At 62.8% G+C, this 54066-nt stretch carries 64 protein-coding genes, 1 tRNA gene and 1 pseudogene (1 of these 66 only partly in view); 40 read left to right on the forward strand and 26 right to left on the reverse strand.

From position 1 onward, the window contains the following. The 6 genes from IB259_RS00005 to IB259_RS00030 form a co-directional block, all read right to left on the reverse strand. Positions 1-2779: retention module-containing protein (locus IB259_RS00005; protein WP_192326856.1), on the reverse strand; the 2779-nt coding region annotated here is incomplete at its 3' end. 84 nt (positions 2780-2863) lie between these two features. Next, positions 2864-3520, reverse strand: a complete 657-nt coding sequence (locus IB259_RS00010; protein ID WP_054458286.1) for a response regulator transcription factor — start codon at positions 3518-3520, stop codon at positions 2864-2866. A 19-nt stretch (positions 3521-3539) separates the two neighbouring features. Then, positions 3540-4961 (reverse strand): HlyD family type I secretion periplasmic adaptor subunit, encoded by a 1422-nt coding sequence (locus IB259_RS00015; RefSeq protein WP_054458285.1) that lies wholly within the window; start codon positions 4959-4961, stop codon positions 3540-3542. A gap of 7 nt (positions 4962-4968) precedes the next feature. Beyond that, positions 4969-7134, reverse strand: coding sequence for a type I secretion system permease/ATPase (locus tag IB259_RS00020; RefSeq protein WP_054458284.1), 2166 nt, complete (start codon positions 7132-7134; stop codon positions 4969-4971). Beyond that, complete coding sequence (locus IB259_RS00025; protein ID WP_042792889.1) at positions 7118-7330, reverse strand: hypothetical protein; 213 nt, start codon at positions 7328-7330, stop codon at positions 7118-7120. The genes IB259_RS00020 and IB259_RS00025 overlap by 17 nt, the downstream gene beginning before the upstream one ends. Before the next feature lie 24 nt (positions 7331-7354). Then, a complete protein-coding gene (locus IB259_RS00030) occupies positions 7355-8848 on the reverse strand; it encodes a TolC family outer membrane protein (protein WP_054458283.1) in 1494 nt (497 codons plus the stop codon). A 527-nt stretch (positions 8849-9375) separates the two neighbouring features. Here IB259_RS00030 and leuC point away from each other — a divergent pair. The 9 genes and pseudogenes from leuC (at position 9376) to IB259_RS00075 (ending at position 19161) form a co-directional block, all read left to right on the forward strand. Beyond that, positions 9376-10779, forward strand: coding sequence for a 3-isopropylmalate dehydratase large subunit (leuC, locus tag IB259_RS00035; protein WP_054458282.1), 1404 nt, complete (start codon positions 9376-9378; stop codon positions 10777-10779). Positions 10780-10804: 25 nt separating this feature from the next. Further along, complete coding sequence (leuD, locus tag IB259_RS00040) at positions 10805-11455, forward strand: 3-isopropylmalate dehydratase small subunit (protein ID WP_192326858.1); 651 nt, start codon at positions 10805-10807, stop codon at positions 11453-11455. A gap of 35 nt (positions 11456-11490) precedes the next feature. Further along, on the forward strand, positions 11491-12567 hold the full coding sequence (gene leuB / locus IB259_RS00045) for a 3-isopropylmalate dehydrogenase (protein WP_192326860.1): 1077 nt from the start codon (positions 11491-11493) through the stop codon (positions 12565-12567). A gap of 249 nt (positions 12568-12816) precedes the next feature. Beyond that, a complete protein-coding gene (gene asd, locus IB259_RS00050) occupies positions 12817-13947 on the forward strand; it encodes an aspartate-semialdehyde dehydrogenase (RefSeq protein ID WP_054458280.1) in 1131 nt (376 codons plus the stop codon). A 257-nt stretch (positions 13948-14204) separates the two neighbouring features. Then, positions 14205-16052 carry a FimV family protein gene (locus tag IB259_RS00055; RefSeq protein WP_192326862.1) on the forward strand — a complete coding sequence of 616 codons (1848 nt, stop codon included), beginning with the start codon at positions 14205-14207 and terminating at the stop codon, positions 16050-16052. A gap of 3 nt (positions 16053-16055) precedes the next feature. After that, positions 16056-16865: a tRNA pseudouridine(38-40) synthase TruA gene (gene truA, locus IB259_RS00060; RefSeq protein ID WP_119451610.1), complete on the forward strand. Its 810-nt coding sequence runs from the start codon at positions 16056-16058 to the stop codon at positions 16863-16865. 52 nt (positions 16866-16917) lie between these two features. Beyond that, positions 16918-18129 carry a TRAP transporter substrate-binding protein gene (locus tag IB259_RS00065; protein WP_054458315.1) on the forward strand — a complete coding sequence of 404 codons (1212 nt, stop codon included), beginning with the start codon at positions 16918-16920 and terminating at the stop codon, positions 18127-18129. Between the two features lie 63 nt (positions 18130-18192). Further along, positions 18193-18861 (forward strand): annotated as a pseudogene (locus tag IB259_RS00070) (phosphoribosylanthranilate isomerase); the annotation flags it as partial. Between the two features lie 223 nt (positions 18862-19084). Further along, a tRNA-Val gene (locus tag IB259_RS00075) sits at positions 19085-19161 on the forward strand. 165 nt (positions 19162-19326) lie between these two features. On the opposite strand, the gene IB259_RS00080 is transcribed toward IB259_RS00075, so the two are convergent. From IB259_RS00080 to IB259_RS00110, 7 genes are read right to left on the reverse strand one after another with little or no spacing between them, the layout of a single operon-like run. Then, the gene (locus IB259_RS00080) at positions 19327-20568 is read right to left on the reverse strand and encodes an integrase arm-type DNA-binding domain-containing protein (protein WP_192326866.1); all 1242 of its coding nucleotides are present in this window, start codon (positions 20566-20568) and stop codon (positions 19327-19329) included. Positions 20569-20580: 12 nt separating this feature from the next. Continuing rightward, complete coding sequence (locus IB259_RS00085) at positions 20581-20838, reverse strand: AlpA family transcriptional regulator (protein WP_225596748.1); 258 nt, start codon at positions 20836-20838, stop codon at positions 20581-20583. Beyond that, positions 20838-21161 (reverse strand): hypothetical protein, encoded by a 324-nt coding sequence (locus IB259_RS00090; protein WP_192326868.1) that lies wholly within the window; start codon positions 21159-21161, stop codon positions 20838-20840. Before IB259_RS00090 ends, IB259_RS00085 begins: the two co-directional genes overlap by 1 nt. Further along, positions 21161-21334 (reverse strand): hypothetical protein, encoded by a 174-nt coding sequence (locus tag IB259_RS00095; protein ID WP_192326871.1) that lies wholly within the window; start codon positions 21332-21334, stop codon positions 21161-21163. Before IB259_RS00095 ends, IB259_RS00090 begins: the two co-directional genes overlap by 1 nt. Continuing rightward, entirely contained in the window at positions 21327-22463 is a 1137-nt protein-coding gene (locus IB259_RS00100) for a hypothetical protein (RefSeq protein WP_192328931.1), read from the reverse strand. The genes IB259_RS00095 and IB259_RS00100 overlap by 8 nt, the downstream gene beginning before the upstream one ends. Then, positions 22460-23494 carry a hypothetical protein gene (locus IB259_RS00105; RefSeq protein WP_192326874.1) on the reverse strand — a complete coding sequence of 345 codons (1035 nt, stop codon included), beginning with the start codon at positions 23492-23494 and terminating at the stop codon, positions 22460-22462. The genes IB259_RS00100 and IB259_RS00105 overlap by 4 nt, the downstream gene beginning before the upstream one ends. A 3-nt stretch (positions 23495-23497) precedes the next feature. Next, on the reverse strand, positions 23498-24247 hold the full coding sequence (locus tag IB259_RS00110; RefSeq protein WP_192326877.1) for a hypothetical protein: 750 nt from the start codon (positions 24245-24247) through the stop codon (positions 23498-23500). A 438-nt stretch (positions 24248-24685) separates the two neighbouring features. On the opposite strand from IB259_RS00110, the gene IB259_RS00115 reads away from it, so the two are divergent. Further along, the gene (locus IB259_RS00115; protein ID WP_192326880.1) at positions 24686-25351 is read left to right on the forward strand and encodes a hypothetical protein; all 666 of its coding nucleotides are present in this window, start codon (positions 24686-24688) and stop codon (positions 25349-25351) included. Positions 25352-25354: 3 nt separating this feature from the next. Here IB259_RS00115 and ssb read toward each other — a convergent pair whose 3' ends face one another. From ssb to IB259_RS00155, 8 genes are all read right to left on the reverse strand, one after another. After that, positions 25355-25864, reverse strand: coding sequence for a single-stranded DNA-binding protein (gene ssb, locus IB259_RS00120; protein WP_192326883.1), 510 nt, complete (start codon positions 25862-25864; stop codon positions 25355-25357). After that, complete coding sequence (locus tag IB259_RS00125) at positions 25864-26535, reverse strand: hypothetical protein (RefSeq protein ID WP_192326886.1); 672 nt, start codon at positions 26533-26535, stop codon at positions 25864-25866. Before IB259_RS00125 ends, ssb begins: the two co-directional genes overlap by 1 nt. Further along, positions 26528-27361 (reverse strand): hypothetical protein, encoded by an 834-nt coding sequence (locus IB259_RS00130; protein WP_192326889.1) that lies wholly within the window; start codon positions 27359-27361, stop codon positions 26528-26530. Before IB259_RS00130 ends, IB259_RS00125 begins: the two co-directional genes overlap by 8 nt. A gap of 7 nt (positions 27362-27368) precedes the next feature. Then, positions 27369-28466, reverse strand: coding sequence for a hypothetical protein (locus tag IB259_RS00135; protein WP_192326892.1), 1098 nt, complete (start codon positions 28464-28466; stop codon positions 27369-27371). A gap of 1 nt (position 28467) precedes the next feature. Next, entirely contained in the window at positions 28468-28644 is a 177-nt protein-coding gene (locus IB259_RS00140) for a hypothetical protein (protein ID WP_192326895.1), read from the reverse strand. Positions 28645-28711: 67 nt separating this feature from the next. Continuing rightward, the gene (locus IB259_RS00145) at positions 28712-29071 is read right to left on the reverse strand and encodes a hypothetical protein (protein ID WP_192326898.1); all 360 of its coding nucleotides are present in this window, start codon (positions 29069-29071) and stop codon (positions 28712-28714) included. 3 nt (positions 29072-29074) lie between these two features. Continuing rightward, positions 29075-29308, reverse strand: a complete 234-nt coding sequence (locus IB259_RS00150) for a hypothetical protein (RefSeq protein ID WP_192326901.1) — start codon at positions 29306-29308, stop codon at positions 29075-29077. A gap of 39 nt (positions 29309-29347) precedes the next feature. Then, a complete protein-coding gene (locus tag IB259_RS00155) occupies positions 29348-29491 on the reverse strand; it encodes a hypothetical protein (RefSeq protein ID WP_192326904.1) in 144 nt (47 codons plus the stop codon). A gap of 770 nt (positions 29492-30261) precedes the next feature. On the opposite strand from IB259_RS00155, the gene IB259_RS00160 reads away from it, so the two are divergent. After that, entirely contained in the window at positions 30262-30978 is a 717-nt protein-coding gene (locus tag IB259_RS00160) for a hypothetical protein (RefSeq protein WP_192326907.1), read from the forward strand. A 55-nt stretch (positions 30979-31033) separates the two neighbouring features. On the opposite strand, the gene IB259_RS00165 is transcribed toward IB259_RS00160, so the two are convergent. The 3 genes from IB259_RS00165 to IB259_RS00175 all read right to left on the reverse strand — a co-directional run bounded on the left by IB259_RS00165 (position 31034) and on the right by IB259_RS00175 (position 33101). Continuing rightward, positions 31034-31795 carry a hypothetical protein gene (locus IB259_RS00165; RefSeq protein ID WP_192326911.1) on the reverse strand — a complete coding sequence of 254 codons (762 nt, stop codon included), beginning with the start codon at positions 31793-31795 and terminating at the stop codon, positions 31034-31036. Positions 31796-31881: 86 nt separating this feature from the next. Then, complete coding sequence (locus tag IB259_RS00170; protein WP_192326914.1) at positions 31882-32619, reverse strand: hypothetical protein; 738 nt, start codon at positions 32617-32619, stop codon at positions 31882-31884. Then, positions 32616-33101: a hypothetical protein gene (locus IB259_RS00175; RefSeq protein ID WP_192326918.1), complete on the reverse strand. Its 486-nt coding sequence runs from the start codon at positions 33099-33101 to the stop codon at positions 32616-32618. The genes IB259_RS00170 and IB259_RS00175 overlap by 4 nt, the downstream gene beginning before the upstream one ends. A gap of 71 nt (positions 33102-33172) precedes the next feature. On the opposite strand from IB259_RS00175, the gene IB259_RS00180 reads away from it, so the two are divergent. After that, positions 33173-33412, forward strand: coding sequence for a YdaS family helix-turn-helix protein (locus IB259_RS00180; protein WP_192326921.1), 240 nt, complete (start codon positions 33173-33175; stop codon positions 33410-33412). Between the two features lie 2 nt (positions 33413-33414). Here the strand turns inward: IB259_RS00180 and IB259_RS00185 are convergent, their stop codons facing one another. Beyond that, positions 33415-33579 (reverse strand): hypothetical protein, encoded by a 165-nt coding sequence (locus IB259_RS00185; RefSeq protein ID WP_192326923.1) that lies wholly within the window; start codon positions 33577-33579, stop codon positions 33415-33417. A 38-nt stretch (positions 33580-33617) separates the two neighbouring features. Between IB259_RS00185 and IB259_RS00190 the strand changes: the two genes are divergently transcribed. From IB259_RS00190 to IB259_RS00230, 9 genes are all read left to right on the forward strand, one after another. Beyond that, positions 33618-33932, forward strand: coding sequence for a CII family transcriptional regulator (locus IB259_RS00190; protein ID WP_119450801.1), 315 nt, complete (start codon positions 33618-33620; stop codon positions 33930-33932). Further along, positions 33932-34363, forward strand: a complete 432-nt coding sequence (locus tag IB259_RS00195) for a hypothetical protein (RefSeq protein ID WP_119450802.1) — start codon at positions 33932-33934, stop codon at positions 34361-34363. The genes IB259_RS00190 and IB259_RS00195 overlap by 1 nt, the downstream gene beginning before the upstream one ends. 151 nt (positions 34364-34514) lie before the next feature. Next, positions 34515-34955: a Ref family recombination enhancement nuclease gene (locus tag IB259_RS00200; protein ID WP_225596749.1), complete on the forward strand. Its 441-nt coding sequence runs from the start codon at positions 34515-34517 to the stop codon at positions 34953-34955. Next, positions 34955-35761, forward strand: coding sequence for a hypothetical protein (locus IB259_RS30930; RefSeq protein ID WP_225596750.1), 807 nt, complete (start codon positions 34955-34957; stop codon positions 35759-35761). Before IB259_RS00200 ends, IB259_RS30930 begins: the two co-directional genes overlap by 1 nt. Next, positions 35703-36500: an ATP-binding protein gene (locus tag IB259_RS00210; RefSeq protein WP_225596751.1), complete on the forward strand. Its 798-nt coding sequence runs from the start codon at positions 35703-35705 to the stop codon at positions 36498-36500. Before IB259_RS30930 ends, IB259_RS00210 begins: the two co-directional genes overlap by 59 nt. Further along, the gene (locus IB259_RS00215) at positions 36497-36661 is read left to right on the forward strand and encodes a hypothetical protein (RefSeq protein ID WP_192326925.1); all 165 of its coding nucleotides are present in this window, start codon (positions 36497-36499) and stop codon (positions 36659-36661) included. Before IB259_RS00210 ends, IB259_RS00215 begins: the two co-directional genes overlap by 4 nt. Then, positions 36658-37023 carry an endonuclease gene (locus IB259_RS00220; protein WP_192326927.1) on the forward strand — a complete coding sequence of 122 codons (366 nt, stop codon included), beginning with the start codon at positions 36658-36660 and terminating at the stop codon, positions 37021-37023. Before IB259_RS00215 ends, IB259_RS00220 begins: the two co-directional genes overlap by 4 nt. A gap of 133 nt (positions 37024-37156) precedes the next feature. Further along, entirely contained in the window at positions 37157-37360 is a 204-nt protein-coding gene (locus IB259_RS00225; RefSeq protein WP_192326929.1) for a hypothetical protein, read from the forward strand. After that, a complete protein-coding gene (locus IB259_RS00230) occupies positions 37353-37709 on the forward strand; it encodes a hypothetical protein (RefSeq protein ID WP_192326931.1) in 357 nt (118 codons plus the stop codon). The genes IB259_RS00225 and IB259_RS00230 overlap by 8 nt, the downstream gene beginning before the upstream one ends. Positions 37710-38518: 809 nt before the next feature. On the opposite strand, the gene IB259_RS00235 is transcribed toward IB259_RS00230, so the two are convergent. Further along, a complete protein-coding gene (locus IB259_RS00235) occupies positions 38519-38875 on the reverse strand; it encodes a hypothetical protein (RefSeq protein ID WP_192326933.1) in 357 nt (118 codons plus the stop codon). A 549-nt stretch (positions 38876-39424) separates the two neighbouring features. On the opposite strand from IB259_RS00235, the gene IB259_RS00240 reads away from it, so the two are divergent. The 19 genes from IB259_RS00240 to IB259_RS00330 form a co-directional block, all read left to right on the forward strand. Continuing rightward, positions 39425-40000 carry a terminase small subunit gene (locus IB259_RS00240; RefSeq protein WP_192326936.1) on the forward strand — a complete coding sequence of 192 codons (576 nt, stop codon included), beginning with the start codon at positions 39425-39427 and terminating at the stop codon, positions 39998-40000. Further along, positions 39960-41450 carry a phage terminase large subunit gene (gene terL / locus IB259_RS00245; protein WP_192326940.1) on the forward strand — a complete coding sequence of 497 codons (1491 nt, stop codon included), beginning with the start codon at positions 39960-39962 and terminating at the stop codon, positions 41448-41450. Before IB259_RS00240 ends, terL begins: the two co-directional genes overlap by 41 nt. Then, complete coding sequence (locus IB259_RS00250) at positions 41447-42994, forward strand: DUF1073 domain-containing protein (protein WP_192326943.1); 1548 nt, start codon at positions 41447-41449, stop codon at positions 42992-42994. Before terL ends, IB259_RS00250 begins: the two co-directional genes overlap by 4 nt. Continuing rightward, positions 42987-43790, forward strand: a complete 804-nt coding sequence (locus IB259_RS00255) for a phage minor head protein (RefSeq protein ID WP_225596752.1) — start codon at positions 42987-42989, stop codon at positions 43788-43790. Before IB259_RS00250 ends, IB259_RS00255 begins: the two co-directional genes overlap by 8 nt. After that, the gene (locus tag IB259_RS00260; protein ID WP_192326946.1) at positions 43787-45157 is read left to right on the forward strand and encodes a DUF2213 domain-containing protein; all 1371 of its coding nucleotides are present in this window, start codon (positions 43787-43789) and stop codon (positions 45155-45157) included. Before IB259_RS00255 ends, IB259_RS00260 begins: the two co-directional genes overlap by 4 nt. Then, a complete protein-coding gene (locus IB259_RS00265) occupies positions 45158-45643 on the forward strand; it encodes a hypothetical protein (RefSeq protein ID WP_119450810.1) in 486 nt (161 codons plus the stop codon). 3 nt (positions 45644-45646) lie between these two features. Further along, positions 45647-46681: a DUF2184 domain-containing protein gene (locus IB259_RS00270; RefSeq protein ID WP_192326949.1), complete on the forward strand. Its 1035-nt coding sequence runs from the start codon at positions 45647-45649 to the stop codon at positions 46679-46681. 67 nt (positions 46682-46748) lie between these two features. Continuing rightward, the gene (locus IB259_RS00275; RefSeq protein WP_192326953.1) at positions 46749-47087 is read left to right on the forward strand and encodes a hypothetical protein; all 339 of its coding nucleotides are present in this window, start codon (positions 46749-46751) and stop codon (positions 47085-47087) included. Positions 47088-47096: 9 nt separating this feature from the next. Beyond that, positions 47097-47528 (forward strand): DUF4054 domain-containing protein, encoded by a 432-nt coding sequence (locus tag IB259_RS00280; protein WP_192326956.1) that lies wholly within the window; start codon positions 47097-47099, stop codon positions 47526-47528. Then, on the forward strand, positions 47516-47968 hold the full coding sequence (locus IB259_RS00285) for a hypothetical protein (RefSeq protein ID WP_225596753.1): 453 nt from the start codon (positions 47516-47518) through the stop codon (positions 47966-47968). The genes IB259_RS00280 and IB259_RS00285 overlap by 13 nt, the downstream gene beginning before the upstream one ends. Continuing rightward, positions 47965-48342, forward strand: a complete 378-nt coding sequence (locus IB259_RS00290; RefSeq protein ID WP_192326959.1) for a hypothetical protein — start codon at positions 47965-47967, stop codon at positions 48340-48342. The genes IB259_RS00285 and IB259_RS00290 overlap by 4 nt, the downstream gene beginning before the upstream one ends. Continuing rightward, on the forward strand, positions 48339-48875 hold the full coding sequence (locus IB259_RS00295) for a hypothetical protein (protein WP_192326962.1): 537 nt from the start codon (positions 48339-48341) through the stop codon (positions 48873-48875). The genes IB259_RS00290 and IB259_RS00295 overlap by 4 nt, the downstream gene beginning before the upstream one ends. A gap of 4 nt (positions 48876-48879) precedes the next feature. Beyond that, a complete protein-coding gene (locus tag IB259_RS00300) occupies positions 48880-50358 on the forward strand; it encodes a DUF3383 domain-containing protein (protein ID WP_192326965.1) in 1479 nt (492 codons plus the stop codon). Between the two features lie 11 nt (positions 50359-50369). Then, complete coding sequence (locus IB259_RS00305) at positions 50370-50801, forward strand: hypothetical protein (protein WP_192326968.1); 432 nt, start codon at positions 50370-50372, stop codon at positions 50799-50801. Position 50802: 1 nt separating this feature from the next. Continuing rightward, positions 50803-51240 (forward strand): hypothetical protein, encoded by a 438-nt coding sequence (locus IB259_RS00310; RefSeq protein ID WP_192326971.1) that lies wholly within the window; start codon positions 50803-50805, stop codon positions 51238-51240. Between the two features lie 35 nt (positions 51241-51275). Further along, on the forward strand, positions 51276-51404 hold the full coding sequence (locus IB259_RS00315; RefSeq protein WP_225596841.1) for a transcription elongation factor GreA: 129 nt from the start codon (positions 51276-51278) through the stop codon (positions 51402-51404). 4 nt (positions 51405-51408) lie between these two features. After that, positions 51409-53292, forward strand: a complete 1884-nt coding sequence (locus tag IB259_RS00320; RefSeq protein ID WP_192326974.1) for a phage tail tip lysozyme — start codon at positions 51409-51411, stop codon at positions 53290-53292. Next, entirely contained in the window at positions 53292-53927 is a 636-nt protein-coding gene (locus IB259_RS00325) for a hypothetical protein (protein WP_192326977.1), read from the forward strand. Before IB259_RS00320 ends, IB259_RS00325 begins: the two co-directional genes overlap by 1 nt. Then, on the forward strand, positions 53924-54066 hold the beginning of the coding sequence (locus IB259_RS00330; protein ID WP_192326981.1) for a hypothetical protein. 157 nt of this gene lie beyond the right edge of the window; only the first 143 of its 300 coding nucleotides appear in the window; its start codon is at positions 53924-53926; its stop codon lies beyond the right edge, outside the window. The genes IB259_RS00325 and IB259_RS00330 overlap by 4 nt, the downstream gene beginning before the upstream one ends.

Consider the following 54066-nt stretch of genomic DNA (forward strand, 5'->3'; position numbering starts at 1 on the left):
TGTTGTTCAGCTCGTAGGTGTAGGTGCCGTCGGCCTTGAGGACGATCTTGCCGTACTCGCCGTTGACGGCGGTGTTGACGTTGCCGGTGACGTTCTGGCCGGCGGGGACCGTGCCCTTGGCCACGCCGACGACGTTGGTGACGTCCGCGCCGAGGGTGTCGGCGCCGGTGCCGGTGATGACGTTGCCGGAGGCGGTCAGTGCGGTGTCTTCCGTGACGGAAGCGGTGTCGGGCTTGGCTTCGGGCGCGGTGTCGGTGATCTGGATGACCAGGTCATTGCTGCGGGTCTCGCCGGCAAAGTCCGTAACGGAAACCTGGAAGAGGTCGCGGACCGAATCGTCGCCATTGGAGTGATCGGCGGCTCCGCCAGTTTCCTGGTAGGAGTAGGTGATCTTGCCAGTGGCGGCGTCGTAATTGGTGACGGTCAGCACCCCCTTGTCGGTGGCGATGACTACCGGGTTGGCGGCGCTGGCGTTGCTGACGTCCTTGCCGCCCACCGTGACCTTGTCGACGCCGGCCTCGGCGGAGACGGTCACGGAACCGGTGACCGTGGCGCCAGACGCTTCGGCCACATTGTTATGACCCGCCGTCACATCGCCGTCGCTGTCTTCAGGCGTGATCACCGGAGGAGCGTCGGTCTGGCCGGTGACCGTAATGGTCAGGGTGGCAGTGCTGGTCGCGCCTTGCGCGTCGGACACGGTGTACGTGATCGACGTCGTTGCGGTCTGGCCGTCATTCAAATACTGGAATGCCGTGCCGGGGTTGAACGTGTACGTGCCGTCGGCGTTGAGCGTGAACGTGCCGCCATTCGAACCGACGACAGGCTTGCCGACGTCGGCGTCGGCGCCATTGACTTGCGAAACGCGGATGGTGTCGCCGTCCGGATCGCGATCGTTGCCCAGCACGCCTTCGGTAACGTGGTCAACGACCAGGGGCTTGTCTTCACCGGTGGTGCCTTCGTCATTGGTGGCGACCGGGACGGGGTTGCCCACGGTCCAGACGAAGGTCTGGGAGACGGTTGCGCCCGACTTGTCGGTGGCGGTGACGGTGATGAGGTACTCGCCCTTGACGCCCGTGTTGGTGTGATCGGACGCCCAGTTGGCGAACTGGCCGGTGAAGGTGCCGGTGGTGGGGTCGAACTTCAGGCCGCCGGGGATGTGGTCGACCGAGTAGACCAGGGAGTCGCCGTCGTCGAGGTCGCTGAAGAAGCCGGACAGGTTGTAGTTGACGACATCGCCGTCCATGTTGTCCTGGTTCTGCAGGGCAACTGCGGTCGGCGCGTCGTTGGTGCCGGTGATTTCGACCGTCAGCGTGGCGGAGCTGGTGCCGCCTTGGCCGTCCGTGACGGTATAGGTGATCGAGCTGGTCGCCGTCTGGCCCGCGGCCAGGTGCTGGAAGGCATTGCCGGGATTGAACGAGTACGAGCCGTCGGGATTCAGGGTGAACGTGCCGCCGTTGGAGCCGGCCGTCGGCGTGCCCACGTTGCCAGTGGCGCCGTTGACTTGCGACACGGTCAGGGTGTCGCCGTCCGGGTCCACGTCGTTGGACAGGACGCCGTTCTGGGCGCTGACGTTGAGCGTGGTGTCTTCGTCGGTGGTGCCGTTATCATCGGCCGCCGTCGGCGCAGGGTTGGTGACGTCCCAGTTGAAGTCCTGGGAAGTCGTGGCGCCGGACGGGTCGGTGGCGGTCACCGTCACCGTGTAGACGCCATTGTTGCCGCCTTGCGAGGCGGAATGGTCGATGGTGCCGGTGATGATGCCGGTGTTCGGGTCGATGGTCAGGCCGGGCGGCAGGCCGGTGGCGGTAAAGGTGAGCTTGTCGCTGGTGTCCGGGTCCGAGAAATGGCTGGAGACGTTGTAGCTCACGCCGGTCTGGGCGTCGATGCCCGAGGTGTCGGCGATGGAGGTGGACACCGGGCCGTCGTTGGTGCCGGTGATCGTCACGACGACGTTCGCCGTGGAGGTGGCGCCGCTGGGATCCGTGATGGTGTACGAAACGGTACTGGTGGCCGTTTCGCCCACGGCCAGGTGGCCGTATTCGTTACCCGGGTTGAAGACGTAGCTGCCGTCGGGCAGGACCGTGAAGGTGCCGCCGTTGCTGCCGTTGACCGTGATGCCGGCCGGGGTCATGGGGCGGCCGCTGACCGAGACGATCGCCAGCGGGTCGCCATCGGGATCCGAGTCGTTCAGCAGCAGGTTGCCGCGCACCAGGCTGTTCTGCTCGCCGCTGCCGGTATCGTTCAGCGCGTTGGGCGGGGTGTTGACGGTGGCCGGAGTGGCTTCATCGTCGCCGCCGGCGCCGGTGCCGGACAGGCGGGGCAGGATCTCCTGGCCACGGCTGGGGTTCGGGTAGGCCAGGTCGAGCGGGGTGGTGGTTTCCAGGATGCGGGCCAGGCGCACGAAGCTGCTGCCGCCGGCATCGCCGCCGCCGGCCACGACGGCAGCGGTGGGATCCAGTTCATCGAACGGGTCGCGGCCGTCGCGCAGGGCGGCCAGCAAGCGGTCGGAGTCGGTGCCGGAGGGCGGAGCCACAGCCGCTTCGGACGGGTCGGCCAAGGGGCCGGTCATGTCGCCGGTCACGGCAACCTCGCGGCCTTCGCCGATGACGATCGGCATGCCGTTCTCGACCTGAAGCGAAACCGTGGCGCCCGAGGCAGTGACCACGTCGCTGCCTGCGGGGACCTTGCTGCCTTGATGCAGTTCAGTCAGGGAACCGTCGCTATTGCGTATCCACGCGCGACCGGAGATTTCGTTGACGACTGCGGGAGAGGTGTTGGCCATGTTGGTTCCGTTTCAGGGAGTTATCCAAGATGGCCAGATACTAGATTGCGCCGCCGGCGCGGGATATTGTCCTCAAGGACAGTATCAGGAAGTAATTTTGATTTTGGCGTCGGCGGGGGCAGAAATGCCGTGGACGAGCAGGGCGAGCTGCAGGCGGTCGGTTACGCCCAGCTTTTCGAAAACGGCTGACAGGTGGGCCTTGACCGTGCGCTCGGTGATGCCCAGGGCTTCGGCGATCTGCGCATTGGCCTGGCCGCTGGAGGCATAGCGGGCCACGGTGATTTCGCGCTCGGTCAGCACGCCGCCATCCCAGGCGTGCTCGTCCTGGGCGCGCTCGGCGACCAGCTTGAGCAGCCGCGACACCAGCGAACGGCCCATCCAGATGCCGCCGGAGGCGACGACTTCCAGCGCCTGCGACAGCGAGGCGGCCGAGGCATAGCCGTGGCAATAGCCATGCGCGCCGGCGCCCAGCACCCGGGTGCCTTGCTCGTCGTTAGGACTGGGGCTGGCGACCACCACGTGCAGGTCCGCCAGGGTCGCGGCCCAGATGGGATCCTGCCAGGACGGCAGCCGGGGCAGGTCCGCATCCAATACCGCCAGAGTGCGGCCCTGTTCGCGCCAGCGTTGCAGGTCGGCCAGGCCGCGCCCGCGGGCCGCCAGCCAGCGGGCCGGATTCAGGCCGCGCCAATGCTGCCACAACAGGTCGTCGTGCGTAATCAACAGGACAGGAACGGGTTTCATAAGGCCTTGCAGCCCTCCTTTAACGTTCGGTAAAGGCATTCGCCTTGGCGCGCAGTATGGGCTTGAGCAGGTACTGCAGCACCGTGCGCTTGCCAGTCAGGATATGAACCTCCGCCACCATCCCGGGGATGATGGGCAACAGTTTGTCGCCTACCGTGCTGCGATCCGTGCGGACCCGCACCACATAGTAGGAATTGCCTTTCTCGTCGGTCACGGTGTCCGCGCCGATCTGTTCCACCTTGCCTTCGAGGCCGCCGTAAATGGCGAAGTCGTAGGCCGTGAATTTCACTTCTGCCTTCTGGTCGGCATGCAGGAAGCCGATGTCGCGCGGCTGGATGCGGACCTCGAGCAGCAGCGTGTCGTCCTTGGGCACGATCTCGATGATGTCCTTGCCGGGCTGGACCACGCCACCGACCGTGTTGTTGAACAGCGTCTTGACCGTGCCGCGCACCGGGGCGCGGACCTCGGCCAGCTTTACTCGGTCGGCCAGCGCCAGCTTGCCTTGACGCAGGGTCGCCAGCTTGGTGTTGGTTTCCGACAGCTCGTTGCGGGCCTGGTTGCGGATGTTCAGCTCAGCTTCCTGAAGCTTGCTTTCGGCTTCCTTGATGGAGGCCTGGAAGCGGTCGATCTGGGCTTCGGCGCCTTTTTGTTCGCCGCAGTAGCGGGCCACGTCGCGTTGCAGGCGCAACAGATCGACTTCGGACACGGCGCCGCTCTTGAGCAGGGGACGGGTCACCTGCAGCTCGCGCGAGGTCAGGCCGCAGCTGGCCGCGGCCTGGTCGCGCTTGGCGATCGTTTCGCGCAGATCTTCCTGGCGTTGCTTGAGTTGTTCGCGCGCGACGTTGACCGTGGCGTTCAATTCAGTGGTGCGCGCTTGCCAGGCATTGCGCTCCATTTCCACCAGCCCGGGCGCCTGCGTCAGCACTTCCTCGGGAGCCACGAAGGGTTCGCCCGTGGCCAGGGCCTGCAGGCGGGCGGCCTTGGCGAGCAGGGAAAGGTATTCGGCGTTGTTCTCGCCCAGCGACGAGGCGAACCGGGTGGAGTCGATCTTCAGCAGGATCTCGCCCGCCTCGACTTCCTGGCCCGGGCGCACCAGGATTTCTTCGACGATGCCGCCGTCCAGGCTCTGGATGATCTGGACCTGGCGCGAGGGCACGACCTTGCCTTCGCCGCGGACGACTTCGTCAATGCTGCCGGTGCCGGCCCACAGCAGCAGGCCGCCGGTGGCCAGCAGGCTGACCCACAACAGGATGCGCGAACCGCGCGCCTGCGATTCATGGATGACCCATTCGGCGTTGCCGACGTAGTCGGAGCGTTGCTGGGGCTTGCCTTTTTCGGCGCCGTCCAGCAAGCGGTCGAAGAAGAACACGAAGACGCCGCGCAGCATGCGCCACAGGCTTCCAAACAGGCCGTGCCGGGTTTCGCCAGGATTGTTCAGCATGGTTTCCTCAGCTTCCGCGTCCGACGCGTCCTTGACGCAGTGCCTCGACCACTTGCTCCTTGGGACCGTCAGCCACGATATGGCCGTTGTCGATCACGATCAGGCGGTCGACCAGGTCCAGCAGGGCGGTGCGGTGCGTGACCAGCAGGATCGTCTTGGTGGCGCTGGCTTCACCCAGCCGCTTGCGCAGCTGCGCTTCACTCTGGTGATCCATGTTGCTGCTGGGCTCGTCCAGCAGCAGGATGGGCGGATCGTTGATCAGGGCGCGGGCCACCGCCACTGACTGGCGCTGGCCGCCGGAGAGAGACTCGCCGCGTTCGCCGATGACCATGTCGAAGCCGTCGGGGTGCAGGTTGGCGAAATCGGTGACGCCCGCCATGTTGGCGGCTGCCAGGATGCTGGCGTCGTCAGCGTAGGGCGCGCCCATCGCCAGGTTGTGCTTCAGGCTGCCATAGAACAGCAGCGGGTCCTGCGGCACGTGGCCGATGGCGCGGCGCACGTCGGCCGGATCGATCTGCCGCACGTCCACGCCGTCCAGCAGGACTGCGCCCTCCGTGGGCTGGTACAGCGCCAGGGCCAGCTTCTCCAGCGTGGTCTTGCCGGAGCCGATGCGGCCAATGATGCCGACCTTTTCGCCCGGCTTCAGCTTGAAGGACACTTTCTTCAGCACCGGCTGCTTGCTGCCGGGATAGCTGAAGGTCACGTCGCGGAATTCAATGCCGCCATGGAAGACGGGACGATGCAGGAATTCGGCTTCTGCCGGACGTTCGATCGGCAGCTTCATATAGTTGTCGATCGAGCCCAGCGAGGTGCGAGCGTTCTGGTACTGCATGAGCAACCCGGCGACCTGGCCGAGCGGGGCCAGGCAGCGCCCGGCGATCATGGAGGCGGCGATGATGCCGCCCATGGAAATGGCGGATTCCTGGGCCTGGTAGACGCCGATGATGACGACGGAGATCGACACCAGTTGCTGGACGGCCTGCACGAAGCCGACCGTCGAGGACGAAATCAGCTTCAGTTTGCCGCCGGTCAGGGCGATGTACTCGGTGGCGCGTTCCCAGTTGCGCTGGATGGATCCCTGCGCGTTGAGCGTCTTGACGGACTCCAGGCCGGTCAGGGCCTCGACCAGGGTCGCGTTGCGCTGCGACGACGCTTGGTAGGAGGCCATGGTGAGGGATTCCATGCGGGCTTGCGCGGCCAGCGATACCAGCAGGATCAACACGATCGCGACCAGCGGCGGCAGCACCATCCAGGGCGAAATCCAGGCCAGCGCCAGCAGGAACAGCAGAATGAAGGGCAGGTCCACCAGGGTGGTAATGGTGGCTGACGCGATGAAATCGCGAATGGATTCGAACGAACGCAGGTTGGCGGCGAAGGATCCCACCGATACCGGCCGGCCCTCCATGCGCAGGTCCAGCACGCGTTCCATGATCTGCGCGGACAGGCGCACGTCGACCCGTTTGCTGGCGCTGTCCACGACGTGGGAGCGGGCGGTGCTCAGGATCATGTTGAAGATCACGACCAACGTGATGCCGATGGCCAGCACCCAGAGCGTTTCGACGGCGTTGTTGGGCACGACGCGGTCATACACGTTCATGGTGAACAGCGGCATCGCCATTGCGAAGATGTTGATCAGCAGGGCGGCGATCAGCGCGTCGCGGTACAGGCGCCGGTTTTCCATGATGGCGGCCCAGAACCAATGGCGCTCGCGCACCTTGGCGACTTCGGGCGCGCGCGCGTCGAAACGGAACTGCGGGCGCACGAAGCACACCAGCCCGGTGTATTGGGCCGACAGTTCCGCGGCGCTCATTTCCATCGAGCTGCCGCCCAGTTCGGGGTGGCTGACGACGTAGTTTTCGCCGTCTTTCTTCAGCAGCAGGCAGGCGCGTTCGCCGTTGAGCAGCAGGATCGCGGGCAGCAGGTCCTGCGAAATGCTGTCCAGCGTGCGCTTGACCACGCGGGCGGAGAGCTGCGCGCGCGCGGCGGCGCGCGGCAGCAATGCCGGCGTCAGTTTGTGTTCTTCCAGCGGCAGGCCGGCCGACAGCGCCTGGGCCGTCGCCGTCACGCCATGGAGCCGGGTGATTTCAACCAGGCAATCGAGCAGCGGGTCGTCATGCGCCGCGCGCGCGTCCGCGCGCCACTCCCGGGCCGCCATTTCAGATAACTTGTCCATCTTCGTCATCCAGCAGGTCGAGGTGTTCGGAGAGGCGCGCGCGCTGTTGCTTGCGCTGGGTCAGCTTTTGTTGAGCCTGGATAGGCAGGTCGGTCATACGCAAGGTGCCATTGGCTATCAGCGCGTCGATCAGGTCTTCCAGGACGCGGACGAAGTCCGCATCCAGTTGTGAGAAGTCGTTGCCCTGTTTCTGCATATGGTCTCCTTGCGCTTGCGTCACCTAGGGTTTGGCCTTGGGCGAGTTTACCGGGATGAACGTGGGCGGCAGATTGCCCTCGTTGTATTGCACGCGCACGGGCGCCAGGCGGGCCGAGTCGGGGATCGTCGAATTGCAGAGCTTGATGACTTCGTCGGAGACTTCCAGCTTGCCGTTTTCCTCGGGCATTTCGTTGCGCGCGGGCTGCAGCGACAGCGCCGGCAGCAGTGCGTGCGACAGCGCCAGCCAGCGGTATTGCGCGATCTGCAGGTCATACAGCGCGTTGGTCAGGGCGCGGCGCGATTCGAACAATTCGTTTTCGGTGTCCAGCAAGTCCAGCAGCGAACGCTGGCCGATCTGGAATTGTTGGCGGTAGGCTTCGCGCACCTTGGTGGTGGCCACTTCGTGGTCGCGCAGGAAGGGCAGCTTCTGGTTCAGGCTGGCGACGTTGTTCCAAGCCACGGCCAGGTCCTGTTGCACATTGCGGCAGGTGTAGTCGCGGATGTCGCGCGCAGCATAGGACTGCGCGGAGGTCTGGCGCACGCGGGCGGAGTCGGATCCACCGCGATACAGGTTGTAGCTCATGACAACCTGGACGCTGGAGTTCTGGATGTCGCGGTTTTGCGGCGTGGGATCGTTCTGGTCGCGGCCGGTGGCGGCCACGAATTCGAACTTCGGCGAGAAGGCGCCCTTGGACGAGGCGACGCCCGCTTGCGCGGCCTGCAGCCCGGCCTGCTTGGACAGGAAGCTGGGGTTGCGGCGCAGCGACTCGTTGAAGTCGGCGGGCTTGACCGGCAGCTTGCCGCTGATATCGGGCGTAGGCTGCATCGCTTCAGGGGGCAGGGCGCCGGTGACGCGCTGGAAACGCTGCTGCACGTCCAGCAGGTTGGCGGTCTCGGTCATCAGATTGGTCTGGGCCAGCGCCAGGCGCCCGCCGGCCTGTTCCAGGTCGACGCGGCGGCCCACGCCCGATTCGGCGCGCTCGTTGATCTGCTTGAGCGTTTCTTCGTGCAGGGTGTAGTTCTGGCGGGCCAGCAGTTCCATGTCGCGGTAGCGCTGCAGGTCGATATAGGCCTGCACTGCGCTGAACGCGGTGTTGTCGCTGGTGGCCAACAGGTCATAGAAGCGCGCCAGCTTGTCGAAGCCGGCTTGCTTGACGTCGTTGCTCGTACGGAAGCCGTCGAAAATCAGCTGACGCAATTCCACGCTGTAGCCGGGACGGCTCCAGCTTTGCGACCCGACTCCGGGCACGTTGTTGCGGTACTCGCGGCCCACATAGCCTTGCGCATTGATCTGCGGGAAGAACGCGCCGCGGGCAACGGCCTGGCCTTCCAGCGAAGCCTGGAAATCATGGTACTTGGCCTGGATTTCCGGGTTGCTGAGCAGGGTCTGCTCAACGACCTGGTTCAGTGTGACCCCAGCTGCCCCGGAGGCGGGAGCTGCTGACTGTGCAAATGCCGCAGGAACGAATGCCAGGGCAAGGACCGAAGTCGTGCTTTTGAGCAAAAACGAAGCCATAGTGATTATTCGCGAGTCGAGTTAGGAATTAATGGCCGCCATATTGTGTGGAAATGTCAGATTTGACGAGTCAATATTTGTTAATTCTTGACGAAGTTTTCCGGTCGGCAGTTTGAGTTTCTTCGCGCATCATCTCTTAATTAGCTTGAATTTGCACTAATTTCGCCATATCCCGGATTTTTGATCCGGTTTAATGCGGGATAAATGCGGTTTATTGCGCTTTATTTCGTTGTTTGGGTGAATCCAGCGCACAACGATTATATCGGTTTGATAATTTTGTATCTGTTTTAAATACCTGAATTTGTATCTGTAACTGTTTGATTGCAGTTCGATTGAGGTGTGGAAATAGGACGAAGTGACCCTCGCCATGTCCTAGCATGGTAGTGTTAGTACTGGTATATAAGGTGTAGTTGTACTAGGTTGAGACCCTGTGCATAATTCGCTCATGCCGCAGTGGCTGGCGCCCGGTGATCATTGTTTGAACCGCGCGCGGCACGAGCCGGATTGTCTATTTGCAGAGCGCATCCATGGCCCAAACTCTTTACGACAAACTCTGGGACGCCCACGTCGTCCACCAGGAATCAGACGGCACCTGTCTGCTCTATATCGACCGCCACCTGGTGCACGAAGTCACCAGCCCCCAGGCGTTCGAAGGCCTGGCGATGGCCGGCCGCAAGCCGTGGCGCACGGGCGCCAACCTGGCGGTGGCGGACCACAACGTGCCGACGCTGAACCGCGCCCAGGGCATCGACGATCCGATTTCGCGCCTGCAGGTGGACACGCTGGACGCCAACTGCGAAAAGTACGGCATTACCGAATTCCGCATGAATGACCTGCGCCAGGGCATCGTGCACGTGATCGGCCCGGAGCAGGGCGCGACCCTGCCCGGCATGACCGTGGTCTGCGGCGACTCGCACACCAGCACGCACGGCGCGCTGGGCGCGCTGGCCTTCGGCATCGGCACCTCCGAAGTGGAGCACGTGCTGGCGACCCAGACGCTGCTCATGAAGAAAGCCAAGAGCATGCTGATCAAGGTCGACGGCGAATTGCCCTTCGGCTGTACGGCCAAGGATGTGGTCCTGCACATCATCGGCATCATTGGCACGGCCGGCGGCACGGGCTACGCCATCGAGTTCGCCGGCAGCACGATCCGCTCGCTGTCCGTGGAAGGCCGCATGACCGTCTGCAACATGGCCATCGAAGCCGGCGCCCGTTCGGGCATGGTGGCGGTGGACGACAAGACCGTCGAGTACTTCCGCGGCCGTCCCTTCGCGCCCACGGGCGTGCTTTGGGATCAGGCGGTGGGCTACTGGCGTACCCTGCATACCGATGAGGGCGCCAAGTTCGACGCCGTGGTGGAAGTCAACGCCCGCGACATCAAGCCGCAGGTCACCTGGGGCACGTCCCCGGAAATGGTGCTGCCGGTGGATTCCCGCGTGCCGGACCCCGATCGCGAAAAAGACGACGTGCGCCGCAGCGGCATGGAACGCGCCTTGCAGTACATGGGCCTGAAGCCCAACACGCCGCTTACCGATATCCGTGTGGATCGCGTGTTCATCGGTTCTTGCACGAATTCGCGCATCGAAGACCTGCGCGCGGCTGCGGCGGTCGCGCGCGGCAAGCATGTGGCCTCCAATGTGCGCCAGGCCATGGTGGTGCCGGGCTCGGGCCTGGTCAAGCAGCAGGCCGAGCGCGAAGGCCTGGACAAGATCTTCATCGAGGCGGGCTTTGAGTGGCGCGAGCCGGGCTGCTCCATGTGCCTGGCCATGAACGCCGACCGCCTGGAACCGGGCGAACGCTGCGCCTCCACCTCGAACCGCAACTTCGAGGGCCGGCAAGGACAGGGCGGGCGCACCCATCTGGTCAGCCCGGCCATGGCCGCCGCCGCCGCCGTCGCCGGCCATTTTGTCGACGTCCGCACTTTCCGTTAAGCGTCACGCACCGAGTACCGACATCATGCAAGCATTTACCACTCACGAAGGCCTGGTGGCTCCGCTCGACCGCGAAAACGTCGATACGGACCTCATCATTCCCAAGCAGTTCCTCAAATCCATCCAGCGCACCGGCTTCGGTCCGAACCTGTTCGATGAACTGCGCTACCTGGACCATGGCGAACCCGGCATGGACAACAGCAAGCGTCCGCTGAATCCGGATTTCGTGCTGAACCAGCCGCGTTACCAGGGCGCTTCGGTGCTGCTGGCGCGCAAGAACTTCGGCTGCGGCTCCAGCCGCGAGCATGCGCCCTGGGCGCTGACGCAGTTCGGTTTCCGCACCATCATCGCGCCGTCCTATGCCGACATTTTCTTCAACAACAGCTTCAAGAACGGCCTCTTGCCCATCGTTCTGTCGGAACTGGAAGTCGCGCGCCTGTTCGACGAAGTGAAGGCTTTCCCCGGCTACAAGCTGCGCGTCGACCTCGACCGCCAGGTCGTGGTGGCGGCGGATGGGCGCGAGATGGGTTTCGACATCGAACCGTTCCGCAAATACTGTCTGCTCAACGGCTTTGACGATATCGGGCTGACCCTGCGCCAGTCGGACAAGATTCGCGCCTTCGAGGCTGAGCGCCTGGCCCGCCATCCATGGCTGGAAAGCCGTCCCATCGCCTGACGCCACCATTCTTCTGATTACAGGATCGTTTTCGTATGACTCACAACATCGCAGTCTTGCCGGGTGACGGCATCGGCCCGGAAATCGTCGAACAGGCCGTGCGCGTCCTGAAGGCGCTGGACGTGTCCTTCGATATCAAGCAAGCGCCCGTGGGCGGCGCCGCCTTCGATGCGTTCGAACATCCGCTGCCGCCGGCCACGTTGAACCTGGCCAAGGAGTCGGACGCCGTGCTGTTCGGCGCCGTGGGCGACTGGAAGTACGACAGCCTGTCGCGCGAGTTCCGCCCCGAGCAGGCCATTCTGGGCCTGCGCAAGGCGCTCGGCCTGTTTGCCAACCTGCGTCCTGCCATCCTGTATCCGGAACTGGCCAGCGCCTCGTCGCTGAAGCCCGAGATCGTGTCCGGCCTGGACATCCTGATCATCCGCGAGCTGACTGGCGACATTTATTTCGGCACGCCGCGCGGCGTACGTTCTTCACCCGACGGCGCCTTCGCCGGCGAACGCGAAGGCTACGACACCATGCGCTATGCGGAATCCGAAGTGCGCCGCATTGCGCGCATCGGTTTCGAATCGGCCCGCAAGCGCAACAAGAAGCTGTGCAGCGTGGACAAGGCCAACGTGCTGGAGACCTCGCAGTTCTGGCGCGACATCGTCATCGAAGTCGCGCGCGAGTATCCCGACGTGGAGCTGTCGCACATGTATGTCGACAACGCCGCGATGCAGCTGGTGCGCAACCCGCGCCAGTTCGACGTGATCGTGACCGGCAACCTGTTCGGCGACATCCTGTCCGACGAAGCCGCCATGCTGACCGGTTCGATCGGCATGCTGCCTTCTGCTTCGCTGAACGCAGGCGGCCAAGGCTTGTATGAACCCAGCCATGGCTCCGCGCCCGATATCGCCGGCCAAGGCATCGCCAATCCGCTGGCGACCATCCTGTCCGCGGCCATGCTGCTGCGCTATTCGCTGAATCTGGCGCCGCAGGCCGACCGCATCGAGGCCGCCGTGCGCCGCGTGCTGGCCGACGGCCTGCGCACCGCCGACATCTTCGAACCGGGCACGACCAAGGTTGGCACGGCGCAGATGGGCGACGCGGTGCTGAAGGCGCTGGCCTGATCTTCTCGGGATCGAGCCGCCGGGCGCTAGCGCGCGTGGCGGTTGAAGCAGCGTAAAACAAGGGGTGGCCCGGCTGGGCCGCCCCTTGTTTTGCTGTTGTGGCGTCGCCTCGAAAGCGCCCTGTATCCATTGCGGCCCCTATTATTTCTAGCTGCGCCGCAACATCCGGCCGTGCATTCTGATAAATTGTTGAATTGCACGGCTTTTTCCCCTGGACCCTAGTCTCCACACCTTTAAAGAGCGATTGAAATGAATCAAGCAGTAGGCCTTGTCGGCTGGCGCGGTATGGTCGGCTCGGTGCTCATGCAACGCATGCGCGACGAGAACGACTTCGCACTGATCGAACCGGTGTTTTTCTCCACCAGCAACGCTGGCGGCGCCGCGCCCACTTGGGCCACTGGCGCAGGCCCGCTGCAAGACGCCTACAACATTGACGCTCTGAAAAAACTGCCGATCATCGTGACGGCGCAAGGCGGCGACTATACCTCCGAGGTCTATCCCAAGCTGCGCGGCGCAGGCTGGAACGGCATCTGGATCGATGCCGCCAGCACCCTGCGCATGGCCGATGACGCCATCATCGTGCTGGATCCGGTCAACCGTCCGGTCATCGACGCGGCGCTCAAGCGCGGCGTGCGCAACTTCATCGGCGGCAACTGCACGGTCAGCTGCATGCTGATGGGCCTGGCCGGCCTGTTCAACAACGACCTGGTCGAATGGATGACTTCCATGACCTACCAGGCGGCTTCCGGCGGCGGCGCGCAACACATGCGCGAACTGCTGACCCAGTTCGGCGAGATCAATCAATCGGTCAAGTCGCTGCTGGATGATCCCGCGTCGGCCATCCTGGAAATCGACCGCGGCGTGCTGGCCAAGCAAAAGGACCCGGCGCTGCCCCACGAGCACTTCGGCGTGCCGCTGGGCGGCAACCTGATTCCCTGGATCGACAAGGACCTGGGCAACGGCATGTCCAAGGAAGAGTGGAAGGGCGAGGTCGAGACCAACAAGATCCTGGGCCGCGGCGCAGCCTTCGGCACGCCCGCCACGCCGATCGACGGCCTGTGCGTGCGCATCGGCGCGATGCGCTGCCACAGCCAGGCGCTGACCATCAAGCTCAAGCGCGATGTGCCGCTGGACGAGATCGAAGCGCTGATCGCCGAAGGCACGCAGTGGGCGAAGGTCGTGCCCAACACCAAGGAAGCCACGGTTTCCGCGCTGACTCCGGTCGCCGTTACCGGCACGCTGGACATTCCGGTGGGCCGCCTGCGCAAGCTGTCGATGGGCTCGCAATACCTGGGCGCTTTCACCGTGGGCGACCAGTTGCTGTGGGGCGCCGCCGAGCCGCTGCGCCGCATGCTGCGCATTGCGCTGGCCGAAGCCTGATGCCGTCGCAGGCGGCGTTCGGCGCCGCCTGACCAGGCGCGCAAGGCAAGCAAGGGCACCTCAGGGTGCCCTTGCCGTTTGCGCAGAGTCTGTGCTGTATCGGCGGACAGGCCCGCCAGCAAACGCGGCCGGGCCTTTCAGGTTTGTGAAATGCGCATGATCCATTACACTTTTCCCGTGAATTGATGCCTGTTCTCACCGAGATGGCGTGAGCCGGCTCCAGCCCGCAAGTCGACTACAAGACGGAATTCCAGCTTATGACCCAGCGTTCGCGCCAAGTGAAGCATGCCCGCCGTTTAAAAGCCCTGCAGTGGGCGATTGCGCTGGCGATTGGCTCAAGCGTGTGCAGTACCGCCATGGCCATGCGCGTGGGGCATTCGCGGGTGGTTTCCGTGCCGGGCGCGCCGCTGCAGGCGGTGGTGGGATTGCAGGAGCTCACGCCCGAGGAAATCGCATCGCTCAAGGTGTCGGTGGCTGACGAGGCCTCCTGGCAACGCGCAGGTCTGAAGCCGCCGGTTCCACTGGCAAGCATGGTGGTCCGGGTCGAGGACGGCCTGGACGCCACGCGCAAGAATCTGCGCGTGCGGGCCTCGCAGCCGCCGGCCAGCGGCGCGGTTGATCTGCTGCTGAATATCAACTCCAGTTCCGGGCAGCGCCAGGTGCAGGTCAGCATTCTGGTGCCGTTGCGCGGCACGACGGCTGACGTGACGCCGGCTGCGGTCGGCACGCCGGGGCGCGCGGCGGGATCGCGTTCGGTCAACGTGAAGTCCGGCGACAATCTTTTCGCTATCGCGCAGCGCAATGCGGTGCCCAACGCATCGGTCTATCAGATGCTGGTGGCCTTGTGGCGCGCCAATCCCGAGGCCTTCATCCAGAACAATATGAATCTGGTGAAAGCCGGCCAGAGGCTGACGATTCCCGATGCGGCTACCGTGCGCGCGGTGGATCCGGCCGAGGCGCGGCGCATCTTCAATGAACATGCCGAGGCGTTCGCGAAGTACCGCGCCCGCATCGGCGCGGCGGCCGGCGCGAATCCCTCCGTGGTCCAGGGGCAGGGCGCGGCTTCGGGCAGCGTCGCGCCTCCTGCTGATGCCGGGGCGGCCAGCGCATCGCCGCCGCAGGATCGCGTGCGGCTGTCCTCGGGGCAGGCGCAAGACAGCGCATCGGCGCAAGCAGAGGCGCAGGCCGATGCCAAGACGTCGACTGAGCGCGCCATGGCCGATGTCCAGGGGCGCGTGAGCCAGTTGCAAAGCAACGTCGACGATTTGAACAAGGCGGTGGCACAGCAAGGCGCCGCTGGTGGCGCTCCTGGTACTGCGGCGGCGCCGGGCGCGGCAGGCGCTTCGGGTGCAACAGGCGCTTCGGGAGCGGCAGGCGCTTCGGGTGCAACAGGCGCTCCGGGTGCAACAGGCGCTTCCGGTGCAACAGGCGCTTCGGGAGCTGCAGGCGCTTCGGGAGCAGCAGGCCCTTCGGGTGCGGCAGGCGCTTCGGGTGCGGCAGGCGCTTCGGGTGCGGCAGGCGCTTCGGGAGCGGCAGGCGCTTCGGGAGCGGCAGGCGCTTCGGGAGCGGCAGGCGCTTCGGGTGCAGCAGGCGCTTCGGGTGCAGCAGGCGCTTCGGGAGCGGCAGGCGCTTCTGGTGCAACAGGCGCTTCTGGTGCAACAGGCGCTTCGGGCGCGGCAGGCGCTTCGGGCGCGACAGGCGCGTCGGGTACGCCGGGCTCTCCGGGCGCAGCGGGTACGCCCGGTGCAACAGGGTCGGCAGGACCTGCGAACACCTCGAACGCCCCAGGCGCTTCTGGGGCATCTACGCCAGATCAGGCCGCTGGCACGCCGGCAGGCAAGGATTCCGCTTCGGACATGCCCGGGTGGCTGGCCGACAATCTGCTCGTTATCGTCACTGCAGTGCTGGCGCTGATCGCATTCGCGATTGCCTGGCTCTTGCGCCGGGCCGGTGCGCGGCGCGGGGACGATGACGAGGAAACCTACGAATTCAACGAGCCAGCGCTGGATACGGCGGCGCTGAACCGCAAGCTCGGAAGCATCAATCTCGACCTGGACGAACCGCCCACGGACGAACCGCACCGTGTCGGCGGGCCACGGGTTTGATACATGTCTAGAGTTGCATTGGGGCTGGCGTACGACGGCTCCGCCTGGCAGGGTTGGCAGACACAGCCGCATCGGCAAACGGTGCAGGACACGTTGGAGGCCGCCCTGGGCAGTTTTTGTGGTGTGGAAGGGCCGGTGGCGACGATCTGCGCCGGCCGCACCGATACCGGGGTGCACGGCGCGATGCAGGTGATTCATCTGGACACTGAACTCGACCGCCGGATGGAGTCCTGGGTCCGGGGGGTGAATGCTTTCCTGCCTCCCAGCATTTCAGTCCAGTGGGCGCAGCCGGTATCGGACGAATTCCACGCGCGGTTTTCCGCGCGCGCCCGTACCTACGTATATTTGTTATGGCGCGGCCGGGTGCGGCCGGCATTGTGGGCGGGCCGGGCGGGCTGGTGCTTTCAACCGCTGGACGTCGATGCCATGCGGGCCGCGGCGAATGCCTTGCTGGGCGAGCACGATTTTTCCAGCTTCCGTTCCTCGCAGTGCCAGGCCAAGCATCCTGTGCGCCATCTCTACCGGCTGGATATCGATGAGCGCGGGCCGTTCCTGGTGTTCACGCTGAAGGCCAATGCCTTCCTGCATCATATGGTGCGCAACATCATGGGCGCGCTGTTGCAGATCGGGCAAGGGCGCGAATCGGTGGACTGGATGGCGCAGTTGCTGTCCTGGCGCGACCGCAAGCGGGGCGCGCCGACCTTCGCGCCCGATGGGCTGTACCTGTCCGCCATCGATTATCCGGAAGAGTTCGGCCTGGATGAGCTCGACGGGGGATCGCAGTTGCTGTCGCCGTTTACTCAAACCTATTAGGGATGCCGCCGGCAACGGCGATGCCTGCCCGTATCCGATGGAGGCTTTTGCCATGCAACGCCGCGCGTTTTTGAAGCAGACCGCCCTGGGCGGCGCCGCTCTGGTCGCTCCGGCGTTCGCGCAGGAAGTTCCGTTGGCCGAGGAAAACGCCAGCCCGGCCCCGTCGGCGCCGCCAGCGGGACCGCAAGAGGCTCCGCCCAGCCCGCCGCCCGCTCCGGCCGCCGCGCCCGAAGCGCCGGCGGTGGTGGCAGCCCCAGCCAAGGTCGCTTGGCGGCTGGCCTCCAGTTTTCCCAACGAGTCTCCCACCTTGTTCGCCGGCGCCGAAGACGTGGCGCGTTACGTGAACGAGGTGACGGACGGGCGCTTCAGCATCGAAATCTTTCCCGCCGGCGACCTGGTGCAGCCGGGACAGGTGCTGGAAGCCGTGCAGCATCGCGTCGTCGATTGTGGCCATACGGCGTCGACCCGCTACTTCGATGTCGACCCCGCGCTGTGCTTTGACGCCGGCGTGCCGTTCGGCCTGAACACGCGGCAGATGAACGCCTGGATGACGCAGGGGGAAGGCCTGGCGCTCACGCGCGTGCTGTTCGACAAGTACAACATCCTGAACTTTCCCTGCGGTTATACCGGCGCGCAGATGGGCGGCTGGTTTCGCGGGGAAATCAAGACCGTGGACGACCTGCGCGGGCTCAAGGTGAAGGCGGGCGGGTTTGCCCGCCATGTGCTGGCGCGGATGGGCGCCACGCCCGTGGACGTGCCGGTGGCCGAAGCCTATGCCGCGCTGGAGCAGGGCGTCGTGGACGCCGTGGCTTGGATCGGCCCTTACGACGATGAAAACCTGGCGCTCTATAAAGTTGCCAGGAATTACTACTTTCCGGGCTGGTGGGCGGGCACGCTGCAGCTATCCTTGTATGTGAACCAGGACGCCTACGACGAACTGCCCAAGCCGTATCAGTCCGCTTTGACGCTGGCATGCCGTATGGCGACTGCCAACATGATCGCCAAGTACGACGCGGGCAATCCGGACGCGCTGCGCCGACTGGTGTCGCGCGGCGCGCAGTTGAAAGCGTTTCCCAAGCCGGTCCTGCAGGCGAGCTACGAAGCCTCGCTGGCCGCCTACCAGGAAATGAGCGCCAAGGATCCCATGTTCAAGAAGCTGTACGACAGCATGGCGGCGTTTCGCGACAAGGAAACGCCCTGGTTCCGTCTGGCCGAGGGCAGCTTCGACAATCTCGTGGCCACCGTGGGTCAGCCCGGCGCGTAGGCGCTGCCTGCACGCCGGATATACTGATTCGACCGGCCGCGCAGGGCGGCCAAGCCAGCGAAGAGTTTCATGCGCACACGCATCAAGATCTGTGGATTGACCCGGGAACAGGATATCGACGCCGCCGTCGCGGCGGGCGTCGATGCGATCGGCTTTGTGTTTTACCCCAAGAGCAAGCGTTGCCTGACGCCGACGCGCGCAGCCCAGTTGCGGCGCATGGTGCCCGCCTTTGTCGACGTGGTGGCCTTGTTCGTGAATGCGCAAGAGACCGAGGTGCAGGCCGTGCTGGACCAGGTCAAGCCGGAGCTGCTGCAGTTCCATGGCGATGAAACGCCGCAGGACTGCGCGCACTACGGTCATCGTTTTTTGCGGGCATTCCGTGCCGGCGCGCCCGGCCTGGACACCGCGGAAAACCTGGCCTCCACATGCCGCGCCTATGGCGAAGCCGCGGGCTGGCTGTTCGACAGCTACAGCGCGGGCTACGGTGGCAGCGGTCATGGTTTCGACTACGCGTTGCTCGACGAAGTGAGGGCCGATCCGGTGTCTCGGCCCCTGATCCTGTCGGGCGGCTTGAACGCGGAAAACGTCGGGCAGGCCGTGGAATTGGTCAGGCCTTGGGCGGTCGATGTAAGTAGCGGCGTGGAGCTTGAGCAAGGAATTAAAAGTTCTGATAGAATCTCGTTCTTCGTTGCTGCGGCGCAAGCGGCAGACGCGAAGCTGAAGGGAAATTAGTAGTGCGGTGCAGGCGGTTTGAAGTAGTGGGGCAAGGCTGAAAAGCGGCGTCCAGGGTTCTCAGGAACTGGCACTTCAAAACGCGTTGCGCAGACAAGCTTGAAGGCATGCGAAAGTAAACCTCGCAAACGCCGCAAACTTCGAAGCGCAATAAATAATGCAAAAAATCTTGCCAGACGATTTGCATAGTTTAAAAAAGCACTATATAATTCTTCTTCTTTGCAGGCGGTTAGCTCAGCTGGTTAGAGCGCCACGTTGACATCGTGGAGGTCGTTGGTTCGATTCCAATACCGCCTACCAAATTCCTGCAAAGTGGTGCCAAGCACCGCCTTAAAAGCCGCGTAAGTCTTTGACTTCGCGGCTTTTTGCTTTCTGCGCCGCCAATTGCTGCCAAGTAGCGCCAAGAGATTTAAGGGTAGGAATGAGGGTAGGCCGTACCGGAATAAGGGTAAGGCTTCCATACCCTTATTTTTCTGGGGTTTGGGCGCACTCGTCGAGATAATCTGACCACCATTGCATTAACTGTCGGCGCTCATCCAGGTATTCCGCGTGGTTGTATGCGCGCCGGATTAAATTGCGTTCCTTGTGCGCCAACTGCCGTTCGATTACCTCCGGGCGTGCGCCGCTACGCTCGTTCATGATGGTAGAAGCTAGGCCACGGAAGCCGTGCCCGGTCTGCTCGCCCTCAAACCCCAGAATCTTGAGCGCCTTGTTGATGGTTTCTGCGCTCATCGGAATCTTGGCCGGTTCGCGCAGCCCGGGGAACATCATGCGGTACCGGCCGGTGTACTGAGACAGCTCGTCCAGCAGGCCCTGAACTTGGCGCGACAGGGGGATGATGTGATCCGCGCCGTTCTCCTTGGTGACCAGCGTCCCCTTCATCCTGCCAGCCGGGATTCGCCACAGCGCGCTTGGCCTGTCCAGCTCAGTCCATTCCGCCCAGCGCAGCTCATTGGTGCGCGGGAAGGTGTGCATCATGATCTGGATGGCAATCCGGGTTTCCGGCCGGCCGTGATAATTCTTCACGCGCCCGATGAGCGTGCCAAGGGCCGCCTCGTTCACGTGAGGGAAGTGCTTGACCGGCGCGCGCGGGTCCAAGAATCGTTTCAGTCCCTGGGTGGGATCTGCCGGCGCGCGTCCGGTGCCGACGGCATACTGGAACACCATGCTTGTGGCACTGATAAACCGCTCAGCCATGTCCGGCGCGCCGCGGGCTTCGATCCGTTTCGCCGCGTCCAAGACCGCCTTCCCTGGGATTGCGTCGATAGCCTCGGCGCCGAAGTAGGGATAGGCGTCGTTCTTGAGCGTGTTCGAAATCCGGGCGTGGTACCCCGCGCTCCATGTCGGCAGCCTGAGCGCAAGCAGTTCGGCCGCCACCGCCTGGAACTGGCGCTCGGCGTCGGCCCGCTCGGCCTGTACTACCTCAAGGCGGTGCGCGACCGGATCCAGGCCCTGCGCCAGCAGCTCGTCGACGCGTGCACGCTCGGCGCGGGCGCGGGCCAGCGGCACTGCAGGGTAGTCGCCGAAGGTGAGCATGCTCTCTTTGCCCGTCTGGGGGCTGCGATAGCGCATGCGCCACTTCTTGGCGCCGGAGCGCAGCACCTCCAGGTATAGGCCTCCGCCGTCGAACAGCTTGTTTCCGCCGGCGGTGCTGAACTTGGCCAGGCGGCACTTGGGGTCTGTGAGCGGTACTACTTGACGAGCCATTGCGTCCTCAATTCAGTTCTTCGAAACGACCTGATAGCCATCAGGATCGGCCAGCCAGGCGAGGATGTCCGCGCCCCGGTACGCCGTGCAGTTTGGCGACTGGGACACCGGCCGCGGCGCGCGGCCTTGCAGGATGCGGTGGCGCCAGGTCTCCCGCGAAAATGGCACGAGCGCCGCGAATTGCCCCCAACGGTACAGGCCGTCAGGGTGTATCGCGGCCGGTGCCGTGGGCGCCGCGGCCGGTGCTTGGTGTTGGGCTGCGTGTGCCATTACTGCTCCTTTCCAATCGCTGCCGCAACGCGCACAATCGCGCGGCGGGTCGCGGCTTCGATGCCGCCGTACTTGTGGGCCTCGCAACCCAGCCAGGCGTCGCCGGGCCGCCGCGCGGATGCGCCGTACTTTTCGACGTGCAACCAAAGCCGGAGCGTCACGGCCAACTGAAGTGCCTCACCGTTGTCTGCCAGTGGGTTCCAGGGCTTCAGGTCCCCCGCGCCTTCGCCGATCAGGATTCCTTCGCGCGCGCTGTCCCATTCCGACGAAAGCGGCAGGCCGGCCGCCTTCGCGGCGAGCTTGAGAAAATCACGGTCTTCCATTACTGCTCCTTGTTGTCGGTGGCGGCCATTGCTTGCTTCAACGCCTCTTCGCTCGACCTGAAGGGCCAGTTCAGGTACCTGCGTATCGCGTGGCGTAGAGTTGCGACCTTGACCGTCTCTGCCGCGAGCAACGCCTCCAGTCGCTCGATTTCTTGGTTCAGGTTCTCAGCCATACACCGCGCCTCCGTCCTTGTTGTCGGGGTGGGCCTGGGCAGGGAATGGCGGACGCGGCATCCAGTGCGTCGGCTCGATATGGGCGAACTCCTGGTGGGCATAGACCAGGCACGTCCATCCGAATTGCTCCGTCCAGTAGCCGACGTTGATGTGCGGTGCGTAGATCTTGCCGTCTTTCTTCAGGCCACCGAACAGCAGGATCACCTGATCCTTTGGTGCCGTGTCGATCGCTTGCCACGGGCGTTGCTCCTTCTGCGCGCCCGGTTGCGCGGACAGGGCGCGGATAGCAGCATCGATCAAGCCGGGCGTGCGGTGCGCAGGGTCGGGCACGTCAGCATCCGGCATGCGGATGAAGCCCAGTTCGATGCCGTTGCTGATGAATTGCCGAGCTGCTTGCAGTGCCGTCAGCGCCGTATCGCGCACCGCCTCGCTGGCCCGCCCCTCAAGCGCATCGGCCATGTCCGGCGCGCCGAAGCTTCGGGCCATGGCGGCCGCTTCCTTGAGTTCCGCCTCGCTGGCCTGGGGCGCGGCATAGAGCGGCTCCAGCGGCTTCTGTCGAATTTCGGCATAGCGCTCTGCCGCGGGGAGCGCCTCAGGTAGGAATAGGTCCGTCCCCACGCGGTATGCCACCGCCTCCCCGGCTACAGGGGCGCTTGCCAGGGCGCTAACCGCCACCGCTCGCATATTGTGGGCCGGCATGTTGTCCTGCTCCGGAACGGGGTATTCGGCTATGGTCCGCAATGCCGTTTCCGCCAAGCACTCGGGCATAGAGGCGCTTGCCAGGGCGGCGCGGGCGTCCATAGCGGTGTCGATGGCATGGTCCAAATCACCTAGCCATAAGGGGCCAAGCTCTTCATGCTGGACCGTAAACGGCGGTTCGTGTTCTTGTCCCTTCCATTTGCGCAACCAGCGATACCGCGCCGCGTCCCGCTCATCGGCCACAGGGGCGCGCAGCTTGGACAGCAGGGCGCGCAGGTTCGCTTTTTCGCGTTCGGCCGTTTCTAGCCCGCTGCCGTTGTCGAATGGGCCGCCAAGGAAGGCCCAGGCCGATGCGAATACCTGCGCCTGCTCCATGATGGCGTCGATTTCTTGCTCTGCTGCCTGGGCGGCGTTGTTCTGGTTGGTCATGCTGCTTCCCTTTCGCCAATCAGGGCGATAACTTCGTTGGGTTCATGGCACCACGCGCGCACCTCGTCGGCGGTAAAGCGGCCAGCCTTGATCTTGTCTGCGGTGTAGCCGCTGAAACCGGCGCAGTGGAAAGCCTTGTGCTCCTTGTGCCAGACCACGAACAGCTCGGGGTCGCCCGGGAACAGGATGTCGCGCAGCACGGCCGCGCGCTCGAATTTCATCGCCTCGGTCGCCTTCGCCAGCTCGCGCTCGAGGCGCTGGCGGCGCAGGCGTGCGTTGCGCTTGATGCGCAGGTTCTCGGGGCGGCGCGTGAAGATTTCGCTTTGGCTCTTGTTGTGGAAACCATACGTCCCGGTGACGACAAGCCACATTCCGCCGTTGGTGTAGGCGGTCCCTGCCAGAATGCGGCCCTTGTAGTCGGTGAACCAGACACGGGCGCCATGCTCGATCCTGCCGCCGTCCGCCGCGCGGCGGTGGTATTCGCTGGTGTGCTCGGGCCCGAAGTGCCGGTTCTCGCGGTACTTATCCTCGATAATCTCCATCGCCGTCGCGCCGGTGCGGCGGTCGGCCTTCGGTGGTTCGAACTCGTAGCCAGTGAACACGTTCAGCAGGTAGTCGCGGATCCGACGGCGCGTGCGCTCCATCTCGATACGCAGCAGGTACGGCATGTGCTTTTCCTGGTCGTACTGGTAGCGCCCGCCGTGGTCGGGCCGCTCCGGCGCGTTCACGTTCTGGAAGAAGTCGAGTTCGATGTGCCGGCCGGAAATTTTCAGATCGGCCTGCAGATCGCCCTTGGTGCAGTAGCGCGCGTCGTTGCCGGTGAAAATGTGGGTTCCGACCTGGGTGGCCCAGCCCAGGCGGTGCAGCGTCTGCACAATGCGCGCGAACACGTCGCGCTTGAACTGCCGCTCCCAGGCGGTTTTCTGATTCCAGGTCATGCTGGAATTCAAGCCTTCCTCCCAAACGGCCAGTGCGGCGTCACTGAAATGGATCTTGCCAGCACGGCTGATGCGTCCTTTGGTCATGGCCATGTCTCACCCCTCCTGCTGCTGAGAGGCTGCAATAGCCGCAAGCCTGGCCTCGAAGACTGCCGCCGCTTCGGCATAGGCGTCAGCCACATACCGGCTCGGCATGCCCATGAAATCCTTGTTGAAGGCCGTGCGGCAGCGCTTCTCTTTCTCGCGCAGTTCTTGAGCCTTCGCCCTGAGACTGTTCGTCACCCACGGGCGGCGCGATTCACACGCAGCCCATTCCGGCGCGGGTTCGGCCCGCGCATCGCCAGCAGCGGGAGCGGCAAGGGCAGCTCGGGCCTGCCAGCCGTTCCAGGCATGATCAACCCAGAAATCGTCATATTGCTGGCCTATGCGAGCCAACGGCATCTTCTTCTTTTTGGCCCACGCCTCGAACGCCTGCCGCTCGTCCTTCGCATCATCCTGTGCGCTCGGCACCGCATGCGCCCCGTTATAGATGCAGTGCGATCCCTGCCATACGCCTACGCTGACGCCGCGAGGGTCGGGGTCGAGGGATACGGTGATGGGAGCGTCCTGGGGGGTGGCGGGAGGGGTGTAAGGGAAGGGCGGCAACTCCATCCAGTGGGACGCGACAAGTTGGGCCATTCCCTGACCCGAGTAAGCTTGTGAAAGCCAGCCGTAATCGTAGTGGTATGCGCCGACGACGCGAGTGCTGGCCTCTGCGTTGATATGCCGGGCGAATAGCAGAACGGGCGTGCCGTCCCTGGGCGCTGATTCAATCGGCTTCCAGCCGGCGGGGAGGGTGGTAGTCATGTCAGCTCCAAAGGGGTTGGGGTACGATGATTTGGTGGATATCTTGGGATTGAAGAATGCAGCCCTGTGACGATTGCGTTGCCCTGAATGGCAAACCTTCTTCCGATCGACCCCACGATCACCTGTATCCAGGGATGTATGGGCTGCCCAGAGGCGGGCATTCAACCAGCGCAAGAGAGCGGAAATGGGTCTGTTCGGTATGCTCATCCCATCTCGCTCAGGGCTGGGAACAGTCGAGACCGCCGGCGCAATGGCGGATATTGCAAAGACCATGACCTCAAAACGCTGCAGCATTCTTCGCCTCCATCTCCGCCAGGATCCGCGTTTGCTGCAGCAGGTCGGTAGCGTCGGCAGGGCCGCCTTGGGGAATCTGGCATGGCGTAGGGCTCCCCCCCCTTGGAGTACGATCGCGTATCTCGAAACGAGGGGTACGGGAAGATGGAAAGCTGCGAGGTGTCGTGCGGAAAAATCGCCGCAATTGCTGGCGTCGCGGGTCTTGCCGCGCTCTTTGCCTGGCAAATGCCGGAGTTCAAGGATCGTTCGTCTGATTGGGCCGCCTGGGTACAGGCATTTGGCTCAATCGGCGCAATTCTCATCGCGGTGTGGGTGTCCCATCGGGACAACCGAAACTCGATGGATCGGGCAGCACTCGCGGAGCAGGAAGAGGGGAAACGAGCGGCCGAGGCGCTATCCACGGAGTTGAGAGTCCATTGGAATCACTATCAAGATGTCGCGGGGGCTGCAATTGAAAGGCACCCCGCTAATACCGCGTTTAAGAGCTACTGGCTACCGCCTGAAAATCCGTTTCCCATGTTCCATGGTTACGCAGGCAAGATGCACCTAATTGCGAACGCAGACCTGCGCGAGCAGTTGGTGTACGCATATTCGAGCTTCCAGACACTGTTTTCGGCGTACAAATCAAACAACAAATCGATGGACGAGTTGAATGAAATCAATCGCCTGATGTCGCAGAATCACCCTGAGGCGAGTGCATTGGGCAAAGTCGTCTTAGAGCGAATGACTCGCTATAGCGCATCCATCAGGAATGCGCACGAGCGTACGAAGAATGCCACTTCCAAAGTGGCAATGCTCCTTGATAGGTAGGAACTAGAACGGGATGTCGTCGTCCATGTCGGCGAGGTTTGCCGCTGGAGTCGACTGAGGCGCGGCACCGCCGCGCTGGTCCGCGTATTCGTTACGACGAGGCGCGGGGCGTGGAGCCGGCGCGCGTTGCTGCCGCGGCTCGCCGTCGTAGCCGTCGGCTCCGCCGCCACCCTCTTCGCGGCCGCCCAGCATCTGCATCTGGTCGGCGATGATTTCGGTGCTGTAGCGGTCAGCGCCGGTATCCTTGTCTTGCCATTTGCGCGTTTTCAGGCGCCCTTCGATGTAGACAGAGCGGCCCTTCTTCAGGTATTCGCCAGCGATTTCCGCCAAGCGGTTGTACATGACCACGCGGTGCCATTCCGTTTCTTCGCGCTTCTCGCCGCTGGCCTTGTCCTTCCAGGTCGAGGTGGTGGCAATGGACATATTGCAGATTGCCGCCCCTTCGGGGCTGTAGCGGACCTCCGGGTCGCGGCCCAAGTTGCCCACCAGGATGACTTTGTTGACGCTGGCCATTACGCGGCTTCCTTGAACAGTTGGGGATGGACCTGGTCGAAGTCTTGGATGACCTCGGCGAAGTAGTCACGGGCGGCTTTGACCTTGGCGATCATCTCGCGCTCTTTCTCGAAGTCGCGTTCGATGACCCAGGACGTGAGGCGCTGATGTTCGGGGATGTGTGAGACCAAGTGCATCTGGATCGGCTCGAAGCCGATCAGCCGCTCCGGCGTGTCGACCAGCGCGTAGTTCACCTCCCATTGATCGGCGTCCCACAGCATCATGTAGCCGCGCATCTGCCACTCGTAGCCGCTGTCGATCGCGTCGACCAGCCAGCCGGGGAACGTCTTCGCCGACCACGACGACTTGAGGTCGTGGCCGCGGCGGCGTTCGGCGTGGTAGAGGTCGCATTCGCCGGTCAGCCATTCGTTGGTTCGGCGCTCGGCATTCTTCACCAAGGACAGGCCGCGCACGCGGTTCAGAAGGGCGATCGACTGATCCTCGACCTCCAGGCCCTTCTGGGTTTCCTTGCTGGAGAATTCGAAGTCGATGCCCAGAATCTCCTGCTGGGCCAGTTCGCGGATGTAGGTCTTGGCGCCGACCGAAAGGACTTCACCCGCCTTGATGGCGGCGGCGGTCGGGTTGGCCATCAGCTTGCCGATGCTCGAGCAGCGGAACTTGATATCACGCATTGCTATCTCCTTTGGGTTGCTTGATCTCTGCGCCGCGCTTCTGCACCGCGGCGGCGAATTGCTTGTATCCATCCTGGTCGCGCGCGGCCTGGAATACCTTGACGCCGGCCTTCATGGTCGCGCGCAGTTCATCCTCGTTCGCCGCGGCCTGAGCCCGGGTGACCCATTCCGTGCGGACTTCTTGCATGTGCGCCTCACGGTCGTCTTCGGCCAGGTGCCGCACGAGCTCGGCGTCCAGATCTTCCAGGTCCTGGCTGAACATGTCGCTGGCCGCGGTTACGTTCAAGACCATGGCGATCTTGGCGCGCTTGCAGGCCATCTTCAGCACGGTGTTTGCGAGGTCGGCGGGCTCGGTCCGGATCTGCTGAACCGTGTAGTGGCCGCCTGACTTACGCCCGTACTTCGTGCGCTTCATATCGGCCGGCGTGCCCTCGAATTCGGCATCGCAGACCGCCTTGCGCCAGCGATACTTCTCTTCGTCGGTGGAGGCCTCACCCAAACCAGACCCGAGGGCTACGCCCGTGGCTTGGTGGCGGCCGATGCACTTCACGCGATAGCGAACGGCTCCGGCCGTGGAGAGGTCCACAATTTCGTACTCGTCCGCGATGCGGAAAGTCATGCACAGCACCTCGGCGCCGGGCTTCAGCAGCGTCGGCTTCTCACCCGCGCCGGGAATCGCTCCGTAGTGCACGTTCGGCTTCATCACCGAACGCATCACTTCCTGGACGGCGATCACATGGCGCGTGACGTCGGCGACCGAACTGCGGCCATCCTGCTGCGGGACGATGCCCGACTGCCGGGCAGGCGCTTCGATAACTTCGTTCATGGCGTCCTCAATAGGTGATTCGGATGTTAGGAATCAGGCCTTTGGCGATCAGCGTGACCGCCTGCTTGGCGCATTCCTCGGGCATGCCGCCGGCGACGAACGCATCCAGGGCGGCGCGGTTGATGCTTGCCTTGTGCGCCTTGTCTTCCTCGCGGCGCCGGGTCTCGGCCTCTTCTGCTGCCTTGGCGTCGGCCTGGCGCTTGATTTCGGCCTGCCGCGCGGCCTCGACGGCTTGCTTCTCGCGTTCGATGGCTGCGAGTCGTTCTTGTTCGGCGCGCTGCTCGGCGGCGATCTTGTCCGCCTTGGCCTGCGCCGCCGCCTTCTCCGCCTGCTCGGCTTGCAGCTTCAGTTCCAGCTCGCGGCGTTCGGCCGCGGCCTTGGCTTCCTGCTCACGACGGATCGCTGCCTCGCGTTCCGCCTGAGCTGCCGCGTCCGCTTCGCGCTGTGCCTTCTCGGCGGCTTCGCGGGCGATGCGCTCTTCGCGGTCTTTCTGCTCGCGCGCCGCGGTCTCAGCGCGAAGGCGCGCCAGTTCGGCCTGGTCCGCGTCGTGCTTCTCGCGCGCGGCGAGGCGATCGCGCAGGTTGGTCAACGCCTTGTCTTTCGTTCGGGCGGCCTCCGGCTCGAACTCTTCCCACTGGGGGCCGATGGCGACTGCCTCGACCGCTGTGAGGGCGGCGCGGATAGATTCCGCCGGTTCGCCACTGTCGACGACCAGGGCGACGATGCCCTCGATGGCGTCCTTGTGTCGCTGGACGCGGTCATCTTCGGCCTGCTCCCAGGCTGTGAGCGGCGCCCGTACCTCTTCCTTCAAGGCATCCAGCAGATCCCGCATCCGCTTGCGCTCCGCGTCGATCTTCTTGGGCACATCCTTCAGCTTGGCGACCAGTTCCTTGCCGATATCGTCCAGCGCGACTTTGGCCTTGCCGACCTTGTGGGCTCGGCTGGCTATCGCGTCGCGGCCCTTCTTGGTCTTCAGATCCGGCACGTGGCCGCTCACCTCGGCGCGGATCTTGTCGAGCCAAGGGTCCAGGCCGCCGGGCTTGGAGTAAACCTGCAGCGCAGTCTCCGCCGGCGGCAGCTCGGCCAGTTGGGTTGCTTCGGTCATGTCATTCCTTCGCGACGACCACGGTCTTGCCGCAGCCTTCGCAGGCGGTGAGGGTGGATTGGGCTTGCTCGTCGCGCTGCTGGCGCTCGCCGTAGCCGAAGACCAGGGCGGTCAGCACAGCGGCGACGATGAAAGCGGACAGGCGGGCGTCGCGGTCGCGCAGGAGACGACGGATCATTTGCGTGACCTCCAGGCGTCGACGATGGCCTGCACCAGCAGGGCAAAACCGAGGATTACGAAGGCGATCACAGGCAGGCCTCCGCTTCCTCGGGGTCCATGTCCGCCAGCAGGCGGTTGGCCTCGGCGTGGATATAGTTCTCCAGGTGCTGCGACAGGAACCTGTGGATGCTCATGTTCACCGTGCCGGCCAGCAGCACCAGCGCGGCCGCGGCTTGGTTGTCGCTGAACTCATCCAGCAGGCAATCAGCCCAGATCCGCGCCGACTGGCCGAAGGCGCCGGCCGTCTCGTTCTCCAGGCATGCACGGACCAGGGCCACGGCGCGTTCGCGCGTCACGGTCGGCGCGTCGGCATCTACTTCATCGGCCAGCAGGCCGAAGTCAGCAACCCGCGTCGGGTCGTCAAGGAAGGCTTGGCGGGCGTTCATGGCTCAGTTCCTCGCCGCCAGTTCAGCCTCGCGCGCCATGCCCTGGTAATGCTTCAGGATCTTGGCGTCCTCGGCGTACTTGTCGAACTCAGCGCGGAAGGCCAGTTGCAGGCGGCCGCGGTTGACCGGGTCAGCCACGCGCCACAGGTGCGCAAGTTGCTTGATGAACTTGCCGCCATAGGTCTCCATCGTGCTGATGGCCTGCTCGGCGGTGGGCGATTCGAAGATGATGGACATGGATGTCTCCTTGCCCCGGCACCCGGGGCGGGGTGGGGGTTAGGCGGAGACAAGAACCAGGCGGGGTTCTTGTTTGGGCAGCATGGACGCGGCAAACGTCTCAGCCGTCGCGCGGTCCATCTTTTCGGACTGGCGGGCGTTGCCGTGGGCATCCCACCAGACAACGATGTGCTTCCGTTCCATGCTGTTCTCCCTGTCTGCTCACGGGTTGTGAGGATTCATTCGTCAGCCGGCGCTCAAGGAACGGGCTGACGGATGAAGTCCGGGGCAGCGCACCGCCTGGCTACTCCCGCTCATCGCGGCTCCAGGTGGGGCGCTGCCCTATCAATCGTCCACAGGCAAAACAGCAGAGCTACTCGCCGCGCCTGGGTCGTTGATGTCCTCGCGATCTTGATTCCGGGGCGGAGGGTGAGCCCGGGGCCTAGCCGCGCATGAGCGCCATTGGCCTGTTCTATCTCTTGCTGGTTGTTAAAGAGCGGTACTACTGGTGCTGCTTCCCATGCCCACCCGACTTTGTGGCGGTAACGTCCTCTCGCTGGGAGACGAGGCCGAGGGTTTGTTGCTGCGCCGTGTTTGCAGCGCATGGATGAACTATAGCAACGCTACAGTTTTCATGCAATAGCGATGCTATAGATTTTTGTAACAAGCAAAAGAGACGCCGCACGAGGCGGGTGCGGAGGATGAGGCCTAGATTGATCAGCTATGAGCTACCATCAAGAACGTTTTGTTACTTGGAGAGCGATGTGGTCAAGGTCGGGAGAGGATGGGTCGTTGCCACGCTCGTAGCGGGGATGCCTTGGGCAGTTGCGTATGCGAATAGCGTCGATTGCCAGAAGCCTGCAACGAAAATCGAAAGACTGGTGTGCGGTAGCCAGCCACTTTTGAACTTAGACACCAAGTACGCGCAGGCCTACAGAGCAGCCCGAGACAGCGTCGAAGATCGAGACCAGTTCATGAAGTTGGCCGCATCTGATTTGAAGTGGCGTGCCGAAAATTGCAGTGATGCCATTTGCGTGGAAGAGTGGTATGAGAACGTGACCCCGCGGTACTTGGCATTTGCTGCCAATGCCAAGATGGTCAAGACACGTCTTTCGGCGGGAGAGCGCCCCGCGAAGCAGAGCGACCCTGCTCCCCATGTCCAGGCTGTAAATGTGGCTGCGGCTTATGAGGCGAACGGCTTGGCGGCTGAAGAACGATTTCGGGGCAAGCGCTCCAGCATCGCCGGGGTAGTGCTTGAAGTCCGACGTGATATTGGCGACGACCCGTACGTTGCCTTGTTGGGCGGATATCGCTACGGAGCCATCAAACTGGTTTTTTCTACGAGTCAAGAGCCCGAACTTGCGAAACTAAAGAAGTGGCAGAATTTCGCTGCAACATGTGTGGGGCTCGGGTTGCACTATGACGTGCCGGTATTCGATTGTCGTGAGCAGACTGCAACCACCAGCAAGGTGGAGGCCCGGCCGCGGGCTCAAATGGAAGGAATGTTGAACGAGGCCGATCGACTGAATGGAGAGTGCCGCGGGGGTCTGCCTGCGAATCCTCGAACATCCCAAGCATGCAAGGATCGTGACCTGCTGATGACTCAGATTGAGCGCGCGGGGTGGTGCTGGGGCCATGCCGGAGAGGCCGGCTACCAGCGGCAATGGGTTGAGTGTCTGCCGGGAGATTAGGCCGCTCAAATAAAAAAGCCACCCCGGGGGGTGGCCATTACAAGGGACATACTGCCTAACCAATTAAGGCAAGCACTTTCTCTGCTCCTTCTTCGGCGGAATGAACTGCGTGGAGCCGGATTTCAGCGTCATCTGCCTCACGCTCTATTTCTGCGCGGTTCGCCTTGAGTCGTTCACGTTGTTTCTCACCGAGATGCGGCTCATCGGAACGAGGGATTGCGGCTATGAGTGCCGTTTTTTTGATCCCCGAAATCTCCGATGCGCGGGAGAGCTCCCATAGTTTTGCACGAGCATCTCGCACACTGGCGGATTGCCGTACCGGGTGCAAGACTGAAAAGTGCATGATGGCTTCAGGCGAGAAATAGCCGAAGCGCACCAGTTGGCCGCCCTTGGTCAGCCGGCCGCCGCTCCCAAATCCCTTGGCTAGCTCTGGGTTTTTCCCAAGAACAAGTTGACGTACCTCGATACTGAACCGCTTGCTCACCTCGTCTGGTAGCGGCGTGTCGCTTTCGTCACTCTCGTCGTACACATCGATCTGAGCAAGGCTTGAGTAGAGCAGTGCTGCGGTTCTGAGCAAATCGTTTATTGACGAGGCCTCAGTGGCGCGCGCCGGACCGGGGGAAAGGGCGCCCATCGAATATTCAAGTTCATTGACGCCGTGGGCAGCATCAGCTGCAGCCGCGTACAAGTTTAGGGAATGGGTCAACAGCGATATGACGTCCTTCGCCGCCTTGCCGTATAGGCAATGAAGAACATCGTCGCGAATTAGGCGATGCGCTTGCCAGCTGCCATCGAAGCCGTGGACGACCCCAACCATGATTCGTTCGCCCGTGCCAGACACAGGCTCCCAAAATAGGGGCCTCCAAGGAACAAGCAGCTGGGAGCGGTGGACGATGTCTTCCGTCATGGTGCAGGGGATAGTAGATCAGCAGGTGCAGGAAAGCGAGAAATGATACGCGCTGCTAGAGTATTGATTCGTTTTGCAACGAATGCCGCTGGGTCGCCATGTCCGAGTGCCTCAACGGCGGCGTCCGAAGCTTCGAGAATCACGGTACGGTTTAGGGCTAGGGCCTGGGCTACAGCAGATTTTGCGATAGAGTCTTCTTTGCCTGCGAGCATGGCCATCACGGCCAACAAATTCCTATCCGGGTACCCTTCGCCTTCTTCCAGGCAGCGGGCATGATCGATCCAACTCACCCGCCGGCCATCCCACAAGATATTGCCCAAGTTTCGATCTGTGTTTCCAATGGCCTCATCGGCACAGAGGGCTAGAGGCGTATCGGCAAAACTGGCGACAAGTGCGCATGCGGCTTTTTCAGCTGCATCGCGGATAGGACCAGGCGGGATTTGGTCGGATATGCCAACTCGTTGCTTAAGGCTTGGATACCCAGTGTCGGCGCTCCCAAAGGCGAATCCAGAGGGCCACCGAACGATATATGGGTCCGGGACATCTAAACCCCACGCTTTCAATAGCAGGGCGCAAAAACTCTCAGCTGTTACCTCGCCAATCGAGCCTGTCTTTACGACGGCCGCGCGCTTCACACCATTTGGCAGCGTCAGGATGCACCGCATCGCCCCTGTCAGGCCGTCACCAACCGGCGTCTCGCTACCCCGAACCAGATCAGCGGCCTCCAACTTCATTTTTCAGTCTCACGAATCTTCTTTTTAGGTGTTTCGGAAAGGCCTGATGCATTCAGGACTTGCTCAGCCATCGATTTTGATGGCGTCGACCGGTTCAAAATTGCCTTCATCGCCCCAGCCAAGATGGAATCCAACAGCTGTATGTCGGCTGCTGGCAGCGCGCGCACATCTGCCTCCGGGGTAGATGGGAACGGCCACGGCGCTTCTGTCGGGCTTACGCGAAGAGCCGCATCAGACGTTAGAGCCGCCGCTTTTTGCGCCTCGGCTGCGAGCCGTGGGCTGATATCAGCAAGTGAACAGCCCAAACCCTGGGCATACGCCGTAGCCGCTTCTAGATTAAGAGGGCGCCTACCGGTGATGTGTTGGTAGATCATCGCCTGACCGCCCTTGATCTGATGGCTGCGAGCGAAAGCCGCGCGGTTCACGCCCTCAAAGCGCGCGCGCAAGGCGGAGGCTTCCTCTTCGATAGTCCAAATTTTCATATAGCGATGCTATTCAAATAAATCTATAGCATGGCTTGCGAATAAACTGTAGCAACGCTATAGTTCAAGCCATGGATCTGAACAACTACCTAAATCGGGACGGAGCAATCAGCGCTGCGGCGCTCGCTCGGTGCGTGGGAGTGTCCCCAGCGCTTGTCTATCAATGGCGTACGGACCGCCGGCCGGTCCCGGTCGAGCACTGCGCTTCGATCGAACTTGCGACCGCCGGGGCCGTTACGCGCCGCGATCTTCGGCCGGAGGATTGGCAGCGCATTTGGCCGGAGCTTGCCGAAGAGGCGAGGGCGGCATGACATCAATGCACCGTCGCGCTCTCGCGCCCCTCGGTCGTCCACGCCATGCGGTCGCGCTCGGCGCACAGCTCCTGAAACAAGTCCATGACTGCCTTCTCGCTCGGATCTTCAAAGATCCGACGGGCCAAGTCCTGGGCGCTGATCAACAACTTTTCCGTTTCGGTCACGAAACACACCTCGCTCTTTGTTCATAAGGAAGTACTCGATGAGCACGCAACCAGTATCAGCCGAGCAGGTTGAAAGCACACGCAAGAACGGTGCACGGATTCAAGGTGAAGTTTTGCGGCGACTTGCAGAAGTCACCCAAGACCGTGCAGCCGATTTCATGGGCACCTCCGCCAGCACTATTAGCCGGGCGAAAAATGACCTTGAACAGATGTGCCAATTGCTCGCCGCACTGGGTTTCCAGTTGTCGCCGTCTAACGCCATGGTTATCAGCCGGCAGGAACTATTCGCCATGAAGACGATGTTGGCGAAGTACCTGCAGGCCGAAGTCGAAAACCAAAATCGGAGCTTGTAATGACCGTCCCTGTCGCTTTCCAAGGCGAGGTCATGCTCGCCGGCTGGTCCCAGACCCACAACGGGGGGGCCAAGGTCACGTTCTGGCTTAGCGACGAGGATGACTTGGCGGCCTTCAAGGCCATGACGGTTGCCAAGGGCAAGACGGCGGGCCAGCGCCTCGCAGTCGTGGCGGTCGAGATTGGCGACGACGAACAGCCTAAGCCTCAGCCTGAACAGCCCAAGGGTGGAGAGCTGGCAAAGCTGGCTGGAATGTTCTGCCAGTCAGTGGAGTTCTGGGAATTCTGCCGCGCTGACGACGCCGACGAAGCCCGCGACTGGATCCTGCGCGTGTGCGGCGTTCAAAGCCGCCGAGACCTGGATCACAACCCTACTGCCGCGAAGCTCTTCCATGAGCGCATTCGCAAGCCCTACATGGAGTCGCGGAAATGATGCAAGGTATTTTGTTCTGCATCTTGCTTTGGATCGCCTTTTATGGCGGCTGGATGTTTGCGCATTCAACTGTGGCGGCTGAATGCGAGCGGCTGGGGTCGTTCTACGTTGGAAATAAGACCTACAAGTGCGTCGAGGTCGGAGACAAACAATGACCTGGAACTGCACCCTCAAGCGCACGACGCCTTTCCGTTCGCGTGGCGTGATCGCCCGCCGCAGCCACCCCATCAAGTCCAAGGGCATGAAGGGCGCTCCGGTGTCAGCCGCTCAAAAATCTTTCCATGATCAGCTCGCATGCCGAATTGGGTGCGTGGCGTGTCGCATGGACGGCAATTTCAACGACTACGTGTCGATCCACCACATCGACGGTCGCACGAAGCCAGACGCCCACTGGAAGGTCTTGCCGCTGTGCGGAAGTCATCATCAAGACGACGGCCTGGCTATCGCTGTCCATCCCCGCAAGGCCGTGTTCGAGACGCGCTACGGAAAGCAACTGGATTTGCTGGTGTGGTGCATTGAGCAACTGCAATTGCAGGGCCAGAGCGTGCCGGAAGGTGCCTTGCAGGCCGCAGGAATGCTGGAGGTAGCGTAATGGCCAATGAATGGTTCCGACTCTGGCACGACATGCCGAACGATCCCAAGTGGCGAACGATCGCACGAGCATCTGGACAACCCATCGCGCTTGTCTTGTCTGTCGCTTTGCACGTCATGACGGATGCGTCACGCAACGTCACGCGAGGTCACGTTGATGTCACGGCGGAAGACGTCGCCAGCGCATTGGACGTGACCGAGGCTGATGTTCAGGCAATCCTCGATGCGATGCAGGGCCGAGTTTTGGACGGAGAAAGGCTTACCGGATGGGAAAAGCGCCAGCCCAAGAAGGAAGACGTTGGCAACCCGGAAACCCGCGCCAAGTCTTCCGCTGAGAGGAAGAGGGACCAGAGAGAGCGGGAGCGTCAGGCCGCTGAAGAAGGTAAGTCACGCACAAGTCACGACGAGTCACGCGAAGTCACGACAGATAAAGATACAGATACAGATAAAGAAGAAAAACAAACACCCCCTAACCCCCGCAAGCGGGGGAACGGATTCGACGCATCGGCGATCGAGCTGCCTGATTGGCTTGACCCCGAAGACTGGCAGAGCTGGGTTGCCGACCGAAAGGTCCGCAAGAAGCCGATCACGGAGGAGGGCGCCAAGCGTCAGCTGCAGCAACTTGCCGACTACCGAGACGAAGGCTACCTGCCGCGCGCGGTGATCGCCAACAGCATCGCCGGCGGATACCAGGGGCTATTTCCGCCACGAGCCCAAACCCGAACGAAACCGAATGGAGTGACAGCGCATGGAAACTTCAACCAGCAGGACTACCACGCCGGGGTTGCAGCGGATGGGACGTTTTAGCACCGAGCAATTCTCCCAATGCTGCGACCAGCACGGGGAATACACGGCCATCACGTACTTTGGCCATACGTCCGGTTGCCCTGTCTGCATCAAGCAGCAGCAAGAGCGCGAGGCAAGCGAGGCGCATGCCAAGTGGCTGGTGGAGCTGCGCCAGCGCCGTGCAAACGAATTGCTGGGGCGCGCCGCAATTCCGCCTCGGTTTGCCGACAAGACCCTGGAGAACTTCGTCCCTCATGCCGAAGGGCCGAAAAAGGCGTTGGCCGTGGCTAAGGACTTTGCCGACAACTTCGCGGAATGCCAAAAGACTGGTCAGAGCCTAGTTTTCTGCGGCGGTGTGGGAGCTGGCAAGACTCACCTGGCTGTCGGGATCTGTCACGAAGTCATCAAGCGTGACTGCGTGGCGGTGTTTTCCTCTGTGCTCGGAGCCGTTCGGTCTATCAAGGAGACGTATCGGAAAGGCTCCGAGCTGACTGAAGCAGACGCCCTTCAAAACCTCGTCGATCCAGACCTTCTGGTCCTCGATGAGGTCGGCGTGCAGTTTGGCAGTGAAACGGAAAAGATGTACCTGTTCGAAGTCATCAACGGCCGCTACCAGGGGCTCAAGCCCACGATCGTAATCAGCAACCTCGCCAAGGAGCCGCTGACCGAGTATCTAGGCGAGCGCGTTATTGACCGTCTGCGAGAGGGCGGTGGCCGGATGGTCGTGTTCGACTGGCCCAGCTATCGGAGGCAAGCATGACCCTCCTTCCGGAAGCCTCCGCGGTCCCCAACGAGCGGCGCTGGGCCTTGAAGATTTTGCAGGAACACCAGCGGAAGGGCGGTAAGCGTTATGCCATCACTGTCTTGGTCATGGCCAAGCGCGCATTGGGCTTGGAACTGAATGCCGGGGAGGTCGCATGATCACTGTTGACCTCCCCTGGCCCCCCAAGGAACTCAGCCCGAACCACCGCGGGCATTGGGCGCCGGTATCTCAAGCGAAGAAGCGCTATAGGACGGCAGCTCGCCTTCTGGCGCGTTCTGCGCTCTCTAAGGCGGACGACTTCAGTCAGTTTCTCGGGGTGCGCCTTGCGTACGAATTTTTCCCACCTGATGCGCGTGCCTATGACCGCGACAACCTCGCGGCCCGAATGAAGGCTGCCACGGATGGCATTGCCGATGCGGTAGGCATGAATGACCGCGACTTTCACTTTGCCCCGGCCGAGATCCGCGAGAAGGTCAAGGGCGGCTTGGTCCGCGTCACTATCGAGCAGGTGAAACTATGACGATTATCGAAAAGCCCCGAGCCCGGGAAGAGGGCGGCATGTGGTTCGTCTGGTGCGCAGCTGTTGGCCCGAGCCCGCGGGCCACCTTCGAGGCGGCATATCTTGCCTGGGCCCGGCGCCGTGGGTGGCTCGCATGACGGCGGACCTGCAGAAGTGGGAATTCCGCGACCCCATGCTGGTCGTGATGAGCCGGCAGCAGGCCGCAGCGAACCGGTCATGCAATGGCTGTGCGCACTCCAAGACCATAGAGACGCCTTTCGGCGACACGATCACGCGCTGCCTGAAGGGCAAGCCCTATGGGAAGAAATGCAACCGCTACGAGGTGGCCGATGAATAGCCTGACTGGGGATGATCTGCTTTGGAATTGGAGCCGCTGGGTGTGGTCAGGCGCCACTGTGGGCAACATGACGCCGTATGTGTCCTGGGAAGACGACCACCGCCCCATCTTGATGGACCACGCTCTGGTAGTGGAGAGCATGCATGCGGCGTTGCCGTGGCATGAGCGCATGGTGATCATCGCCGAGTACCCGCAGAAGCGCCCCATGTTCGGCCACCTTGACGCCCGGGCCCGGGTCAAGGCTGCGCGGGAGTGGATCGCCAACACGACGGGCGTGGCGCTGACCGAAACCGAATACAAGCTGTACCTGGGGCTGTTCCGCGACCGGGTCGAAAGGAGGCTGGCGTGAAATACGCGAAGGAAGTGATCGACCTGCTGGGCGCGTACCCTGGGCGGAGGTTCAAGATGAAGCAGATCATCAACTACGCGGCGCCGCGGGCAGACTCACGGGAGCGCGCCGTCGTGCGGACGGGGGTGTGGCGCGTCTTGGTCGCTCTGGAAGAGTGCGGCCAGATCAGCAGCACCAGAGACGAGGCGAGCGCCCGCGTCCACGTTGAATATTGGTGGGCGAATATAACATCGGCTTCTGGAAAACCATTTCAAGAACCATCACAATACGTCCGGGCTCTTGCGCCCTGAAGAAATGAAGCCCTGAGCGAAAGCTGGGGCTTTTTCGTTGCCACAGTCCAAATCCTCTCCTATATTTGATTTGTAGCTCACCCGAGGAGATGACCATGGCACGGAAAATAATCCAAATCGCGACTGGGAACGGCCGGCCTCTGCTGGGCGGAAACAACCCCGGGATGGTGCCGGTCATCCCGGCTTCCGGGGTCATGCTGTACGCTTTGGCCGATGATGGCTCTGTCTGGCAATTGAACAGAGCGTCCGGGCGTGACGACCAGCGCTGGACGGCGGTTCCCGACATACCGCAGAATTGAACGCCCTCATGATGATTCAGCCGCCCACGGGCGGCTTTTTTGTTTCCAGAGAGCAGGGGCCAGAGAGAACCGTCAGCCGAGCCGCACGCGCCTTCGCAAGCTGCGGGACAATACGGGTGTGATCTTACGGTTTGAAAAATAGAGCCCCGGAAGGTACCGGGGCTTGCGCTTGGTCAGTTGCGAACTAGGGGCTTGTGCGTAGCGCCTACATCAATTCGCATTAATTGAATGAAAATTTCCAGACAGTGCCGTTTGCGGTGATCTCCGCCTCTTGGATGTTGCACTGCCCGACGGAAGCTAACTCAAGGCTTTGCCCAAACTTGATTGTTCGGGGCAGGTCGGTCAATCCGTAGATCACCTGGACCTTGCAATTCCCTCTATTGAGTTTTAGCGACTCAATGACCACCTCGTCCGTCGTGGCGTTTATGCGCACCTCGCCATACGGCACGTTGAAGTAGGGGTTCTTCTTTTGAAAAGCCTCCACCTTAAATGGGGGCTCAGAACCGCCACACCCAGAAAGCCCGAATATCAACAGCGCCAAGCCCCCGAGCTTTCCATACCCTCCGATCTTGCTCATCTTTCTTCCTGTGTTACCCGATTTATCAAGCAGACTGATACGACAAGGCCGTCGCCCGCCGTCAACCACTCGAGTCGGTTGTTGAGGTTTATAACGATTTTGGAATAATTTGTTTCAAAACTTCGGCTGGAGTATATCGCGCAAGGCATCGATTAAATGTGGCATTTAAATGCCGAAAAGGCCGCCTCCATGCCGCTTTGGTTTCTACGCATTTGATGATTGTTATTCAGTCGTCAAATGCGTGGGAACAGCCGCCGCAATCGACCAGCCCGCAGCGCGCCAACGGCCAATGCTGCACTCGCGGATAGCCCCGTACCGCTGGCTCCGACCGGCGCCGCCCGACAACTCCACCCGCGACGGGATGTCAGCTGGGGAGGGGCCCCACAACTCACAACACCCCCCATGAGTCGCCTCAGCAGGCCTGGCGCCCGCGCAGGGGCAAATGCGCGGGACACTTCTTACCGGTCTTGTCGCCGGCGGCCAGCATGACGAGAACCGCGGCGCCCAGCCCTGATGGGTAGCCGGATGGGCGCAACCAAAGGAACAGATATGGCGCTGACAGACAAACAGCGCCGCTTCGTGGATGAGTACCTCGTTGACCTCAACGCCACGCAAGCGGCGATAAGGGCCGGGTACAGCCAGAAAACTGCTGGGCAGATCGCCGAGCAGAACTTGAAGAAACTTGAAATCGCCGCGGCGGTTCAAGAGGCACAAGCGGCCCGCGCAAAGCGGACCGAGATCACCCAGGATATGGTCCTGCGCGAGTTGGCCAAGATCGGATTCAGCGACATCCGCAAGATCGTCCGCTGGGGAAAGACGGAGTTGCGAGTCACCGACGCAGGCGACGACGAGGGCGAGGTGACCGAGGCCTATCACGGCCTTGCACTGGTCAGCGCCGACGACATCGACGACGACACTGCCGCGGCCATCTCCGAAATCTCCGAGGGTCGAGAAGGGCTGAAGGTCAAGCTGCATGACAAGAAGGGCGCGCTGGTCGACATCGGCCGCCACCTTGGCATGTTCAAGGACCGCATCGAGCATTCCGGCCCGAATGGCGGCCCCATACCCATAGCAGACATGACGGATGAGCAACTCGCAGCTATCGCCGCAGGAGGCCGCGCGTGAGTTGCTGATTCGTCGGCGCGCGCGGGCCAGCATCCTGGACTACGCGAATGCCATTGAAGTCCCTGGGAAGCCTGTAGATACCGAAGACCCGGACGCCGAGTTCTTCCAGCCCATCGAGACAACGATGGCGGACCATCACCGGCTGCTGCTGGGGAAGCTGAAGGAAACCAGCGAGCGCCGGCATGGCCGCATGATGGTGTTTATGCCGCCCGGGTCTGCCAAGAGTACCTATGCCTCGGTGGTATTCCCCTCGGCGTTCCTAGGTGAGAAGTCCGGCCGGCGGTTGATTCTAGCCAGCTACGGTGATGACCTGGCGCGCAAGATGGGTCGCCGTACCCGATCAATCATCAAGCAGCCGCGGTACAGGGGCATCTGGACGGCAGGACTGACTAGTGAGTCGTCTGCTGCCCAAGAGTTCGCCCTGTCGAACGGCAGCGAATACATCGCCTGCGGGATTCTCGGCGGGGTCACAGGCAACCGCGCCCACGGGATCATCATCGACGACCCGATCAAGGGTCGCGAGCAAGCCAACTCCGAGACGATTCGCCAGAAGACCTGGGACGCCTACGAGGACGACCTGAAGACGCGCCTGATCCCGGGCGGCTGGATTGTGATCATCCAGACCCGCTGGCACGAGGACGACCTCGCGGGACGCATTCTGCCGGAGGGTTGGAAAGGTGAAAGCGGTCTGATTCGCTGCAAGGACGGCAACGACTGGGAGGTGCTATGCATCCAGGCTCGATGCGAGGTCGATAACGACCCTCTCGGGCGAGAGCATGGCCAGTACCTGTGGCCGGAGTGGTTCGACCGCGGGCACTGGGCGCAATTTGAATCCAACCCCCGCACCTGGTCGGCGCTATACCAGCAGCGACCGACTCCCCTGGATGGTGACCTGTTCAAGCCTGACCAGATCCAGACCATCGACGCGCTGCCGGCTGGGCGCATCGACTGGGTGCGGGGCTGGGATTTCGCGAGTACTGACGGCGCGGGCGACTTCACCGCTGGCCCGAAGCTGGGTCGGCTTCCGACAGGTCAATACGTGATCGGCGACATGGTGCGCGGCCAGTGGGGCCCGGACCGGCGCGACAAGGCGATCGAGAACACCGCGGCGCTGGACGGCCGGCAGGTCCGCATTAGCATCCCGCAGGACCCCGGCCAGGCTGGCAAGACGCAGGTGCTTTACCTGACGCGCGGCATGCCGGGTTATCGGATCGTGAGCAGCCCCGAGAGCGGCGACAAGATCGTGCGCGCCGAACCATTCGCCGCCCAGGTCAACGTCGGCAACGTGCTGATGATGCGCGGTGACTGGAACAAGGCACTGATCGACGAGCTGCGGTCTTTCCCGAACGGCAAACATGACGACCAGGTCGACGGGCTCTCACGAGCCTTTGCCGAGCTGATCACCAAGCGCCCGATGAAGATCAACCCTGAAGCCATGAGGCGTGCATGAAACTACTCGACTGGATCCTGCGCAGGAAAGCCCCAGCGGCTCCTGCGCCGGTCCCGGCCGCGCGCCGCGAGCCTGGGATGAAGATCAGCGCGGAGGCCCTGGGTCGTTCGAACATTCCGCCTGCTGAGCCGCCTGCCCCCAAAGGGGAGTTCAAGCGCCCAGCAGTCGCCCCGTTCGTGATCCCTGCGGACAAGAAGGCGGCGCTGGTGGCCATGGACGAGGCGATGAGTCCGGTCTATGCCTACGTGAGCGAGGCTTACGCCGGAATGGGGTTCATCGGCTATCCGTACCTGGCTGAGCTGTCGCAGCGCCCCGAGTACCGCAAGATGTCCGACGTCATCGCCAAAGAGATGACCCGGAAGTGGATCAAGCTGGAGGTCAAGGGCGACGACGACAAAGCCGACAAGCTCGAAGTGATCGAGAAGGCCATGCGCCGACACCGCCTGCGCGCCAAGTTCCGCTTGGCTGCCCTTCAGGATGGCTTGTTCGGCCGGTCGCAGATTTACATCGACGTGAAGACGCCCACCGGCATGCTCGCATGGGCAGACCCCGACGAACTGAAGTCCATCCTGGTCAAGAGCCCGGCGAAGATCGCCAAGGGTTCGCTGGTGGGGTTCAAGGTCATCGACCCGGTTTGGACGACGCCGTACCTTTACAACAGTGACAACCCGATGCGGCCGGACTTCTACAAGCCGACGTCGTGGTTCGTGCTGGGGCGCCAGGTGCACACCAGCCGTCTGCTGAACATCGTGTCGCGCGAGGTGCCTGACCTGCTGAAGCCGTCTTACAACTTCGGCGGCATGTCGCTGACGCAGTTGACCATCCCCTACGTCAACAACTGGCTGAAGACGCGCCAGGCGGTGGCAAACCTGATCGATGGGTTCTCGGTGCCACTGTTCCTCACGAACATGGCGTCCATCCTGGGCGATGGTTCCGGCGATGACGTGTTTAAGCGCGTCGACCTGTTCAACCGAATGCGGACCAACCGCGGCACCTGGGCCATCGACAAGGAAAGCGAGGACTTCCGCTTCGAGAACGTGCCGCTTTCGGGCCTGGACGCTCTGCAAAACCAGTCGCTGGAGCAGCTGTGCGTTGTCCCCGGCATTCCGCTGGTGAAGTACACGGGCATCACGCCCAGCGGCCTGAATTCGACGGCAGACGGAGAGATCCGCGTCTTCTATGACGAAATGCTCTCGGTTCAGGAGGCGGTGTTCCGCGATCCGCTGCAGCAGTGCCTGGAGGTGATCCAGCTGAGCGAATTCGGGGAGATTGACCCGGACATTTCCTTCAGCTTCGTGCCGCTGTGGCAGATGAGCGAGAAGGAACAGGCCGAGGTGCGCAAGTACGACGCCGACACCGATGCGGTGCTGGTCGAACTGGGCGCAGTCAGCCCTGTCGAGGTGCGCAAGCGCATCGCGGCCGAAGAGACGAATGGATACCACTCGCTTGATGTGAGCGATCTGGACGAAGACGGCGCGCCGGATGCCGTGCCTGCCCCCCCGCCAACCTTGGAAGACGAACCGCAGGGACAAGCCTATGCCTGACCTCGTATCTCCCACTGGCCGCGAGGTGCCGCTGCGCCCCGTGTATGCCAACCAGGGGATCGAGGTGGCCTACCGCAAGCGCCTGGACCGGCTGATCGACGAGATGCAGCGGTCGGTCGTGTACTGGCTGACGGCTGCCTACCGGCGCAACGTGCCGGAGATCGCCCAGGACGAAAGCCCCGCGATGGCGCTGACCAAGATGATGCGCCGGCTTGCCAAGCAGTGGCAGCGGCGCTTTGACGAGGCCGCCCAACCGGTAGCCACCGAGTTTGCAGAAACCTCGATGAGCGCGGCTGACGTGTCCTTGCGCAATGCCCTCCGGCAGAAGGGCTTCAGCGTGCAGTTCCAGATGACGCGGGCGGCCAATGACGTCTTCCAGGCCACCGTGCAGGAGAACGTCGGGCTGATTAAGTCGATCGCCGCCGAGCACCTGCAGGACGTCCAGGGGCTGGTCATGCGGTCAGTGACCCAGGGGCGCGACTTGGAAGGCTTGGTCGAGGACCTGCAGAAGCGGTACGGCGTCACCAAGCGGCGCGCGGCGTTCATCGCGCGCGACCAGAACAACAAGGCTACGGCCACCATCACGCGCGTGCGCCAGCAGGGCCTGGGCATCAAGCAGGCCAAGTGGCGGCACTCGCGCGGCGGCAAGCACCCGCGCAAGTCGCACCAGGAGGCCGACGGCCAGGTCTACGACGCCGACAAGGGCATGCTCATAGACGGCGAGTACATCCGCCCCGGCGAGTTGCCAAATTGCCGCTGCGTGGCCATCAGCATCATCCCGGGATTCGACCCATGACACAGCAGAACCAGCACGGCCTGGCCTTCGACCGCGCCACCGTGCGCACGATCGACGCCTATGGTCGGATGCACGTTGCGATCAGCAACATCAGCAAGGCCACGGTCAACCCGTACCGCGGCAATGAAATCCCGGACTGGGAAGCGCTGGGGCTCGACGCCAACCGCATCTACTTCCTGCTGCGTGACCCGCAGGAGTTGGAGAAGGCGGCGTCGACCTTCAACGGCATCCAGTTGCTGCACATCCACATCCCGGTGGATGCCAACCAGCCGCGCAAAGAGCGCGTGGTGGGCACCACCGGCACGGACGCCACATTTCAGGCGCCGTACCTGAAGAATTCCCTCGTCGTATGGGACGCCATCGCAATCGCTGGCATCAACTCGGAGGAGCAGAAGGAGCTTTCGAGCGCCTACGGCTACCGCGCCGATATGACCCCTGGCGTCTATGAAGGCGTCGCATACGACGGGGTGATGCGAGACATTCGCGGCAATCACGTCGCGCTTGTCGAAGTGGGCCGTGCAGGCCCGGACGTCGTCGTAGGCGACAGCTATACCCTCAACCCTTCGGAGATCCCGAAAATGAAACAGAGCAAAACCGCCATCGCTGTCGCCGGGGCGCTTGGGGCGTACATCCGTCCCAAGCTGGCCCAGGACTCGGCGCTGGGCGACTTGACCGCCTTCCTGAAGGGCGTCAGCCGCAAGAACTTGAAGTCCGAGCAGCCGCGCATCGTGCGCGCCATGCAGAACCACTTCAAGGGCAAGCTGGCGCAGGACGCCGACCTGGAAGACCTGAAGGAGGTCATCGAGGTGTTCACCGATCCGGGCATGTCGCCGATCGGTGAAGACGAGGAAGAAGATCTCACGGAACCCAAGGCCGTGGCCCAGGACGACGAACTGATGGGCAAGATCCGCGAAATGCTGGGCGAAAAGCTCGGCCCGGAAGAAGCCGCGCGTGTGATGGCCGCCCTGGGCGAGCCGGCCGCCGGTGCTGCCGACGAGCCGCCGCCCACGCCCGGCACGGCGCCAGCGCCGGTGACTAAGCAGGCCATGGACGCCGCTCTGGCCAAGGCCACGAAGGCCGGCGAGGAAGGCGCCATCTCGCGCATGACCGCGATCCGCACCGCCGAGCAGGAATGCCGGCCCATCCTCGGCGAAATCGTCGCCCAGGACTCGGCCGAGGCGGTCTACAAGATGGCCCTGGACGCCAAAGGCATCGATCTGACCGATACCCCGCCCGCGGCGTATCGTGCCATGGTCAAGATGGCCCTGGCGCAAGACCAGGCTCCGCAAACCCCGCGTGTGGCGATGGACTCGGCCGCTCAGAAGAGCTTCCGCGACCGCTTCCCGAACATCCCGAAGGTGATCTAAATGGGCTTCCAGAAACAGGTCTATATCGAACCCGCCGCAGCAGTTGCTGGCGACTTCGCCAGCTCGAACCCGCGATCGGTCGTCCTGGCTGGCCCCGGCGGCCTGGTAGCCGATACGGCCGGCGTCACGGTTGGCCGCTTTGCCTGGGCCGATGCTGATGGTCAAGTCACCAACGCTGGCTCGGGCGTGCCCACTGGCTTCGTGCACCGTGAGCAACAAGGAATCATCACCCTTTGGCTCGCCGAGGCCAGCATGCTGATCCCCGCCGGTCTGGGCGTCACGCTGCACAACCTGGGCGACTTCTGGGCAGCAACCAAGACTGTTGCCACCATCGGCCAGAAGGTGTTCGCCTCCAACACGGACGGCACCATCTCCACGGGCGCCGCTGGCGCCACCATCGCCGGCAGCACTGAAACCGACTGGTTCGTCGCCAGCGCGGGTGCGATCGGCGCGCTGATCAAGATCACCTCCACCAACCTGGGGTAAGACATGAAACGAAACCAAGACCTCGCGCTGCTGGAGAAGCACTTCGGCATCGTGTTCCCGGGCGCCATGGACTATCTGCCCGACGAATTCCGTCTCGACTACGCCCTGGCCATGGATGCCGCCGGCCCGCTGGTGACGGTCAGCAACTCGGGCATTCCCAGCTACATGCTGAATTACGTCGATCCCGAACTGGTGCGCGTTCTGACGACGCCCATGCAGGGCGCCGTGATCCTGGGCGAAGCGAAGAAGGGCGACTGGACCACGCTGACCGCTACCTTCCCGGTGGTGGAATCCACGGGTGAGGTGTCGTCTTACGGCGACTTCAACAACAACGGTCGCGCCGGCGCCAATGCCAACTTCCCGCAGCGTCAGTCGTATCACTACCAGACCATGACGGAATGGGGTGAGCGCGAACTGGAAATGGCGGGGCAGGCGAAGATCAACTGGGCTTCGGAGCTGAACGTGGCGTCCGCCCTGGTTCTGAACAAGTTCCAGGACAACAGCTACTTTTTCGGCATCGCCGGGCTGCAGAACTACGGCCTGCTGAATGACCCGAACCTGTCGGCACCGATCGCCCCGGGTGCCACCGGGACCGGTTCTGGCACGACTTGGGCGACGAAGGATGGCCAGGCGATCTATGACGACATTTCGCAGCGTCTTTTCGCGCAACTGGTTACCCAGACCCGCGGCTTGGTGTCGCGCCGCGACAAGCTGAAGCTGTGCATGTCGCCCGAGATCGAAGTCAACCTGACGAAGACGAACCAGTACAACGTCAACGTCACCGATCAGCTGGCCAAGAACTTCCCCAACCTGACCATCGAGACCGCCGTGCAGTACGCCACCGGCTCGGGCCAGCTGGTGCAGCTCATCGCCGAATCGATCGAGGGGCAGAACGTGGGCTCCGCGGCCTTCACCGAGAAGATGCGCGCCCACGCCATCGTCCGCGACACCTCCAGCTTCAAGCAGAAGAAGTCGCAGGGAACTTGGGGCGCCATCATCAAGGTGCCCATGGCCATTGCCGCCATGATCGGCGTCTGACCAGCGCGAGACGCAGCAACCCTGAGGGGCGCCCATGTGGCGCCCCTTTTTCATTCGAGGAAGAGATATGTCGACCGTTACCGTTGCGTGCAAGTTGCCCAATGGCTTGATCCTGGATATCCCGGGCGCCAAAGAGCCTGTGTTGCTGAAGGGTGCCAACCATCCGGAGGCGATCGCCGGCCACGGCCTGACCGATGTGCCCACCGAATTCTGGGAAGCCTGGACCAAGTTGTATGCCGACTTCCAGCCGCTCAAGAAGGAAATGATCTTCGCCCAGGGCAGCGAGCGCAGCGCCGCTTCCAAAGCCAAGGAGCGCAAGGACGAGAAGTCAGGTCTGGAGGGCCTGGATCCGGAAAAGCCCGCCGCTGGCATCAAGCCCGAGAACTACGAAGGCAAGAAGAAATAGGAGCGGCCCATGGCTGTCGTCGTCTTTGATCCCGCTGAGTTCCGGCAGATCTACCCGTCCTTCGCCACGCTCAGCGATACGCAGTTGAACCATGCCTTCAACATGGCCACGCTGTACCTGAGCAACAAGGACAGCAGCGTGGTCTGCGACGTCGACGAGCGCAAGGTGCTCCTGTACCTGCTTACCGCCCACGTCGCGGCACTGACCTACGGCGAGAACGGCCAGGGTCCGCGGCCGCTAGTGGGCCGGATCAACAGCGCTACCGAAGGGTCGGTTTCGGTCTCGGCCGAGTACAACGTGGCGTCGGGCTCGGCGCAGTGGTACGCACAGACCGGCTACGGCGCCCAGTATTGGGAGGCCACTGCCAAGTATCGGGTGGGCCGCTATCGGCCCGCGCCGGCCGGCTACGCGCTTCCGGTGGTGGTGCCATGGCGACCCTGAGCTTTAAGGGCGGTGACGCATTGATGGCACGGCTGAAGGAAATAGCCGACAAGGCCGGGGACGGCGGGACGCTGCGTACGGGTTTCCTGGAGAACGCCACTTATCCGGACGGTACGCCGGTGGCGCTTGTCGCGGCTGTTAATGAGTTCGGGCGCCCAGAGCAGAACCAGCCGCCCAGGTCGTTCTTCCGCGCCATGATCGCAGAGAAGCAGAAAGGCTGGCCGCGCGCGCTGGGAGCCTTGGCCAAGAGTAACGACTACGACATCGATAAGACGCTGGGGCAGATGGGCGAAGGTATCAAAGGCCAGCTGCAGGAATCCATTCGACAGCTCGATAGCCCGCCATTGGCGCCGGTAACGGTCGCGCGCAAGGGATTCGATAAGCCGCTGGTGGATACCGGCCACATGATGAACAGCGTGGATTACGAGGTCGACACATGAACTTGCACGGAATCGTCAGCCCCATCATCGCCGCGGTGAATCCGATGATCACCGGGCAGGTCCGGTACAGCGACGGCTACGAGATGGGGCCGGGCCGCAAGCAGGTGCCGAAGTATCTGGCGCCGGCGCAAGCCAAGCTCCAGGTCCAGCCGCTCAGCGGCCGGGATGTGGCGCACCTCGAGGCGCAGAACATCCAGGGCGTGCAGCGCAGTGTCTACATGTACGGCGACACCCAGGGCGTGGTGCGGCCTCTAGCCAACGGTGGCGACCTGCTGTTGTTTGATGGTCAGACCTGGCTGGTGACGGCGGTCTTCGAGACGTGGCCGGACTGGTGCAAGGTGGGCGTGACCCTCCAACTGGACGAAACGCCATGAGCGCGCAGATCAGCATCACCGAGGACACCCTAGTCGACGACCTGGGCGCCTTCGCGGACACGCTGGTGGATTGTGAGGTCGTGCGAGGGCAGGTCAACCGTGTGCCGTCTCCCAAGAGCAGTGAATACGTCATCGTCACTCCAATGGGCGTGGTCGGCTTGTCGTTGCCCCACACCAAATATGCCGATCCGACGCCAACCTCTGGTAGCCGCGCCCTGACGCGGCCGACGCAGTGGGCGGCCCAGGTCGATTGCTACGGGGAGAAGGCGCAGGACCGCGCGTTGATCTTGTCGATCGCGCTCAGGAGCCAGTACGGCTGCGAATTCCTCGGGGACTTGGGCCGCGCGCAACCTCTGTACGCCGGTGAGCCAAAGCAACTGCCGTTCATTACCGGCGAGAACCAGTACACGGAACGGTGGTCCTTCGACGCCATTCTGCAATTCAACCCCACCGTGACGCTTCCACAGCAGTTTGCGGACTCACTCCACGTCAACCTCGTCGAGGTTGACACCAAATTTCCACCCGGAGCTTAAAGCTATGTCCATTCCCGCCAGTGAAATCGTCCAGGTAGTTCCTGGCGTGATCGGCGCCGGCGGATCGGCGCTCGATCTGAACGGCCTGATCCTGACCGACAACACCGCGGTGCCCGTGGGTACCGTCCAGAGCTTCGCCACTGCGCGCGATGTGCAGCGCTTCTTCGGCCCGACCTCTATCGAGGCGACCCTGGCCGGCATCTACTTCAATGGCTTCGACAACTCGACGCGTAAGCCGGGCGATCTGCTGTTTGCCCAGTACCCTCTGGATGACGTCGCGGCCTACCTGCGCGGCGGCTCCATGGCGTCGACGACTCTGACGCAGCTGCAGGCCCTTTCCGGTGTACTGACCGTGAGCATCGATGGCACCCCGAAGACGTCCAGCACCATCACGCTTGCGGCCGCAACCAGCTTTTCGAACGCGGCCTCGCTTATCCAGGCGGCCTTCACGTCGTTCGGTGCGTCGTGCACCTATGACGCGCAGCGCTCGGCCTTCGTCATCACGTCGGCCACCGATGGCGCGGCCAGCACGATCAGCTTCGGCAGTGGAACGATCGCGGCAGGCCTGAAGCTGACCGAAGCCACGGGTGCGGTCCTGTCGCAGGGCGCGGCAGCCGGTACGCCGGCGGCCAACCTGAGCGCGATCACCGACGTCACCCAGAACTGGGCGTCGTTCATGACCACGTTCGAACCGGACACGGCCGGCAAGGTTGACTTGTCGGCCTGGACGAACAGCCAGGGCAACCGCTACGTGTACGTGGGCTGGGATACCGACGTCCAGGCCGTCACGCAGGGCAGCACCACGAGCTGGGGCGCCATCGTGGCCGCGAACGAATATTCCGGATCGGTGCCGGTCTACAAGGATGTGCAGCATGCCGCCTTCGTGCTCGGCGCGATCGCCAGCATCGACTTCGAGCGCACGAACGGCCGCATCACGCTGGCATTCCGCGGCCAATCGGGCCTGGCGTTCTCCGTGACCGATGCGACGACCGCCCAGACGCTGATCGACAACGGCTACAACTTCTACGGCGACTATGCCACCAGCAATGACCAGTTCCGGTTCTTTTACCCGGGACAGATCAGTGGTGACTGGCAGTGGGCGGACACCTATGTGAACCAGATCTGGCTGAACAACGCGTTCCAGCAGGCGCTGATGACGCTGCTTACGCAGGTGAACTCGGTGCCGTACAACGCCGACGGCTACGCGCTGATCGACGCGGCGTGCATGGACCCGGTGAACGCTGCGGTGAACTTCGGCGCAATCCGCGCCGGCGTGCCGCTGTCCAGCCTGCAGAAGGCCCAGGTGAATAACCAGGCCGGAGTCGAAATCTCCGGCACCCTGGAAACGCGCGGCTGGTATCTCCAAATTCTGCCGGCGACGGCGCAGGTGCGCGCCGCGCGTGAAACGCCGCCCATGACCTTCTGGTACATGGACGGCGGTTCCGTCCAGCAGATCACCCTCGCATCCCTGGCCATCCTGTAAGGGCGACCGACATGTCTACTCTCACCAGTGCAAATTCCGTCCTGATGCTCGGCGTCGGCGGCATCTTCCCCGTCCCTCAGAAGATCGAGGGCTACGCTACCGACGACGCGTTCGCGTTCGACGCCGTGCAGCCGGCTCAGACCGTCATGGGCGTGGACGGCCGCATGTCAGCTGGCTACACGCCTTTCATGAGCGTACAGACCATCGCGATTCAGGCGGATTCTCCTTCGATGGTCATCTTCGAGGCTTGGTTGGCGGCCATGAAGGTCGCGCGGGAAGTGTTCTACGCCACCGGCACGCTGAATATCTCGTCAATCGGCCGCAAGTTCGTGATGACCAAGGGTGTCCTGACGCAGATTCCCCCGGCTCCGACCGCCCGCGCCATCCTCCAACCCATGACGTTCCAGATCACCTGGGAAAACGTCTCTCCGGCGCTGGTGTGATATGGCCCGGAAACAAGCAACGGTAACCATCAGTGCCGAGGGGCGCGACAAGGGCAAGGTGTTTGTGTTGACCGAGCTTTCGGCCTATGACGCCGAAGACTGGGCCGGCCGGGCCCTCTTCGCCCTCATGAATGCTGGCGTCGAGATTCCGGACAATATCGCCGAGGCGGGGTTGGCCGGTGTCGCCGCGCTAGGCATCAAAGCCATCGCCAAGCTGCCCTTCGACAGCGCGAAGCCCCTACTGGACAGGATGATGGAGTGCGTCCAAATCCAGCCGAGCCCCGGAGTGATTCGGCCGCTCATCTCCGACGATGTGGAGGAGGTGGGGACGCTGCTGACCCTGCGCAAGCAAGTGCTGGGCCTGCATTTGGATTTTTCTATGGCCGTCGCTCCATCGACTTCGGGCTCCAAGCCTGGGCAGGCGGCGGCCCGCGGCTGATCCAGTACGCCAACATCCCCAGAAACGTCGGCGCCGTGATCTCTCGGCACCCGGGCCTGCTGCACGACCTGCAGTCGGTCTACGGTGCCGAGGACCTTTACAACCTGCTGGAGGTGATCGCGGTCGACGCGCACAACCAGCAGGCCATGACAAAAGTGAGGTAATGGCATGGCAACCGTCATTGATGCCCTGGTTGTCACGCTGGGGCTGAATGCCAAGGGATTCAAGCAGGGAGCCGCCGAGGTCGACGACTCCCTGCAGCACACCCGCGAAGAGTCCGCCCGTACCGCGCGCGAAATGGAGGCGCGCGGCAAGCAGGCGGCGCAGTTCTTCAGCAAGGTGCGAAACGAAGCGCTGGCACTTCTGGCCGTATTCACGGCTGGGATGGGGCTGAAGAACTTCGTGTCCAGCACGGTCGAGTCCACCGCCAGTCTGGCGCGCATGTCAGATAACCTGAACATGAGCGCAAAGGATCTGGCCGAATGGCAGTTGGCGGCCAAGAATGCCGGCGGATCGGTTGAAGGGATCACCGCCCAACTGCGCGAGTCTGCCGATCAGGTCGCGAAGTTCAAGCGCGGCATGGCGGCGGAGACGCTGCCGGCGTTCTTCCAATTCGGCGGCAAGATCGACGACCTGAAGGACGGAAATACCTACCTGCAGGCTCGGGCGCGCATCGTCGCGGAGATCTACAAGACCGACCGCGCCCGCGCGGCGCTGGCCGCGAACATGATGGGCCTCGATGCCCAACAGTTCAACCTCTACAAGGAGGGGCCGGAAGGCATCGCGCGCCGGCGCCAGGAGCAGTCGGGGCCGGCGGCCGAGCAGGCGGCTGCGGCCGAGCGCGCGGAGCAGCTACGCCGGAAGTACGACACGGCGATGAATAAGCTGTCCAGCGTGGGCGTGAACGTCCTTACTGCGCTGATGCCCGCGTTCGATTTCGCCGTGGACAAACTGATCGAGTTCGGCAATTGGATTATCCAGAACCGGGCGGTAATCAATGAAACGGTGAAGAGTTGGGTGAAGGGCGCCGAGCAGGTCTTCGGCTGGGTGTCGAAGTTCGGCGACAAGATGGACGAGTTTATGGACACCCCGATTGGGCGTGTCGTCAAGAAGGCGTTGGACATCGGCGTCGAGGCGACTGTGCCGAAGGCCGCGCGGGAAGCAGAGAAAGACGCGAGTGCGACCGCCACCACCAAATCGGCAAATGCCACCCTGACACCTGACGCCAGTGATGCCATCGAGAAGTTCGAAAAGATGGGCTGGTCGCGTGCGCAGGCTATCGGGATCGTCAACAATCTGCAGGCAGAGAGCGGCGGCAAGCTCGACCATCGCGCCGTAGGTGACAGCGGGACGGCCTTTGGTGTCGCTCAATGGCGTAACGAGCGGGTCGACATGTTCAAGAAGGTGATGGGCGTGGCGCTGTCAGAATCGACGCGGGACCAGCAGTATGCATTTGCAAACTGGGAATTGCGCAATACCCATAAGGCGGCCGGCGACAAGCTGAAGGCTGCCAAGACTGCTGAAGATGCAAGTCGGGTGGTAACGCTGGACTTTGAAATCCCGGCCAAGAAGGAGCAGAAGGCCGAAGAGCGCGCGGCAGTCGCTACGGAACTGGCGAAATTGGCCAACGCTGCGGCGTTGAAGGATGCTCCTGCAGCTTTGGTTGCCGCTTCGCCCGCATCTGCACCGCAGCTGGTGCCCGCCAAGGTCCCGGCGCCGAGGGCCGTTGCCCAACCTTCTCCGCGTGTAGGAGTCGACAAGCCTCGTGGCAATGCAGAAGTACCCCCGAAAGGTGCTGCCACGCCCGTTCTGCCTGATGCGTTGCTGCAAGGGGCTATGGCGGCCGTAAATGCCGCGCGAGCGGCTCAGTCCTCTTCACAGATCGTCAGCAATACAAACACCTCCACCACGACCAATACCAGCGAAACGAACATTAGCGGGCCTATCACAGTTATGACGGCCGCGACGGATGGCTTTGGGCTCGTGCGTGATCTCGCGGGCATGGGTAAAGGCCAAAGTTTGGTCCAACAAGCCAACACGGGGCTCAACTGATGTCGCTTATTCCTTTCCCGAATGTTCCTCAGGTTCCCGGCGTGCCGGCGATCTTTCGTGAGGCAACGATCCCATCGCTGCCCGAGTTGGTAAATATCGGGTTGGGGGGGCTGGCGGATCTGCTCTTTGGTACTCCCCTTTGGGGGCTGTACACCGAGGACGGGCAGCAGGCTGTCGTCTTTGATTCGTTCCTCGGGCTGCGCTTCAGGAACGGCGGACGGGTGTCAAGCTTCCCCGTTGAACAAGGCGGCTTTTCATCCTTCAACAAGGTGGACACGCCTTTCGATGCGGCGATCCGCTTGGCGCATAGCGGGGACATGGCATCGAGAAATGTCATCCTGGGCGTGCTTGAACGCATTGTTCACAGCACGGAACTCTATTCGGTGGTGACGCCCGAAATCGTGTATCCCTCGGCCAACTTGGTGAACTATTCGTATACGCGGGACAGCCGTGGCGGGTCTAGCCAACTAATAGTTGAGCTGTACCTCGAAGAGATTCGTCAGACGGCGGCGGCGCAGTTCACCGAGACGGAAGAAGCCAGCGGCGCTGACCCGCAAAGCAACGGCCAGGTGCAGTCTTTTCCGCTGGGCACGGAGCCGGGCGAACCGCTGATTCTTTCGACGGAGTTCCAATGAGGCAGATTCCCCTTCGCGCGGTGCCGTCTCAGTCCCTCAGCGTTGTTCTTGCAGGCCAAAGCTGCCAGATCAACGTCTACGAGAAGTCGACGGGCCTGTATTTGGACCTGTTCGTGGACCATGAGCCAATAGTGACGAC

It is taken from the genome of Achromobacter sp. ACM04 (genome assembly GCF_014851465.1).
Classification (GTDB): Bacteria; Pseudomonadota; Gammaproteobacteria; order Burkholderiales; family Burkholderiaceae_B; genus Achromobacter; species Achromobacter aegrifaciens.

Coding starts and splice junctions, on each gene's coding strand:
- IB259_RS00010 (WP_054458286.1), bottom strand. CDS start 3,520: ATGAAACCCGTTCCTGTCCTGTTGATTACGCACGACGACCTGTTGTGG.
- IB259_RS00015 (WP_054458285.1), bottom strand. CDS start 4,961: ATGCTGAACAATCCTGGCGAAACCCGGCACGGCCTGTTTGGAAGCCTG.
- IB259_RS00020 (WP_054458284.1), bottom strand. CDS start 7,134: ATGGACAAGTTATCTGAAATGGCGGCCCGGGAGTGGCGCGCGGACGCG.
- IB259_RS00025 (WP_042792889.1), bottom strand. CDS start 7,330: ATGCAGAAACAGGGCAACGACTTCTCACAACTGGATGCGGACTTCGTC.
- IB259_RS00030 (WP_054458283.1), bottom strand. CDS start 8,848: ATGGCTTCGTTTTTGCTCAAAAGCACGACTTCGGTCCTTGCCCTGGCA.
- leuC (WP_054458282.1), top strand. CDS start 9,376: ATGGCCCAAACTCTTTACGACAAACTCTGGGACGCCCACGTCGTCCAC.
- leuD (WP_192326858.1), top strand. CDS start 10,805: ATGCAAGCATTTACCACTCACGAAGGCCTGGTGGCTCCGCTCGACCGC.
- leuB (WP_192326860.1), top strand. CDS start 11,491: ATGACTCACAACATCGCAGTCTTGCCGGGTGACGGCATCGGCCCGGAA.
- asd (WP_054458280.1), top strand. CDS start 12,817: ATGAATCAAGCAGTAGGCCTTGTCGGCTGGCGCGGTATGGTCGGCTCG.
- IB259_RS00055 (WP_192326862.1), top strand. CDS start 14,205: ATGACCCAGCGTTCGCGCCAAGTGAAGCATGCCCGCCGTTTAAAAGCC.
- truA (WP_119451610.1), top strand. CDS start 16,056: ATGTCTAGAGTTGCATTGGGGCTGGCGTACGACGGCTCCGCCTGGCAG.
- IB259_RS00065 (WP_054458315.1), top strand. CDS start 16,918: ATGCAACGCCGCGCGTTTTTGAAGCAGACCGCCCTGGGCGGCGCCGCT.
- IB259_RS00080 (WP_192326866.1), bottom strand. CDS start 20,568: ATGGCTCGTCAAGTAGTACCGCTCACAGACCCCAAGTGCCGCCTGGCC.
- IB259_RS00085 (WP_225596748.1), bottom strand. CDS start 20,838: ATGGCACACGCAGCCCAACACCAAGCACCGGCCGCGGCGCCCACGGCA.
- IB259_RS00090 (WP_192326868.1), bottom strand. CDS start 21,161: ATGGAAGACCGTGATTTTCTCAAGCTCGCCGCGAAGGCGGCCGGCCTG.
- IB259_RS00095 (WP_192326871.1), bottom strand. CDS start 21,334: ATGGCTGAGAACCTGAACCAAGAAATCGAGCGACTGGAGGCGTTGCTC.
- IB259_RS00100 (WP_192328931.1), bottom strand. CDS start 22,463: ATGACCAACCAGAACAACGCCGCCCAGGCAGCAGAGCAAGAAATCGAC.
- IB259_RS00105 (WP_192326874.1), bottom strand. CDS start 23,494: ATGGCCATGACCAAAGGACGCATCAGCCGTGCTGGCAAGATCCATTTC.
- IB259_RS00110 (WP_192326877.1), bottom strand. CDS start 24,247: ATGACTACCACCCTCCCCGCCGGCTGGAAGCCGATTGAATCAGCGCCC.
- IB259_RS00115 (WP_192326880.1), top strand. CDS start 24,686: ATGGAAAGCTGCGAGGTGTCGTGCGGAAAAATCGCCGCAATTGCTGGC.
- ssb (WP_192326883.1), bottom strand. CDS start 25,864: ATGGCCAGCGTCAACAAAGTCATCCTGGTGGGCAACTTGGGCCGCGAC.
- IB259_RS00125 (WP_192326886.1), bottom strand. CDS start 26,535: ATGCGTGATATCAAGTTCCGCTGCTCGAGCATCGGCAAGCTGATGGCC.
- IB259_RS00130 (WP_192326889.1), bottom strand. CDS start 27,361: ATGAACGAAGTTATCGAAGCGCCTGCCCGGCAGTCGGGCATCGTCCCG.
- IB259_RS00135 (WP_192326892.1), bottom strand. CDS start 28,466: ATGACCGAAGCAACCCAACTGGCCGAGCTGCCGCCGGCGGAGACTGCG.
- IB259_RS00140 (WP_192326895.1), bottom strand. CDS start 28,644: ATGATCCGTCGTCTCCTGCGCGACCGCGACGCCCGCCTGTCCGCTTTC.
- IB259_RS00145 (WP_192326898.1), bottom strand. CDS start 29,071: ATGAACGCCCGCCAAGCCTTCCTTGACGACCCGACGCGGGTTGCTGAC.
- IB259_RS00150 (WP_192326901.1), bottom strand. CDS start 29,308: ATGTCCATCATCTTCGAATCGCCCACCGCCGAGCAGGCCATCAGCACG.
- IB259_RS00155 (WP_192326904.1), bottom strand. CDS start 29,491: ATGGAACGGAAGCACATCGTTGTCTGGTGGGATGCCCACGGCAACGCC.
- IB259_RS00160 (WP_192326907.1), top strand. CDS start 30,262: ATGAAGTTGGCCGCATCTGATTTGAAGTGGCGTGCCGAAAATTGCAGT.
- IB259_RS00165 (WP_192326911.1), bottom strand. CDS start 31,795: ATGGTTGGGGTCGTCCACGGCTTCGATGGCAGCTGGCAAGCGCATCGC.
- IB259_RS00170 (WP_192326914.1), bottom strand. CDS start 32,619: ATGAAGTTGGAGGCCGCTGATCTGGTTCGGGGTAGCGAGACGCCGGTT.
- IB259_RS00175 (WP_192326918.1), bottom strand. CDS start 33,101: ATGAAAATTTGGACTATCGAAGAGGAAGCCTCCGCCTTGCGCGCGCGC.
- IB259_RS00180 (WP_192326921.1), top strand. CDS start 33,173: ATGGATCTGAACAACTACCTAAATCGGGACGGAGCAATCAGCGCTGCG.
- IB259_RS00190 (WP_119450801.1), top strand. CDS start 33,618: ATGAGCACGCAACCAGTATCAGCCGAGCAGGTTGAAAGCACACGCAAG.
- IB259_RS00195 (WP_119450802.1), top strand. CDS start 33,932: ATGACCGTCCCTGTCGCTTTCCAAGGCGAGGTCATGCTCGCCGGCTGG.
- IB259_RS00200 (WP_225596749.1), top strand. CDS start 34,515: ATGACCTGGAACTGCACCCTCAAGCGCACGACGCCTTTCCGTTCGCGT.
- IB259_RS30930 (WP_225596750.1), top strand. CDS start 34,955: ATGGCCAATGAATGGTTCCGACTCTGGCACGACATGCCGAACGATCCC.
- IB259_RS00210 (WP_225596751.1), top strand. CDS start 35,703: ATGGAAACTTCAACCAGCAGGACTACCACGCCGGGGTTGCAGCGGATG.
- IB259_RS00215 (WP_192326925.1), top strand. CDS start 36,497: ATGACCCTCCTTCCGGAAGCCTCCGCGGTCCCCAACGAGCGGCGCTGG.
- IB259_RS00220 (WP_192326927.1), top strand. CDS start 36,658: ATGATCACTGTTGACCTCCCCTGGCCCCCCAAGGAACTCAGCCCGAAC.
- IB259_RS00225 (WP_192326929.1), top strand. CDS start 37,157: ATGACGGCGGACCTGCAGAAGTGGGAATTCCGCGACCCCATGCTGGTC.
- IB259_RS00230 (WP_192326931.1), top strand. CDS start 37,353: ATGAATAGCCTGACTGGGGATGATCTGCTTTGGAATTGGAGCCGCTGG.
- IB259_RS00235 (WP_192326933.1), bottom strand. CDS start 38,875: ATGAGCAAGATCGGAGGGTATGGAAAGCTCGGGGGCTTGGCGCTGTTG.
- IB259_RS00240 (WP_192326936.1), top strand. CDS start 39,425: ATGGCGCTGACAGACAAACAGCGCCGCTTCGTGGATGAGTACCTCGTT.
- terL (WP_192326940.1), top strand. CDS start 39,960: ATGAGCAACTCGCAGCTATCGCCGCAGGAGGCCGCGCGTGAGTTGCTG.
- IB259_RS00250 (WP_192326943.1), top strand. CDS start 41,447: ATGAAACTACTCGACTGGATCCTGCGCAGGAAAGCCCCAGCGGCTCCT.
- IB259_RS00255 (WP_225596752.1), top strand. CDS start 42,987: ATGCCTGACCTCGTATCTCCCACTGGCCGCGAGGTGCCGCTGCGCCCC.
- IB259_RS00260 (WP_192326946.1), top strand. CDS start 43,787: ATGACACAGCAGAACCAGCACGGCCTGGCCTTCGACCGCGCCACCGTG.
- IB259_RS00265 (WP_119450810.1), top strand. CDS start 45,158: ATGGGCTTCCAGAAACAGGTCTATATCGAACCCGCCGCAGCAGTTGCT.
- IB259_RS00270 (WP_192326949.1), top strand. CDS start 45,647: ATGAAACGAAACCAAGACCTCGCGCTGCTGGAGAAGCACTTCGGCATC.
- IB259_RS00275 (WP_192326953.1), top strand. CDS start 46,749: ATGTCGACCGTTACCGTTGCGTGCAAGTTGCCCAATGGCTTGATCCTG.
- IB259_RS00280 (WP_192326956.1), top strand. CDS start 47,097: ATGGCTGTCGTCGTCTTTGATCCCGCTGAGTTCCGGCAGATCTACCCG.
- IB259_RS00285 (WP_225596753.1), top strand. CDS start 47,516: ATGGCGACCCTGAGCTTTAAGGGCGGTGACGCATTGATGGCACGGCTG.
- IB259_RS00290 (WP_192326959.1), top strand. CDS start 47,965: ATGAACTTGCACGGAATCGTCAGCCCCATCATCGCCGCGGTGAATCCG.
- IB259_RS00295 (WP_192326962.1), top strand. CDS start 48,339: ATGAGCGCGCAGATCAGCATCACCGAGGACACCCTAGTCGACGACCTG.
- IB259_RS00300 (WP_192326965.1), top strand. CDS start 48,880: ATGTCCATTCCCGCCAGTGAAATCGTCCAGGTAGTTCCTGGCGTGATC.
- IB259_RS00305 (WP_192326968.1), top strand. CDS start 50,370: ATGTCTACTCTCACCAGTGCAAATTCCGTCCTGATGCTCGGCGTCGGC.
- IB259_RS00310 (WP_192326971.1), top strand. CDS start 50,803: ATGGCCCGGAAACAAGCAACGGTAACCATCAGTGCCGAGGGGCGCGAC.
- IB259_RS00320 (WP_192326974.1), top strand. CDS start 51,409: ATGGCAACCGTCATTGATGCCCTGGTTGTCACGCTGGGGCTGAATGCC.
- IB259_RS00325 (WP_192326977.1), top strand. CDS start 53,292: ATGTCGCTTATTCCTTTCCCGAATGTTCCTCAGGTTCCCGGCGTGCCG.